Annotated in this window: 45 protein-coding genes, 3 tRNA genes and 2 pseudogenes (1 of these 50 only partly in view); 14 read left to right on the forward strand and 36 right to left on the reverse strand. The window is 73.1% G+C overall.

What is annotated here, in order from left to right:
• The 3 genes from ACFF45_RS04670 to ACFF45_RS04680 form a co-directional block, all read left to right on the forward strand.
• Nucleotides 1-693, forward strand: the 3' portion of a protein-coding gene (locus ACFF45_RS04670; protein ID WP_381342228.1) for a peptidoglycan-binding protein. It extends 366 nt beyond the left edge of the window; only the last 693 of its 1,059 coding nucleotides appear in the window; its start codon lies off the left edge, out of view; its stop codon occupies nucleotides 691-693.
• A 226-nt stretch (nucleotides 694-919) separates the two neighbouring features.
• Nucleotides 920-2,050 carry an SPFH domain-containing protein gene (locus ACFF45_RS04675; protein ID WP_381342231.1) on the forward strand — a complete coding sequence of 377 codons (1,131 nt, stop codon included), beginning with the start codon at nucleotides 920-922 and terminating at the stop codon, nucleotides 2,048-2,050.
• 99 nt (nucleotides 2,051-2,149) lie between these two features.
• Nucleotides 2,150-2,755, forward strand: a complete 606-nt coding sequence (locus ACFF45_RS04680) for a lytic polysaccharide monooxygenase auxiliary activity family 9 protein (RefSeq protein WP_381342233.1) — start codon at nucleotides 2,150-2,152, stop codon at nucleotides 2,753-2,755.
• Nucleotides 2,756-2,807: 52 nt separating this feature from the next.
• Here ACFF45_RS04680 and ACFF45_RS04685 read toward each other — a convergent pair.
• The 7 genes and pseudogenes from ACFF45_RS04685 to ACFF45_RS04715 form a co-directional block, all read right to left on the reverse strand.
• Nucleotides 2,808-2,884, reverse strand: a tRNA-Lys gene (locus ACFF45_RS04685).
• A gap of 129 nt (nucleotides 2,885-3,013) precedes the next feature.
• A complete protein-coding gene (locus tag ACFF45_RS04690; protein ID WP_381342236.1) occupies nucleotides 3,014-3,778 on the reverse strand; it encodes an IclR family transcriptional regulator in 765 nt (254 codons plus the stop codon).
• Between the two features lie 203 nt (nucleotides 3,779-3,981).
• Entirely contained in the window at nucleotides 3,982-4,755 is a 774-nt protein-coding gene (ehuA, locus tag ACFF45_RS04695; RefSeq protein ID WP_381342461.1) for an ectoine/hydroxyectoine ABC transporter ATP-binding protein EhuA, read from the reverse strand.
• Between the two features lies 1 nt (nucleotide 4,756).
• Nucleotides 4,757-5,407, reverse strand: coding sequence for an ectoine/hydroxyectoine ABC transporter permease subunit EhuD (gene ehuD, locus ACFF45_RS04700; protein WP_381342238.1), 651 nt, complete (start codon nucleotides 5,405-5,407; stop codon nucleotides 4,757-4,759).
• The gene (gene ehuC / locus ACFF45_RS04705) at nucleotides 5,404-6,051 is read right to left on the reverse strand and encodes an ectoine/hydroxyectoine ABC transporter permease subunit EhuC (RefSeq protein WP_381342241.1); all 648 of its coding nucleotides are present in this window, start codon (nucleotides 6,049-6,051) and stop codon (nucleotides 5,404-5,406) included. The genes ehuD and ehuC overlap by 4 nt, the downstream gene beginning before the upstream one ends.
• On the reverse strand, nucleotides 6,048-6,947 hold the full coding sequence (gene ehuB / locus ACFF45_RS04710) for an ectoine/hydroxyectoine ABC transporter substrate-binding protein EhuB (protein WP_381342244.1): 900 nt from the start codon (nucleotides 6,945-6,947) through the stop codon (nucleotides 6,048-6,050). Before ehuB ends, ehuC begins: the two co-directional genes overlap by 4 nt.
• Before the next feature lie 323 nt (nucleotides 6,948-7,270).
• Nucleotides 7,271-7,656 (reverse strand): annotated as a pseudogene (locus ACFF45_RS04715) (D-2-hydroxyacid dehydrogenase); the annotation flags it as partial.
• Between the two features lie 403 nt (nucleotides 7,657-8,059).
• On the opposite strand from ACFF45_RS04715, the gene ACFF45_RS04720 reads away from it, so the two are divergent.
• Both ACFF45_RS04720 and ACFF45_RS04725 read left to right on the forward strand, forming a co-directional pair.
• On the forward strand, nucleotides 8,060-8,791 hold the full coding sequence (locus tag ACFF45_RS04720) for a maleate cis-trans isomerase family protein (RefSeq protein ID WP_381342247.1): 732 nt from the start codon (nucleotides 8,060-8,062) through the stop codon (nucleotides 8,789-8,791).
• Nucleotides 8,792-8,912: 121 nt separating this feature from the next.
• Nucleotides 8,913-10,028 carry an LLM class flavin-dependent oxidoreductase gene (locus ACFF45_RS04725; RefSeq protein WP_381342250.1) on the forward strand — a complete coding sequence of 372 codons (1,116 nt, stop codon included), beginning with the start codon at nucleotides 8,913-8,915 and terminating at the stop codon, nucleotides 10,026-10,028.
• Here the strand turns inward: ACFF45_RS04725 and ACFF45_RS04730 are convergent.
• Complete coding sequence (locus ACFF45_RS04730; protein ID WP_381342252.1) at nucleotides 10,007-11,842, reverse strand: putative bifunctional diguanylate cyclase/phosphodiesterase; 1,836 nt, start codon at nucleotides 11,840-11,842, stop codon at nucleotides 10,007-10,009. The two genes, ACFF45_RS04725 and ACFF45_RS04730, sit on opposite strands and share 22 nt — an antisense overlap.
• A gap of 339 nt (nucleotides 11,843-12,181) precedes the next feature.
• On the opposite strand from ACFF45_RS04730, the gene ACFF45_RS04735 reads away from it, so the two are divergent.
• Nucleotides 12,182-13,525 carry a M6 family metalloprotease domain-containing protein gene (locus ACFF45_RS04735; protein ID WP_381342255.1) on the forward strand — a complete coding sequence of 448 codons (1,344 nt, stop codon included), beginning with the start codon at nucleotides 12,182-12,184 and terminating at the stop codon, nucleotides 13,523-13,525.
• 88 nt (nucleotides 13,526-13,613) lie between these two features.
• Here ACFF45_RS04735 and ACFF45_RS04740 read toward each other — a convergent pair.
• From ACFF45_RS04740 to ACFF45_RS04770, 7 genes are all read right to left on the reverse strand, one after another.
• Nucleotides 13,614-13,687, reverse strand: a tRNA-Lys gene (locus ACFF45_RS04740).
• A complete protein-coding gene (locus tag ACFF45_RS04745) occupies nucleotides 13,678-14,397 on the reverse strand; it encodes a bifunctional DNA primase/polymerase (protein WP_381342258.1) in 720 nt (239 codons plus the stop codon). The genes ACFF45_RS04740 and ACFF45_RS04745 overlap by 10 nt, the downstream gene beginning before the upstream one ends.
• Nucleotides 14,394-14,756: a DUF8844 domain-containing protein gene (locus tag ACFF45_RS04750; RefSeq protein WP_381342260.1), complete on the reverse strand. Its 363-nt coding sequence runs from the start codon at nucleotides 14,754-14,756 to the stop codon at nucleotides 14,394-14,396. The genes ACFF45_RS04745 and ACFF45_RS04750 overlap by 4 nt, the downstream gene beginning before the upstream one ends.
• Before the next feature lie 459 nt (nucleotides 14,757-15,215).
• A complete protein-coding gene (locus tag ACFF45_RS04755) occupies nucleotides 15,216-16,553 on the reverse strand; it encodes an AAA family ATPase (RefSeq protein ID WP_381342464.1) in 1,338 nt (445 codons plus the stop codon).
• A complete protein-coding gene (locus tag ACFF45_RS04760) occupies nucleotides 16,553-18,166 on the reverse strand; it encodes a hypothetical protein (protein WP_381342263.1) in 1,614 nt (537 codons plus the stop codon). Before ACFF45_RS04760 ends, ACFF45_RS04755 begins: the two co-directional genes overlap by 1 nt.
• Nucleotides 18,157-19,401, reverse strand: coding sequence for a hypothetical protein (locus tag ACFF45_RS04765; protein WP_381342265.1), 1,245 nt, complete (start codon nucleotides 19,399-19,401; stop codon nucleotides 18,157-18,159). The genes ACFF45_RS04760 and ACFF45_RS04765 overlap by 10 nt, the downstream gene beginning before the upstream one ends.
• Nucleotides 19,352-20,362, reverse strand: a complete 1,011-nt coding sequence (locus ACFF45_RS04770) for a phosphatase PAP2 family protein (RefSeq protein ID WP_381342268.1) — start codon at nucleotides 20,360-20,362, stop codon at nucleotides 19,352-19,354. Before ACFF45_RS04770 ends, ACFF45_RS04765 begins: the two co-directional genes overlap by 50 nt.
• A gap of 208 nt (nucleotides 20,363-20,570) precedes the next feature.
• Between ACFF45_RS04770 and ACFF45_RS04775 the strand changes: the two genes are divergently transcribed.
• Nucleotides 20,571-21,167, forward strand: coding sequence for a histidine phosphatase family protein (locus ACFF45_RS04775; protein WP_381342270.1), 597 nt, complete (start codon nucleotides 20,571-20,573; stop codon nucleotides 21,165-21,167).
• 50 nt (nucleotides 21,168-21,217) lie between these two features.
• Here ACFF45_RS04775 and ACFF45_RS04780 read toward each other — a convergent pair whose 3' ends face one another.
• The gene (locus ACFF45_RS04780; RefSeq protein ID WP_381342273.1) at nucleotides 21,218-22,663 is read right to left on the reverse strand and encodes an NsdA family TPR-like regulatory protein; all 1,446 of its coding nucleotides are present in this window, start codon (nucleotides 22,661-22,663) and stop codon (nucleotides 21,218-21,220) included.
• Nucleotides 22,664-22,948: 285 nt separating this feature from the next.
• On the opposite strand from ACFF45_RS04780, the gene ACFF45_RS04785 reads away from it, so the two are divergent.
• Both ACFF45_RS04785 and ACFF45_RS04790 read left to right on the forward strand, forming a co-directional pair.
• Complete coding sequence (locus tag ACFF45_RS04785) at nucleotides 22,949-23,365, forward strand: hypothetical protein (RefSeq protein ID WP_381342275.1); 417 nt, start codon at nucleotides 22,949-22,951, stop codon at nucleotides 23,363-23,365.
• Nucleotides 23,366-23,695: 330 nt separating this feature from the next.
• A complete protein-coding gene (locus tag ACFF45_RS04790; protein WP_381342277.1) occupies nucleotides 23,696-24,565 on the forward strand; it encodes a spermidine synthase in 870 nt (289 codons plus the stop codon).
• Nucleotides 24,566-25,058: 493 nt separating this feature from the next.
• Here the strand turns inward: ACFF45_RS04790 and ACFF45_RS04795 are convergent, their stop codons facing one another.
• The 4 genes from ACFF45_RS04795 to ACFF45_RS04810 form a co-directional block, all read right to left on the reverse strand.
• Complete coding sequence (locus ACFF45_RS04795) at nucleotides 25,059-26,486, reverse strand: GH1 family beta-glucosidase (protein WP_381342279.1); 1,428 nt, start codon at nucleotides 26,484-26,486, stop codon at nucleotides 25,059-25,061.
• Between the two features lie 86 nt (nucleotides 26,487-26,572).
• On the reverse strand, nucleotides 26,573-27,478 hold the full coding sequence (locus tag ACFF45_RS04800; RefSeq protein ID WP_381342281.1) for a carbohydrate ABC transporter permease: 906 nt from the start codon (nucleotides 27,476-27,478) through the stop codon (nucleotides 26,573-26,575).
• Nucleotides 27,475-28,509: a carbohydrate ABC transporter permease gene (locus ACFF45_RS04805; RefSeq protein WP_381342283.1), complete on the reverse strand. Its 1,035-nt coding sequence runs from the start codon at nucleotides 28,507-28,509 to the stop codon at nucleotides 27,475-27,477. Before ACFF45_RS04805 ends, ACFF45_RS04800 begins: the two co-directional genes overlap by 4 nt.
• Before the next feature lie 5 nt (nucleotides 28,510-28,514).
• Entirely contained in the window at nucleotides 28,515-29,816 is a 1,302-nt protein-coding gene (locus tag ACFF45_RS04810; RefSeq protein WP_381342285.1) for an ABC transporter substrate-binding protein, read from the reverse strand.
• Nucleotides 29,817-30,177: 361 nt separating this feature from the next.
• On the opposite strand from ACFF45_RS04810, the gene ACFF45_RS04815 reads away from it, so the two are divergent.
• The 4 genes and pseudogenes from ACFF45_RS04815 (at nucleotide 30,178) to ACFF45_RS04830 (ending at nucleotide 32,465) form a co-directional block, all read left to right on the forward strand.
• Nucleotides 30,178-31,233, forward strand: a complete 1,056-nt coding sequence (locus ACFF45_RS04815) for a LacI family DNA-binding transcriptional regulator (RefSeq protein ID WP_381342288.1) — start codon at nucleotides 30,178-30,180, stop codon at nucleotides 31,231-31,233.
• A gap of 126 nt (nucleotides 31,234-31,359) precedes the next feature.
• Entirely contained in the window at nucleotides 31,360-31,656 is a 297-nt protein-coding gene (locus ACFF45_RS04820; protein WP_381342290.1) for a hypothetical protein, read from the forward strand.
• Between the two features lie 106 nt (nucleotides 31,657-31,762).
• Nucleotides 31,763-32,014 (forward strand): annotated as a pseudogene (locus ACFF45_RS04825) (DUF2397 family protein); the annotation flags it as partial.
• A 67-nt stretch (nucleotides 32,015-32,081) separates the two neighbouring features.
• Entirely contained in the window at nucleotides 32,082-32,465 is a 384-nt protein-coding gene (locus ACFF45_RS04830) for a DUF2398 family protein (protein WP_417801357.1), read from the forward strand.
• An 86-nt stretch (nucleotides 32,466-32,551) separates the two neighbouring features.
• On the opposite strand, the gene ACFF45_RS04835 is transcribed toward ACFF45_RS04830, so the two are convergent.
• The 5 genes from ACFF45_RS04835 to ACFF45_RS04855 form a co-directional block, all read right to left on the reverse strand.
• Nucleotides 32,552-33,892 carry an endonuclease domain-containing protein gene (locus ACFF45_RS04835; RefSeq protein WP_381342292.1) on the reverse strand — a complete coding sequence of 447 codons (1,341 nt, stop codon included), beginning with the start codon at nucleotides 33,890-33,892 and terminating at the stop codon, nucleotides 32,552-32,554.
• A gap of 343 nt (nucleotides 33,893-34,235) precedes the next feature.
• Nucleotides 34,236-34,311: transfer RNA gene (locus ACFF45_RS04840), tRNA-His, on the reverse strand.
• A gap of 116 nt (nucleotides 34,312-34,427) precedes the next feature.
• On the reverse strand, nucleotides 34,428-35,030 hold the full coding sequence (gene orn, locus ACFF45_RS04845; protein ID WP_381342294.1) for an oligoribonuclease: 603 nt from the start codon (nucleotides 35,028-35,030) through the stop codon (nucleotides 34,428-34,430).
• A 119-nt stretch (nucleotides 35,031-35,149) separates the two neighbouring features.
• Complete coding sequence (locus ACFF45_RS04850) at nucleotides 35,150-36,397, reverse strand: helix-turn-helix domain-containing protein (RefSeq protein ID WP_381342297.1); 1,248 nt, start codon at nucleotides 36,395-36,397, stop codon at nucleotides 35,150-35,152.
• A 377-nt stretch (nucleotides 36,398-36,774) separates the two neighbouring features.
• Nucleotides 36,775-37,107, reverse strand: a complete 333-nt coding sequence (locus tag ACFF45_RS04855; RefSeq protein WP_381342300.1) for a hypothetical protein — start codon at nucleotides 37,105-37,107, stop codon at nucleotides 36,775-36,777.
• A 309-nt stretch (nucleotides 37,108-37,416) separates the two neighbouring features.
• On the opposite strand from ACFF45_RS04855, the gene ACFF45_RS04860 reads away from it, so the two are divergent.
• Nucleotides 37,417-37,944: a universal stress protein gene (locus tag ACFF45_RS04860; RefSeq protein WP_381342302.1), complete on the forward strand. Its 528-nt coding sequence runs from the start codon at nucleotides 37,417-37,419 to the stop codon at nucleotides 37,942-37,944.
• 365 nt (nucleotides 37,945-38,309) lie between these two features.
• Here the strand turns inward: ACFF45_RS04860 and glmS are convergent, their stop codons facing one another.
• The 11 genes from glmS to ACFF45_RS04915 all read right to left on the reverse strand — a co-directional run bounded on the left by glmS (nucleotide 38,310) and on the right by ACFF45_RS04915 (nucleotide 50,553).
• Nucleotides 38,310-40,127, reverse strand: coding sequence for a glutamine--fructose-6-phosphate transaminase (isomerizing) (glmS, locus tag ACFF45_RS04865; RefSeq protein WP_381342305.1), 1,818 nt, complete (start codon nucleotides 40,125-40,127; stop codon nucleotides 38,310-38,312).
• 13 nt (nucleotides 40,128-40,140) lie between these two features.
• Nucleotides 40,141-40,398, reverse strand: coding sequence for a hypothetical protein (locus tag ACFF45_RS04870; RefSeq protein WP_381342308.1), 258 nt, complete (start codon nucleotides 40,396-40,398; stop codon nucleotides 40,141-40,143).
• Between the two features lie 84 nt (nucleotides 40,399-40,482).
• Nucleotides 40,483-41,004, reverse strand: a complete 522-nt coding sequence (locus ACFF45_RS04875; protein ID WP_381342311.1) for a hypothetical protein — start codon at nucleotides 41,002-41,004, stop codon at nucleotides 40,483-40,485.
• Between the two features lie 201 nt (nucleotides 41,005-41,205).
• A complete protein-coding gene (locus tag ACFF45_RS04880) occupies nucleotides 41,206-42,978 on the reverse strand; it encodes an IucA/IucC family protein (RefSeq protein ID WP_381342314.1) in 1,773 nt (590 codons plus the stop codon).
• Nucleotides 42,975-43,514, reverse strand: coding sequence for a GNAT family N-acetyltransferase (locus ACFF45_RS04885; RefSeq protein WP_381342317.1), 540 nt, complete (start codon nucleotides 43,512-43,514; stop codon nucleotides 42,975-42,977). Before ACFF45_RS04885 ends, ACFF45_RS04880 begins: the two co-directional genes overlap by 4 nt.
• Nucleotides 43,511-44,788, reverse strand: coding sequence for a lysine N(6)-hydroxylase/L-ornithine N(5)-oxygenase family protein (locus ACFF45_RS04890; RefSeq protein WP_381342320.1), 1,278 nt, complete (start codon nucleotides 44,786-44,788; stop codon nucleotides 43,511-43,513). Before ACFF45_RS04890 ends, ACFF45_RS04885 begins: the two co-directional genes overlap by 4 nt.
• Nucleotides 44,772-46,214 (reverse strand): lysine decarboxylase DesA, encoded by a 1,443-nt coding sequence (gene desA / locus ACFF45_RS04895; protein ID WP_381342322.1) that lies wholly within the window; start codon nucleotides 46,212-46,214, stop codon nucleotides 44,772-44,774. Before desA ends, ACFF45_RS04890 begins: the two co-directional genes overlap by 17 nt.
• Before the next feature lie 143 nt (nucleotides 46,215-46,357).
• Nucleotides 46,358-47,215, reverse strand: a complete 858-nt coding sequence (locus tag ACFF45_RS04900; protein ID WP_381342325.1) for a siderophore-interacting protein — start codon at nucleotides 47,213-47,215, stop codon at nucleotides 46,358-46,360.
• 35 nt (nucleotides 47,216-47,250) lie between these two features.
• Nucleotides 47,251-48,297 carry an ABC transporter substrate-binding protein gene (locus ACFF45_RS04905; RefSeq protein WP_381342328.1) on the reverse strand — a complete coding sequence of 349 codons (1,047 nt, stop codon included), beginning with the start codon at nucleotides 48,295-48,297 and terminating at the stop codon, nucleotides 47,251-47,253.
• 168 nt (nucleotides 48,298-48,465) lie between these two features.
• Nucleotides 48,466-49,626: an acyl-CoA dehydrogenase family protein gene (locus tag ACFF45_RS04910; RefSeq protein ID WP_381342331.1), complete on the reverse strand. Its 1,161-nt coding sequence runs from the start codon at nucleotides 49,624-49,626 to the stop codon at nucleotides 48,466-48,468.
• Between the two features lie 6 nt (nucleotides 49,627-49,632).
• The gene (locus ACFF45_RS04915) at nucleotides 49,633-50,553 is read right to left on the reverse strand and encodes a hydroxymethylglutaryl-CoA lyase (RefSeq protein ID WP_381342467.1); all 921 of its coding nucleotides are present in this window, start codon (nucleotides 50,551-50,553) and stop codon (nucleotides 49,633-49,635) included.
• Nucleotides 50,554-50,733: the final 180 nt, after the last annotated feature.

Here is a 50,733-nt window from a genome sequence, read left to right on the forward strand (position 1 = left end):
GTCGACGCACGGGTGCCGCACGGCATGACCTCCTACTGGACGGACGGTTACCGGCAGGACTGCTCGGGCTTCGTCTCGATGGCCTGGAGCCTGCCGGAGAACGAATGGACCGGCTCCCTCCCCGCCTTCGGCACCCGGATCACCAAGGCGGAGCTCCAGCCGGGCGACATCCTGCTGTTCCACAACCCCGACGACCCGCAGTACGGCTCGCACGTCGTCCTCTTCGGCGGCTGGACCGACGCCGCCCGCACGCACTACGCCGCCTACGAGCTGACCCGCCCGCACGCCCGCCGGCAGACCACCCCGTACGCCTACTGGACGGACTCCGGCCGGTACGTCCCCTACCGCCACAACGGCGTGGTGGAGCCCTCGCCCACGACTCCGCCCACGACCTCACCGGCGGCACCCTCTGCGTCCACGGCTCCGCCCGCCGGGACGCCCGCCTCACACGGGGTGCCCGGTTACCCGGGGCGGGTGATGTTCCGGCCCGGCGCGGCGAACCCGTACGTCACCCGGCTCGGCGGGCAGCTCGTGAAGAAGGGGTTCGGCGCGCACTACCCGAACGGGCCCGGCCCGCGCTGGGGCGAGGCGGACCGGCGGGGCGTCGAGGCCTTCCAGCGCGCCCAGGGCTGGCGGGGCGGCGCCGCGGACGGCCACCCGGGACCGGAGACCTGGCGTCGCCTCTTCTCCTGACCGCCGGTTTCCCGCACCGCCGGTCTCCGCGGCCGCCGGTTCGCCCGCCGCCGGTTCCCCCGCACGACCTGTTCCCCGCACGACCTGCTCCCCGTACGACCTGCTCCCCGTACGACCTGCTCCCCGTACGACCTGCTCCCCGTACGACCTGCTCCCCGGTACGAGCTGTCCCTCGTACGACCTGGTTCCCCGTACGACTCATCTGGCGCGGAGGCTGGAGACACGCATGACCATGACCACTCCCCAGGCACCCGACTCCGGGGGAGCCGAGCAGAACCCGCCGCCTCCGGCCCGGCCCACCCGGCTGATCCACACCGAGGCGACCACCGAGATCCCCGTCGACCTGCTCTTCCGCGACGACCCCGACCCGGTGTCCGGGCAGCTGCGGCCCGCCGTGGTGAACCGCAGACTGGGCACCGGTGAGCAGCCCCGGCTGCGCCGCCCCGTTCCCTCGCGGGCCCGCCCGGTGCCCGACGTCGACCCCGCCCTGGCGGAGCGGCCCGCGCCGGTGCTGCCCGCGGCGACGGGGGTGCTCGCCGGTGCCGCCGGGGCGGCCGGGTGCGCGGTCACCTCCTGGTGGGCGGGCACGCTGCCGCCGGTGCTGTCCGGGGCGCTGGGGCTGCCCGCGCACCCGGGGGCCGGGCTCGGTCCGGCGCAGTGGGCGGCGTACGCCGGGGCCGGGGCGCTGGGGCTGCTCGGGTTCGGCGGGCTGGCGCGGGGGCGGGCCGGGCGGGCCTGGGTGCTCGGGCTGTTCGGCCGTTACCGGGGGACCGTCCGGCGCACCGGTCTGGTGTGGGTCAACCCGCTGCTGCCGCGCCGCCGGGTCGACGTACGGCTGCGGCACTGGCGCAGTGAGCCGATGCCGGCGGCCGACGGCAGTGGGGTCGCGCTGCGGGTGGTGGTGCTCGTGGTGTGGCGGGTGCGGGACACCGCGCGGGCGGTGCTGACGGTCGAGGACCACGAGGCGTACCTGCGGGTGTGCGTGGAGGCGGCGCTGGCCCGGGTGCCGGTGGAGATGCCGGGCGCGGCGAAGCCCGCGGTGGACGCGGCGGCCGACGCGCTGACCCGGCTGGTGGCGGCGGACGTGACACCGGTGGGGCTCCAGGTGTTCTCGGTGCGGCCGGTGCGGGTGGAGTACGCCCCCGAGGTGGCGGCCGCGATGCACCGCCGCCGGATCGCCGCGCTGGACGCCCGGCACCGGGCCGGCGTGCTGACCTCGGTGGTGGACTCGGTCGAGGACACGGTGACCCGGCTGACCATGCGCGGGCTGGTGGCGCTGGACGACGGCGAACGCAAGGCGCTGGTGAAGGACCTGACGGTGGCGTTCTGCGCGGGGCGGGCGGAAACAGGTCCGTGATTGGTATGGACATGTTCAACTAACGGCCATACGCTCAGACTTGGTCTAGACCTGCAAGCTCGCTGAATCTCCCCCACGACGTTCCCCAGGAGCGGCAGTATGCGCAAACAGACCAAGATATCCGCGGCGATGGTGGGCCTGGCGACCACCGGTGCCCTCGTGCTCTCCTCCGGCGGGGCCAGCGGCCACGGCTACACCGATCTGCCCGTCAGCCGGCAGAAGCTGTGCCAGAACGGCACGGTGGCCAACTGCGGCTCCGTCCAGTGGGAGCCGCAGAGCGTCGAGGGCCCGAAGGGCTTCCCCTCCTCCGGACCCGCCGACGGGCGGATCTGCTCCGGCAACAACACGCCGTTCGCCCAGCTCGACGCCCCGAGGACGCCGTCGGGCGGTGCCTGGCCGGCCACCAGGGTCAACGGCGGCCAGAGCTACACCTTCCGCTGGCAGTTCACGGCGATGCACGCCACGACCGACTTCACGTACTACGTCACCAGGCCGGGCTGGAACCAGAACCACAACCTGGCCCGCTCGGACCTCAACCTGACCCCGTTCCTCACGGTGCCCTACGGCGGCCAGCGCCCGCCGCAGACCCTCTCGCACAGCGGCACCCTGCCGTCCGGGCTCAGCGGCCGGCATGTCATCGTCGCGGTGTGGACGGTCGCCGACACGGCCAACGCGTTCTACGCCTGCTCGGACGTCACGTTCTGAGCGCGCACCGGAACGCGCAGGAGCCCCACGCCGATGGCGAGGGGCTCCTTGCTGGTGCGCCGCCAGGGACTCGAACCCCGGACCCGCTGATTAAGAGTCAGCTGCTCTAACCAACTGAGCTAGCGGCGCGTGACTCCCGCCGTCCGCGTTCCGCGGTCGGCGACGTGGAAAATACTACCCGGTCCGCGGGGGTGCTCATGACCACGCGCGGCCCGGCCCGAGCCGTCCGGGGCCGGCCCCGGATCCCCGGTCCCGCCCTCAGTCCTGGATCGCCAGGGAGAGCAGTACCGGGGTCGCGCCGCGGTTCAGGGTGTCCGCCGCCCGGCGCAGCCGGTGGGCGTGCTGGACCGGCAGGGACAGCGCCAGGCAGCCCACCGAGGAGCCGGCGGTGATCGGGACGGCCGCGCAGACCGTGCCGACCGCGTACTCCTGGAGGTCGAGCACCGGCACCGTGGGCGGCTGCGCCTCCAGGCGGGAGAGCAGCACCTTGTCGCTGGTGATCGTGCGCGAGGTCAGGCGGGCCATCTTGTGCCGGGAGAGGTGGTCGCGGCGGCCGTTGTGGTCGAGCTGGCCGAGCAGGCTCTTGCCGACCGCCGTGGCGTGCGCGGAGTAGCGGAAGTCGACCCACTCGTTGACCGCCGGGGTGGCCGGACCGGCCGCGTACTGGGTGACCCGGACCTCGCCGTCGAGGTACCGGCTGATGTAGACGGCCGCGCCGACCGAGTCCCGCAGCCGGTCCAGGGTGCGCTGGAGCTGCTCGCGCAGGGCCTGGTCGCGGTGGTGCGCGGAACCGAGGCGGGCCAGCGTGACGCCGGTGACGTATGCCCCGTCGGCGACCTGCTCGACGTACCCCTCGCGGCGCAGCATCCGCAGGAGCGCGGTCAGCCGCTCCGCGCCGAGGCCGGTGTGGCGGGTCAGCTCGGTGACGGTGACGCCGGTGGAGTGCCGCGCCACCGTCTCCAGGACGCGCAGCGCGTCCTGGGCCGAGTGGTACGGCGCGGCCGGCTCGTGCTTCAGCGCCACGGTGTCCCCCTGCGCTTGCTCGCTTCCCGTCCTGGTCCTGCTCTCGCCGTCCACGATAACGGGCAAGAGGCCGGTAGTGAGCGGCAGTTGACGAGATGGCGACCCTCGCGGCAGCGGCTCGACCAGCTGGCATGTGCCACCGGAACGATCCGCCGCTGCGACCTGCGTGACCGTCCGACGCGCGGTGTGACGGAGCGGGGGAATCACAGCACCGCGCTCAGGAACTCCCGGGTCCGCTCGTGCTCGGCGTCGCCGAAGATCTGCTCCGGCGGGCCCGACTCGATCACCCGCCCGGAGTCGAACATCAGCACCTGGTCGGAGATGTCCCGGGCGAAATTCATCTCGTGGGTCACGCAGAGCATGGTGATGTCGGTGCTGCGCGCGATGTCCCGCAGCACGTCCAGCACGCCCGCGACCAGCTCCGGGTCGAGCGCCGAGGTCACCTCGTCGAGCAGCAGCACCCGCGGCCGCATCGCCAGCGCCCGCGCGATCGCCACCCGCTGCTGCTGCCCGCCCGACAGCTGCGACGGCCGCGCGTCGCACTTGTCGGCGAGCCCCACCAGGTCCAGCAGCTCACGGGCGCGCGCCTCCGCCTCGTCCCTGGACAGGCCGAGCACGGTGACCGGCGCCTCGGTGACGTTGCGCAGCACGGTCATGTTCGGGAACAGGTTGAACTGCTGGAACACCATCCCGATCTTCTTGCGGACCTCGCGGATCTGCCTCTCCGGCGCCGGGAAGAGCCGGTCCCCGGCCACGGTGATCGTGCCCTCGTCGGGCTTGAGCAGGGTCATCAGCAGCCGCAGGATCGTGGTCTTGCCCGACCCCGACGGCCCGATCAGGGTGACGTGCCGCCCGGCCTCGACGGAGAAGTCGAGGTGGTCGAGGACCGTCTGGTCCCCGAACCGCTTGGTCACCCGCTCCAGGCGGACCAGCGGGGCGGGACCGGCCTGGAGGCGGTCGGCGGGCTGCTTGCTGATCTCAGCGGACAAGACGTCGCTCCAGGGTGCGCAGAAGTACGGAGGCCAGGTACGAGACGAGGACGAAGGCCACGCCGATCACGGTGAGGGGCTCGGTGAACCGGAAGTGCTCCTGGGAGAAGAGCCGCGCCTGGCCGAGCATGTCCAGCACGGTGATCGCCATGAGCAACGGCGTGTCCTTCAGCATCGAGATCACGTAGTTGCCGAGCGCCGGCACCACCCGGCGGACCGCCTGCGGCAGGATCACCGCCTGCCAGGTGCGGACCGTGGGCAGGCTCAGCGCCGTCGCGGCCTCCCACTGCCCGGCCGGCACCGCCTCGATGCCGGCCCGGTAGACCTGCATGGTGTACGTCGAGTAGTGCAGGCCGGTCGCGAAGACGCCGGTGGTCAGCGCGGAGAAGGTCAGACCCCACTCGGGCAGCACGTAGAAGAGGAAGAACAGCTGCACCAGCAGCGGCGTGTTCCGCACGAACTCCGTGAACGCCCCGACCGGCCAGCGCACCCAGCGGCTCGGCGTGCGCATCAGCAGCGCCCACACCAGCCCCAGCGCGAACGAGATCAGCGACCCCAGCAGCAGTGCCTGCACGGTGACGAGCAGGCCGTCCCAGAACTGCGGCATGAAGGCGCCGACCGCTCCCCAGTCCCAGGTCATCGGGCCACCCCCGCCTTCAGCCGGTGCTCCAGACCGCGCATCAGGCGGGTGAGCAGGAACGCGATCAGGAAGTAGACGATCAGCACGTACGTGTAGATCTCCGCGCTCTCCTGGAGGGCGAGCCGCACCAGGTTGCCGCTGAACGCCAGGTCGCTCATGCCCATGACCGACACCAGGGCGGTGCCCTTGAGCAGTTCGACCAGCAGGTTGGAGAACGGCGGGATCATCTCCGGCACGGCCTGCGGCAGCAGGATCAGCCGCAGCCGCTGCCACGGCGTGAAGCCGAGCGCGATCCCGCCCTCACGCTGCGCCGGGTCGACGGCGTTCAGCGCACCGCGCACGATCTCCGAGCCGTACGCCCCGTAGGTCAGCCCCAGGGCCAGGGTGCCCGCCCACAGCGGCACCAGCTGCCAGCCGAACGCGGGCGGCAGCACGAAGAACACCCAGAAGATCACCACCAGTGCCGAGGTGCCGCGGAACACCTCCGTGTAGAGGCCCGCGGCGAACCGCACGATCCACAGCCGGTGGGTGCGGGCGACGCCGACGGCGAAGGACACGACCGCGGCCAGCAGCGCGCTGAGCGCCAGCAGCTGGACGGTGGTCCAGGTGCCGGTGAGCACCAGTTCCCAGAGTCCCGAGGTCATCCGCCGCACAGCTCCTCAGCGGTCAGCTCGGTCATCTCGGTCCGGGTGAAGCCGAACCGGCTGAGGATCCGGAAGACCTCGCCGCTCCTCTTGAGCCGGTGCAGCTCCTCGTTGAAGGCGTCCCGCAGCCTCGTCTCGGTCGGCCGGAACGCGAAGGCGCCCCCGGCGAGCCGCGGCCTGCCGCCGACGACCGGGGTGAACGCCGCGGTCGCCTCGGTGGTGCGGGAGGTCCGCACGACCAGGCGGGAGGTGACCGCGGTGGCGGTGAAGAAGTCGACCCGGCCGGCCTCCACGGCGTTCAGCCCGGCGACCTGGTCGGGGACGATGAGGAGGTCGTCGCGCCGGTACCCGGCCTCGACGGCGTGCTCGATCTGGGCGTAGCCGGTCCCGGTGGCGATCCGGGCCCGCTTGGCGAGGGCGTCCTCGTAGTCGCGCAGCCCCATCGGATTGCCCTTGGGCACGACGAACGCGTCGGGCATCTGGTAGTCGGGGTCGGCGAAGATGACCTGTTCGCAGCGTTCCGGGGTGACGTACATCCCGGCCGCCACGACGTCGAACTGCTGGGAGTTCAGGCCCGGGATGAGCGAGCCGAACTCGGTCGGCACCGGCTGCACCCGGTCCACCCCGAGCCGCCGGAAGACCGCCTCGGCCAGTTCGGGCGCCTCACCGGTCAGTTCGCCGTTCCTGTCGATGTACCCGAAGGGGACCTCACCCGCGATGCCCAGGCGTACGACACCGGCGGACCGCAGCCGGTCCAGGAGGTCACCCCCGCTCGTGTCCGACGCGGTGGCCACGCGGCTGCAGCCGGCGGCGCCCAGCGTGCCGAGCGCCGCGACCCCCGCGAGCAGCGACCGGCGGGTGGGCCCGGGCAGGTGCGCGCGGGCGGGTGCGGACATGTGGTCTATGTGGTCGGTGTTTCCGGTGGGGCTTCTGCGTGGTGGAGCCATGGGCGCGCGGCTACCCGACCGCACGCGAGGTATGCCGGTCTTCTCCAGCCCCGCACGACTCACGGGCCCGGCGGCCGGGCGCCCTTGACCGCGCCGCCGCCGGCCCGGCCCCGGACGGCCGCGCCGGTCACCGTCAGTGCCCGGGCACGTCTCCGCGCCGCTTGCCGGCCACATTCGGCAGCGGCCGCCCCGCCTCCCGGAGGCCGTACGTCTGCACGCACTGGGCGGCGGGTTCGTCCCGCCGGCCGACCGTGTCGCCGCTCCCGTGCGGGCACCCTCTGCGCGTCCCGGTGCCGCCAGGTCCGCTCCCGCTGCGACTCCGGCGTCCGCGGCAGGTCCTTGGCCATCGCCGGGACGAGACCGGCGACGTACTCGGCGACGGGCTGGTCGACGACGCCCCGCGCGTCGGTCACCACGGTGCCGGACGCGGCCGGCTCCGGACACATCAGATGGTCCACGCCCGCGCCGGCGGTGTGCACCCGGCGCGGCCGCGGCCCGCCCCCCGGCCACGCCTCGCGCACCGCCCGCGAGGCCAAGTCCCGCACGGGCGGCACGCGTCGGCGTGCGGCAGCCGCCCGGCGAGCGCCGCGGCGTCCGTGTGCTCGATCCGGGCGCGGCCGGGGAGGCGGCCCGGCCCGGGGAGGCGGTTCGGCTCCAGGACGAGCGGGGCGGGGTGGTCATGGGCTGCCGTTCCTCCAGCCGGACGCGGGGCCGGCCGGTGACGCGGTGCCGACGGGTGTGACCGCGGGTGACCAGGGGTGATCCGGGCGGAGGGACCACGCTCGCACCCGAACCCGCCGTCGTCGGAAACGGGCACGGGCCCGGGCCTGTTCCGTCACCCGCCGGACCCCCGGCGAGCGGCCGGTGCCCGCCCCGGACGCCGCGGCGCACCCCGGCGGTCTCGGCCAACCGCCTGACGATGTGGGCGGCGCCGCGCCGACGGGGTACCCGTGCGGTGGGGCCGGGCGCCGGTCGATCCGGCGGCGCGCGCCGGCCCCGTACCGCCGGGGGGCCGCCCCCGGTGCCGTAGTGCCGGACGAAGAGCAGCAGGAAGGCTGGACATGACAGCACTGGGATTCCTCTACCCGGGCCACTCCGCCGAGGACGACTATCCGCGCATCGAGCAGCTTCTGGGCAGCGACATCCGGGTGGACCTGGTGCACACCGACGTCGGCGAGGACGCCCGCAAGCTGGACGCGCTGCGCGAACTGGGCGCCCCGCAGCGCCTGGCGGCCGGCGTGCAGGAGCTGCGGCACGCCGGTGCCGACGCCGTGGTGTGGGCATGCACCAGCGGCAGCTTCGTGCACGGCTGGGAGGGCGCCCACGAGCAGGTGCGCACCCTGGCCCACACCGCCGGCATGCCGGCGTCCTCGACCTCCTTCGCCTTCGTGCACGCGGTCCGGGAGCTCGGCCTGCGGCGGGTCGCGGTCGGCGCGACCTACCCCGATGACGTGGCCGGGCTCTTCGTGGACTTCCTCGCGGCGGCCGGGGTCGAGGTGACCGCCGTCCGCAGCTCCGGGACCGGCGCGGCGGCCGAGGTCGGCACCTGGGGCGAGGCGGAGGTCCTCGCGCTGGCCCGCACGGCCGACACGCCCGACGCGCAGGCGGTCCTCCTGCCGGACACGGCCCTGCACACGGCCGCCCACATCACGGCCCTGGAGGAGGAACTCGGCAAACCGGTCCTCACCGCCAACCAGGTCACGGTCTGGGAGGCGCTGCGGCTGGCGGACCGCCGGGTGAACGCGCCGGAACTGGGCGCCCTGTTCACCCGGGAGCCCCTCGTGCAGGTGTGAGCCGGGGGCCGGGCGGGCACACCGGGCGCCGCCACCGCCGTCGCCCCCCGGGGAATAAACGGGGACCGTCTCCTGTTAGCGGCCGGAGGACACCGCACGGCCCGAGACCAGGAGGCATCCCTTGCCCGCCGACGCGCACGACGAGCACGCCGCGCCCGACGAGATCCGCGGCACCGCACACGGCACCGCACCCGTCCCCCTGTCCGTACTGGACCTGGTCACCGTCGGCGCGGGCCGCACCGCCACCGACGCCCTGCGCACCGGCGTCGCCCTGGCCCGGCTGGCGGAGGCCCGCGGCTTCCACCGGTACTGGGTCGCCGAGCACCACTCCATGCCCGGTGTCGCCTCCTCGTCCCCGGCCGTGATCCTCGCCCACCTCGCCGCCCGCACCGACCGCATCCGCCTCGGCTCGGGCGGCGTGATGCTGCCCAACCACGCCCCGCTGGTGATCGCCGAGCAGTTCGGCACCCTGGAGGCGATGGCCCCGGGCCGGATCGACCTGGGCCTGGGCCGCGCCCCCGGCACCGACGGCGCCACCGCGGCCGCCCTGCGCCGCACCGACCGGCTGAACGAGGGCGCCGACGACTTCCCCGAGCAGCTCGCCGAGCTGACCCGGTTCCTCGACGACGACTTCCCCGACGGCCACCCCTACCGCCGTGTCCACGCGGTCCCCGGCCCCGTGCAGGCCACCTCGCCCGGCGGCGTGCAGTCCCCGCACCGCCCGCCGGTCTGGCTGCTCGGCTCCTCCGGCTTCAGCGCCCGGCTGGCCGGCCTGCTCGGCCTGCCCTTCGCGTTCGCGCACCACTTCTCCGCGCAGAACACCGTCCCCGCCCTCGACCTCTACCGGGAGTCCTTCCGGCCGTCCGGCGTGCTCGCCGCGCCCTACGCCCTCATCGGCGTCTCCGCGCTCGCCACCGACGACGAGAAGGAGGCCCGGCGCCAGGTCCGCGCCGCCGCGCTCAGCATGATCCGGCTGCGCACCGGACGCCCGGGGCTCGTGCCCACACCGGAGGAGGCGGAGGCGTACGCGTTCAGCCCGATGGAGGAGGAGTTCGTCACCTCCTGGAACGCCAACGTCGTGCACGGCACCCCGGACGAGGTCCGCGCGGGCCTGGACGACCTGCACAAGCGCACCGGCGCCGACGAGTTGATGATCACGGCCAACGCCCACAGCGGCGAGGTGCGCCTGCGCTCCTACGAACTCCTCGCCGACGCCTACGCGTTGCCGACCGCCTGACCGAACGGGCTGCTGAGCAACTGGGCGATGCGGTCCGGCGGCACCGGACGGGAGTACAGCCACCCCTGTCCGGTGTCGCACCCGATCCGGCGCAGCCGGCCGGCCTGCGCCGAGGTCTCGACGCACTCCGCGGTGACGGTCAGCCCCAGCCGGTGCGCCAGCTCGATCATCGCCTCCACGATGACCTCGTCGGCCGGACTGGGATGGGCGCCCGTGTCCTCGTACTGGAAGCCCCGCACGAAGGACCCGTCCAGCTTGAGCACCGACACCGGCAGCCGGCTGAGGTAGGCGAGGTTGGAGTAACCGGTGCCGAAGTCGTCGATGGCGATGCGGACGCCCATCTCGCTGAGCGCCTGCAACGCCTGCAACGGGCGGCCCGCGGAGCCCATCACCGCGGACTCGGTCAGCTCCAGCTGGAGCAGGTGCGGGGCCAGGCCCGTCTCGGTGAGGATCCCGGCGACGTCCGCGACCAGGTCGGAGTCCCAGACCTGGCGCACGGCCACGTTGACGGAGACGAACAGGGGCGGCTCGTCGGGGCGTTCCAGCTGCCAGCGGCGGGCCTGCCGGCAGGCGGTGGCGAGGACCCAGCGGCCGAGCGGGACGATCGCGCCGTCCTCCTCCGCCAGTGCGATGAACCGATTCGGCGTCAGCATGCCGAACTGCGGGTGGTTCCAGCGGACCAGCGCCTCGACCCCGCTGAGCCGTCCGTCCGCCATGCCGACCAGCGGCTGGTACTCCAGGACGAACTCGCCCCGGTCGATGGCCGGGCGGAGCGTGGAGGCGAGCGCCTGGCGGGTCATGCGGTGCGCGTTGCGCTCGGGGTCGAACAGCGTCCAGCGGGACTTGCCGTCCGCCTTCGCCCAGTACAGCGTGGTGTCCGCGGCCTGCATCAGACCGGTGGCGGTGGTGCCGGCGGCCTGCCGTTCGACGACCCCGATCGAGGCCGACAGCGACAGCCGCTGACCGGCCAGGTCGAACGGCTCCTGCAGGGCCGTCAGCACCGACTCGGCCAGATCGGCGAGTTGCTCGGTGCCGGTGGAGCCCTCCACCAGCAGGGCGAACTCGTCGCCGCCCAGCCGGGCCACCAGCGGCGCGCTTGCCCGGCCGTCCCCGGCCTGGTCCGCGCAGCGGCCCAGCCGCTCGGCCACGGCCGCGAGCAGCCGGTCGCCGATCCGGTGGCCGAGGGTGTCGTTGACCGCCTTGAAGCCGTCCAGGTCCAGGTAGCACAGCCCGATCCGGCCGGTGCCGCCGCGCTCGTACGACTCGACCTCCAGGGCGGCCGAGAGGCGCTCGAAGAACAGGGTCCGGTTGGGCAGCCGGGTCACCGGGTCGTGCATCTGCAAGTGCCGCAGTCTGCCCTGGAGTTCCCGCCGGGCGCTGATGTCGGCGGCGGCCAGCAGCGCGCCGTCCGCGCCGTCGGGCAGCGGGGCGACGGTGACCTGCACCCAGACGCTGTGCCCGTCGGGATGCTTCAGCCGCCGGCTGCACCGCAGCTTGACCTCCCGCCCGCGCAGCACCTCGCGGTACGCGTGCCAGGAGCGGGCGTCGGAGGCCAGGTCGACCAGGTCGGCGGCGACCCGGCCGGTCAGCTCGCCGGGGCCGGCGCCGAGCAGGTCGGCCAGCGCCGCGTTGGCGCTGACCACCAGGCCCTCGCGGTCGACGACCGCCATCGCGAGGGGAGCAGCGGCGAAGGCCGCTCGATAGGAGTCGGAGGCGTCGGCCCCGGTACCTCGCGACGCCTGTTGATTACTGTCTGTGACGGCCGGCCCGATGAGGTCTGCCGCGGGCGTCGGCCCTTCGGACGTTCCGCTCACCGCTCGCTCCCGCAGTGCACTCGATCTGCTCGATCTGCTCGATCTCTGTCCGGGCAGGAAAGGGTTCAGGAAAGTGTGCCGATCATAGAGGGCCGCCCCTGGCGCTCGCAGCCCACTGTCCAGTGTCGCGGACCACGCGCGGAACGACCCGCCCTCCTGCCACATCGTTTCTGCCCGCCTGAGGCCCGGTTCCCCCGTCTTCCGGCCGGTTGTGACGGACCGTGAGCGATACGGGGGTGTCGACCGGTTCGGTGACCCGGTCCGGCCTGTCGGGGAACCTCACTCGTCCGGTGCAGGCAAACAGGGCATACAACAATAAATTCACACAATCTGGATGCGGTGTCCCGCCAACCGCATCCGGAGGTCCATGTGCCGCGCCAGCCGCTCCTGGGGGAACGCACCCGCGAGGCCTGCAAGGGGCTCGGCCGTGTCGCCGCCCGCCCCCGACTGCGCAGCACCGCGGCCGTGTTCACCATCCTGTCGGCGCTGGCGGCCACCTCCCTGATCACCTGCCCCTCGGTCGCCGAGCCGTTCGCGGCCGCGCCGTGCGCCCTCGCCCGCACCCAGGCCCACCACTCCGAGGGGCTGGACACCTGGAACGCCGCCTATCCGCGGCCGGCCGGCTCGCTGGACGCGGTGATGGTCTTCCTGTCCTTCCCGGACTCCCGTCCGCCGACCACCCCGGCCGAACTGGCCGCCGACCACTTCCCGGCCACCAGCCGCTACTTCGAACACGCTTCCTACGGCACGTTCCGGCTCCGCCCGCACCCGCTGCGGCACTGGATCCGCATGCCGCGGCCCTCCACGGCGTACGCCATACAGCGCGACTGGACCGCCCCGCACCGGGCGGCCTACCTGCGCGACGCGCTCGCCGTCACCGACGACCAGGTCGACTTCTCGCGCTACGACATCGTCTACTTCGTCGCCGACCCGCACGCGCCCGGCGTCGACTCGGACGCCACCAAGGTGGTCAACCTCGACACCCCGCTGCGCGCCGACGGCACCGACATCCGCCGGATCGTCACGGTCTTCGAGAACCACCCGCCGGACCGGCTCGTCCTCGCCCACGAGACCGGCCATGTCTTCGACCTGCCCGACCTCTACCACCGCCCGGTGGACGGCAAGGGTGACTGGGACACCCATGTGGGTGACTGGGACCTGATGGGCAGCCAGTTCGGACTCGCCCCGGACCTCTTCGGCTGGCACAAGTGGAAGCTGGGCTGGCTGGAGCCGCGGCAGGTGGTCTGCGTGCGGGGTGAGCGGCCCGTACGGCTGACGCTGGAGCCGCTCGGGGCCGGGCCCGGGCGGCAGGCGAGCGCCGCGGCCGGCGCCCCGGCCTTCGGGCTCGGCCGCGGGACCAAGCTGGCGGTGGTGCGCACGGGGGCCGACAGCGTCCTCGCCTTCGAGGCGCGCGGCCCGATCGGCAACGATCACGGGAGCTGCCGGCAGGGCGTCCTGGTCTACCGCGTCCACGCCGGCGCCGAGTCCGGCGGCGGCCCGGTCCAGGTGATCGACGCCCACCCGGACACGGAGGCGTGCTGGGAGGGCTCGGTGTACCCGCCGCTCGCGGACGCGCCGGTGGCGCTGGGGGAGAGCTTCACCGTGCCGGGGAGCGGGGTGCGGGTGGAGGTGGAGGGGCGCACGGCCTCGGGGGCCTGGACCGTGAAGATCGGGAACGGCTAGTGCCGCGGCACTGGCGGACGCCCGCCTCGCGGCTGTTCCGCACACACGAAGAGGCCCCTCGCTTCCGCGAGGGGCCTCTTCGGTGTCGTGCGCCGCCAGGGACTCGAACCCCGGACCCGCTGATTAAGAGTCAGCTGCTCTAACCAACTGAGCTAGCGGCGCCTGCTGACGTCGTAGACATTAGCACCCTGGTCGACGGGAGGAAAAATCGATATCCGCACGGCCGAGCGGGCCGCCCGGACGGCCGCCCAGAGCAGCATCTCCGGGCCCGGCAGCCAGGGCCGGCGGGTGTCGGGGGCGACCAGCCAGCGGGAGCCTGAGGCCCCGGCCGGCTCCGTGGCGGCCGGGGCCGGGACGGTCACCGCGTCGCCGGTGCCGTGGCAGAGCAGGGGCGGGACGGCGGCCGTACGCCCCCGGGGCCCCGCGTCCGGGCCCGTGGCCTCCCACTCCTCCCACCCCAGCAGCGAGGGCAGCCGCTGGGCCGTGCCCGGCGCGGCGAACAGCAGCAGCCGGCCCCGGAACACCGCCACCGGGCCCGAGCCCGGGCCGTCCGACCAGAGCCGGTCCAGCATCCGGCGCCCGAAGATCGCGGGCGCGCTGACGACGTCGAAGGCGGAACCGCAGGGCAGCACCACGGGGGCGTCCGGGCGCTCCTCCCAGAAGGCGAGGGTGCTGCGCGGATACGTTCCTGCCGAGGCGAGCCAGGCGGCGCCGTCCGAGGTCAGTGTGCTGCTGCTCATGGTCCACAGGTACCGTGCGTGCCCGCTCCGTTTCCGTGGGTTGCCGAAAACCGGGACAGAAAAAGGCGTCAGGGGGTACCTTGCCCGGCTGGCATATGCCGGGAGGGCGGGTGCGGCCGCCGGACGGCTCACACGGGGTCCGGCCCCCGCGCGTCGACCCCGCGCAGCAGATCCCGGCCGAACTCCACCATCTTCTTGGCGTAGTCCTCGGTCCACTCGGCCCGCTCGGCGATGTCCGCGGCCGTCAGCCGGTCGAACCGGCGCGGATCGGCGAGCTGCGCCGCCGCCATGGCCTGGAACTCCACCGCCCGGTCCGCCGCCGCCCGGAAGGCCTGCGTCAGCTCCGTGGCCCGGGCCAGCAGCGTCCGGGGGTCGTCGATCGACTCCAGATCGAAGAAGTGCTCCGGATCGGAGGCCGCTTCCGCGGGCTCGAAGAGCAGGGGCGCGGGGCGTAGCCGCGGCTCGTTCCTGCGCGGCGTGGGCTCCGCCATGTCCTCATCTCCTCCTCGTACTGTTCCGACGGCACCGCCCGCACAGGACGGGGCCACCCTCAATTCTCTCGCGCCCGCGCAAGGGGGCCCGGGACCACCCCGCACTCACCGGCCGCCTCCCGCGGGCGGGCGGTGGAGTCGGCCCGGGGCGGTGTGGTGCCGCTCACGCGGGCCACCGCGCGCGGTGCTCGTTCAGGTGGGTGAGGACCGCGTGGTTCGCCTCCCAGCGGTTCGGGCTGTGACCGTCGGCCGCCTCCGGCGGCGTGCCGGACTCCGTCCGACGGAGTCGGCTGGGGGCGGTGTGGTGCCGCTCACGCGGGCCACCGCGCGCGGTGCTCGTTCAGGTGGGTGAGGACCGCGTGGTTCGCCTCCCAGCGGTTCGGGCTGTGACCGTCGGCCGCCTCCGGCGGCGTGCCGGACTCCGTCCGGCGGAGTCGGCTGGGGGCGGTGTGGTGCCGCTCACGCGGGCCACCGCACGCGGTGCTCGTTCAGGTGGGCGAGGACCGCGTGGTTCGCCTCCCAGCCGTCCGGGAATTTCACCACCGTGCCCAGCTGGACCGGTTCCGTCGACGGGTAGTCGTCCAGCAGGTCGCTCACCCCGGCCCGGCAGACCACGACGCACGCGTGCCGGTGCCGGGAGGCCAGCACGCACAGGCGGCCGGTCTCCAGGTGGAAGGCGGTGGCGTCGGGGCGGCCGGAGAGCGGGTGCAGGACGACCGTGACGTCGTACTCCCGGCCCTGGAGGCGGTTCGCCGTGTCGACGGTGACCTCGCGGACCCCCAGCTGGGCCAGTGCCGTGCGGACGGCCGCCGCCTGGTCGCGGTGGGCCGTGCCGACGGCGACCCGGTCGGGGGTGAGGGGCACCGGCCTGTCGGAGCGCTCCGACGTGGCCGCCCCGCCCCGGTCCAGCAGCCGCCGCACCACCGTCGCCACCGCCCCCACCGCCTCCGGGTCGGTGCGCGGCGTGTGCCGGGCGGGCAGCTCCAGCAGGCCCCAGCCGGACTCCGCCGCCTCGTCGATCACCCGGTCTGGCCCCGAGCCGTCCGAGGGGACGCCGAAGGCCAGCCGCCGGTCGCCGTGGCCGGTGCCGCTGCGGAACGGCGTGTAGGGGTAGAACGCGTCCGAGACCAGCGGCGCCGCCGAGGCGGGCAGCCGCCAGGAGACCGGCAGCCGGTGCTGCGGCAGCTCGGGGTTGTGCGCCAGCAGGGTGCTGACCGCCGACGCCGAAGGGTCGTACGACAGCCCCGCCCACTGCTCGCTGCCCACGACGGCGAACGGGTCCAGCTGCCCGGGGTCGCCCACGAACAGCGCCCGCTCGAACAGCCCGGCCACGGCGAGCAGCGAGTCCGAGCGCATCTGGTACGCCTCGTCGACGATCGCGTGCCGCCACGGCTCGTCGACCTTCACGTGCCCCCACTTCGCGGCGGTGGAGATGACCACCGGCAGCCCGGCGAGGTCCGCCGCCTTCGCCGACTTCCGTACCTGCGGCAGCTCGTCCAGCGCCTTGTCGTACGGGTCGGCGTCACTGCTGTGCAGGCGGCCCACCGGCAGCCCGGGGTTCTTCTCGGCGAGCCGGACGACGAGGTCGTCGACCTGGGCGTTGGTCTGCGCGACGACCATCAGCGGGCGGCCCGCGTCGGCCAGCTCCAGCGCCGCGCGCACCACCAGCGTGGACTTGCCGGCGCCGGGCGGGGAGTCGACGACGACACCCCGGTGGGAGCCGTGCAGCGTGTCGTGCAGGATCGCGTCGGTGGCGCGGGCCGCGGCGGCCCCGGGGTCGAAGGCGGTCCGCGTAATCACAGGACGTCCTCCTCGGTGACGGGGTCGGCGGGCTCCGGGCCGGTCGGTTCGCCGGGCGGCCCGCCATGCGTCCACGGCGTGTCCTCCGCGTCGGGCAGCTTCGCACCGCCCCGCTGTTCGTGTTCGAAGAGCGTGAAGCACACCGCGTCGCCCTTCTCCGGCACGGATCCGGGCTCGGGCTCCTTGCCGCGCCCCATCTTGTCGAGGATCCTCAGCACGACCAGGACGCTCCCGCTCTCGCCACCGCCGTCGTCCTCGTGCCCGACGAACTCGGCGGACTGCGGCTTGCCGGCCAGCGAGCGGTACACCTTCACCCGCTCGCCCAGGTGCGGCCGGTCGTCCGTGCGGACGGTGACCAGCGGGCGCGGGCCGGGCCGCCTGCCCTCGCCGTACGCCATGACCACATCCGTGACCTCGCCCGCGAACGCCTCCCCGGACAGCCGCCGCCCGGCCATCACCAGCGGGTCGTCCAGCGCCTCCTGGGCCTCCAGGCGGGCCTGCTCGCGCTCGCGCGTGGCCAGCTTGTTCGCCGCCGTCACCGCGTCGTCGCGGCGCGGCTGCGGGGGCTCGCCCGCCAGCACGCGGTCGCGGTGGCCGGTGAACGACCAGCGGTCGCGCGTCCACCGCTCCTCCACCCGCGCCCCCGCGGGCAGCTCCCGCAGCAGGTCCAGGCCGTGCCAGACCGCGTCCCAGGTGGGGCGCGTGACCCGCTCGACCAGGGCGCGGATCTGCCGCTCGGCGGCGGTGACGTCACCGAGCCGGTCGTCCGCCTCCATCCCGTCCTCGGCGGCGGCGAGGGCCGTCCGCGCGCGGTCGTAGCGCTCGACGGCCGGGGCGAGCAGCGTGTTGTCGAACGCCGGGTCGGTGGCCGGTCCGGCCGGCGGGCACAGGAGCTGGCCCCGCTCGTCGCGGTGCAGCTCCGCCCGCAGCGCGGCCTCGGCGCCGGTGGTGCCCTCCGGCGGGTCGATCCAGGCGAGCAGCGCGCCCAGGTGCTGGTCCTCCAGGCCGGACTGGCCGGTCGCCCAGTGCCGGGACAGCACGTCGGTCAGGGCCAGCAGCAGCGAGGAGCCGGGAACCCGGGCGCGCTCCGCGCAGTGCGTCAGCCACCGGCCGAGCAGCGGCACCCTCGGCGGCGCGGGATGGGGCGCCTCCGGGTCCTGTTCGGCCGTACGGCGGAAGCGCATCGAGCGTCCCAGCAGCCGGACCAGGTCGATGCCCGCGCGGCTCGGCACGACCAGCTGCGGGGCGTCCGCGCACAGCTCCACCTCGACCTTGACCCGCTTGCCGGTCTGCGGGTCGGTCTCGGTGCGCTCGGCCGCCTCGACGCTCCCGGCGTGGGCGTCGATGTACGGCAGGACCACGTCCGCCAGTTCGGCCAGGAACGTGAACCTGAGGTCGCGGTCGCGCGGCTGCGGGACGACCAGCAGGCGCGGCGCGTCCCGGTCGGTGCCGACCAGCGCGCCGAGCGGGGCGCCGGCCTCACCGGCGGTGGTCAGCGGCACCAGCACGAGGGGGTGCTCGGACAGGTGCCGGTGCCGGACGGTGGCGGTGGGCTGGGCACGGCCGGTGTCGACGGCTTCGATACGGGCGAGGGCGGAGATCAGCGACACCGGGCGGCCTCCGCGGACTCGGCACGCCGCTGCGGCGCCCCGGGGTGTCGGCCGCCGGCCCCGACCGCGTCGGGATGCCGCCCGCCGGAGGTGTCGGGCCGCCGCCCGCCGGCTGCCCCGGCGTGCTGCCGGCCCAGTGCCTCGGCACGCAGGCGGGCCGCCCGGCGCAGGGCCGCCACCGCCGGGTCGTCCGGGTCGCCGGCCGCACCGCGGGCCGCCGCGAGGACGTCCTCGACGGTCGTCAGGCCGCCCAGCTCGGCGCGGACCGAGCGGCCGAGGGAGGTCACCGCGCCCCGCGCGCGGGAGCGTTCGCGGCAGTGGAAGGCCAGCTCGCACGCCGACAGGCACTCCGGCGCGTAGGTCGCCGGGACCGCCTCGACGGCAACGGTGAGCTGCTCGGCGGGCAGCCCGGGGGAGAAGCAGGTGCCCTGGGGGAGCGCGTCGGCGATGTCCTGGATGCGGGTGAGACGGGTCAGCTGGCGGCGGGTGACCGCGCGCTGCTTGCGCACGTCGACGGCGGAGGCGGTGGGGAGGTTGGAGAAGTCCTTCGGGCAGACCAGCAGGACCTGGTGCCGGACCGGCGGGGCGGGCTCCATCCGGGCGGCGACCTCCTCCAGCGCCAGCACGTACACCGCCGCCTGCCGGGCGGCCGCGCCCACCTTCGCGGGGTCCGCCGAACCGTCCAGCAGGGGGAACGACTTGATCTCCACGACCGTCCAGCCGCCGTCCGGGTGCACGACCACGGCGTCCGGCTCCAGGAACGCCGGGGAGCCGGCGACGTCCAGCGCGAGCATCGGGTGGTCCAGCAGCGTCCAGCCGCCCGCCTCGACGGCCTCGCGCAGCGCCAGCGCCGTGCGCGCGGCACGGCCCTCGGGGCCGCCGGCGGACAGCTCCGGCACGCGCGCGTCCACGGGTGCCTCGGCGCGCGGGTCCAGCCGCTCGTGCGCCAGCCGCAGCAGCTCCGCGCCGCCGTCCGCCTTGACCCGGGCCTCGAAGGCGTTGCCCCGCATGAAGGCGAACTGCGACTGCCCGAACGCCGACGGGGCGCCCAGCGCGCCGGCCAGCGCCGCCTTGTCCACCCCGGCGCCGTCGAGGATCGCGCGCCGTCTGCAGCCCGGGTTGGCCGCGAGGGCGGCCAGGGCGCGCGCGTCCAGCGCCTTGGCCGGGACGTCGGGACCGCGCAGCTCAGCGAGCCGGTGCCGGAGCGCCGTCCCCCGCGTCCGTGGGGGAGGCACCGGGCTCGGCTCCGGATCCGGACCGGGACTCGCGCTGCCGTGGAATTCGCTCACCCGCCGAAGTCTGACATCCGCCACTGACAATCGGGGCCCGAGCGGCCCGAGCGGCCCGAGCGGCCCGAGCGGCCGGAGAGTCCGTTGCGCCCGTCGCGCCGGTCGCGGCCGGTGCGGTCGCCGCGCCCCGGGCGGGCAGCCACGTCCGTACCAGGCCCGCGCACCACGTCACGTACGGCACCAGCAGCAGCCCCGCGCCCATCACGGCGGCGCCCGCGACCGCGTCGAGGAAGTAGTGGTTGGCGGTACCCATCACCACGACCGTGGTCACCAGCGGGTACCCGACGCCCGCGACCTTGGCGAGGCGCGTCCCGCCGTACCGCCACAGGATCACCCCGCACCACAGCGCCCAGCCGACGTGCAGGCTCGGCATCGCGGCGTACTGGTTGGTCATGCCGCCCAGCCCGCGCGGCGCGCTCGCCTCGCCGGCCCACCAGCCGTACGTGCTGTACTGGGCCATCGTGTCCACGAACCCGTGCCCGGCCGACAGCAGGCGGGGCGGGCAGGTGGGCATCAGCGTGAACCCGACGAGGCCGATGAAGGTCGAGGTCATCAGCCAGGTGCGGGCCGCGCGGTAGCGCACGGGCCGGGACCGGAAGAGCCAGACGAGGAGCGCGGGCGTGACCAGGTAGTGCAGCGACGCGTACCAGAAGTCGGCCGGTACGCCGATCCACGCCTCGCGGGTGAACAGGCGGTTGAGCGGGTGCTCGGCGTTGAGGCGCAGGGCCTGCTCGACGCGCAGGATCGCCAGACCGTGGTCGACGGCGGTGCCGACGTCGCCGCGGGCGAGCAGCCGGCCCGCCGAGTAGCAGGCGTACACCAGCAGTAGCAGCGGCAGCTCGGTCCACCAGCGCAGCCGAGGGTGGTGCGGGGCCGCCTCGATGCCCGGCGTCTCGGCGTGCGGCATCCGATCGCCCTCCCCCTTCTCGTCGCGCGGTGCCCCACGGCCCCACGGACCGGTCGGATCACTCTACGGTGCGAATCGCGGCCCCCGACGGGTACCCTTCCCGGCCCTGATAGACGCCAGGAACGACCCCTGGGTTGCCCTGCGCAGGGGTACGCGATGATGGAGGGGTTCCGCCTCAGTTCTTCTCCAGGAAAGGTCCCGTCCCCTCATGGCACCGCGCATCCTGCTGGCCCGGCACGGGCAGACGGAGTGGTCGCTGGCCGGCAAGCACACCGGCAGGACCGACATCCCCCTCCTCGACGAGGGGCGGCGCGGCGCGAAGCTCCTCGGCGAACGCCTGCACCAGGCACCGCACTCCGGGCTCCGGGACGCCGAGGTCCGCACCAGCCCGCTCTCCCGCGCGCGGGAGACCTGCGAGCTGGCCGGCTTCGGCTCCCGCGCCCGCACCTGGGACACGCTCCTGGAGTGGGACTACGGCGCCTACGAGGGGCTGACCCCCGCCGACATCCAGGCGCTCCGCCCCGGCTGGCTGATCTGGCGCGACGGCGTGCCCGAGGGCGAGACCCCGGCCGACATGGCGGCCCGCGCGGACGAGGTGGTCGCCTGGGCCCGCTCCGAGGACCGCGACGTCCTGCTCTTCGCCCACGGACACGTCCTGCGCTCCATCGGCGCCCGCTGGCTGGGCCTGCCGATCGACTTCGCGGCCCGCATCCGCCTCAACCCGACCTCGCTGTCGGTGCTGGGCTGGGCGTACGGGGAGCCGGCGATCGACAGCTGGAACGACGTGGGGCACTTGGCGAGGTAGCCGCACGCGGCGCGGGCGCGGTGCGGACCCGCCGTGCGCCGGTGCCCGTGTCACACCGACCGCGGCAGTGCGGCGTGCCGTTCCAGGAACCACGACACCCCTGAGGCCCGCCGGTGCGGCAGCAGCACCCGCGCGGTGCCCGCCAGCATCGCCTGGATCCGTGACGACTGCACCTCGTCCAGCAGGTCCAGCACCCGCATCCCCGCCGCGGCGGCCTCGTCGGGCCGTCCCCCGCGCGCGAGATCGTCCGCGAGCTCCGCCGTGTACAGCGCGATGTTCCGGGCGAAGTGCGGGTCCTGCAGATGCGCGGCCCGCCGCGCGTGCCGGGCCGCCCGCGTCCAGTCGCCCAGCGCCGACCAGCACTGCGCTTCCAGCGCCTCCAGTTCGGCCTCCCCGTAGAAGGTCATCCACTCCGGATCGGCGTCCGAGGTGCCCCGCGCGAAGAGGACCCGCGCGCGCGTGAGTGCCTGAGCGCACCCGGTGCGGTCGGTGAGCCCCGCCCAGCCCCCCGCCTCGCGCAGCGCCAGCAGCGACATCAGCCGGTCCGACCCCAGGGGCCGGGCGATCCGCTGCGCTGCCTGCGCCGCCCGTACCGCCTCGCGCGGCCGCCCGGTGTCCCGGGCGAGGAACGACGTGTTGCAGAAGGCATGCGCCTCCAGCGCCGGGTCCCCGGTCATCCGGGCCGTGGCCAGCGCCTCCGCGTAGTGCGAGCGGGCGTCGTCGAACCGCCCCGAGTCGTGCGCCAGCCAGCCCACGGAGATGGCCAGTTCACCCGCGCCCGAGTGCAACCGTTCGGCGGTCGCCTGCCGGGTCGCGCCGGCGTCCAGCAGCGCGTAAGCGGCGCGCAGCGGAGCCGCCGCGCGCCGGTACAGTCCGTCCGCTCCGTGCCGGTCGTCCAGCAACCGGATCCGGCGGACGGCCTCTTCGAGCGCGCCCGCCTCGCTCGCCCCGGCGCGCCGCGCGGGGCGTTCCGCCGCCGACGCGTCGAGTGCGAGCCCGAAGGGGCCCAGCGAGGCGGCGGCCACGGTGGCGCCCCCGCTCATGAATGCGCGACGCAGCACGTCGCTCTCCTCGTAGTTGATGTGCGTGTCGTACGGGTCCTGCGTGTCATACGGCTCACCCGCTCCGCGTGTCTCACTCGTGCCCTGCGCCGGGCTCGAGGAGTGCTCGGGGGGCGTGTCCTCGTCGATGCGCGCCCCGCGTCCCCGCCCCCGTACGGACGAGCGCGGCGCGAACCCCAGGTCGGTGAGCGTGCGTCCGGGGAACATGTGCAGGAACACGCGTTCGTAGGCGTAGTTGGGGCAGCGGATCTCGCCCGCCTCCACCCGGCCGATGTACCGCGCGTCACAGCTGACCCGCTCACCGATCTCGCGCGCGGCCCGCCGCACCGCCGCGGCGAACTCGCCGGGGGAGCGCCTGCCGCGCAGGCGCCGGAAGGCGAGGTTCGGCCGCGGTGGCCGGTTGGGCTGGGACGAGGTCGCGCTGGACGACGTCATGGCCGGGTCCTCTCGTGCGAACCGTCGAACCATGCCGGACCAGGACGAGGACGAGTTGAACGATTCAGCCGTAGTGACGCCCCGTGTCCGGCGGGCAAGAACGTACCTGCTGTGCCGGTCCCGGCACGCGGTGTTCGGCTACAAACCGGATGTCCCATCCGGCATCTGCCATGAACTGCCATCCTTTGCGGCGCACTTCCGCGTAGCCGTTGACGCCGCCCGGCGTTGAACCCGGTGGACCGGGAGCCGCCCGACTCCCGACCTGCTCGCCCAAGGAGGAATTCCGTGGTGGAGGCCGGGATGGAGACCGACCGGAGCATCGCTTCCCCAACGCCGCTGTCCGTGTGCGACCTCGTGACGGTGCCCACCCGGCAGGGGCTGGAGGCGGTGGACATCCTGCGGCGCGGCGAGGTCGAGGCGGTGGGGCCGGTCCTGCACGACGACGACTGCGACACCCTCTGCTTCGTGGTGCCGCCCGGCACGGCGGCCGCCTGGGACATGCCGGGCAGCACGTGCACGAAGACCGACGGACGCGGACTGCGCCTCGCCCCCGAACCGCCGGCCGGCGCACCCGAGGGGCTGCCCGGCTCGGCATGGCTGCTGCCGCCCGGCGAGGCGGAACCGGCGACCGATCCGGCGGTGCTGCGCCGCGCGCTGGGCGAGGCGGCCCGCACGATCGAGGCGGCGGACAGCTGCCGCTGAGGCGGCACGGCGGCCCTCGGACGGCGCGCCCGCGGCCCGTGCCGGTCGGCGTGCGGCCCGTGTCCGTCGGCTCGCGCGCGCTGCGTCGGTCGGCCCGCGCCCCACGTTCGTCGGCCCGTGCCCCGTGCCGGTGGGCCTGCACCCGGCATTCGTCGGCCCGCCCCGGCCCGCCTCCCGCGTTGGTCGGCCCGCCTCCCGCGTTGGTCGGCCCGCCTCCCGCGTTGGTCGGCCCGCCTCCCGCCCCCGTCGGCCCGCGTCCGCCCGCACCCCGCCGCAGCCAGGGCCGGGGCCGGTCGAGCCCCGTCCGCCGTACCCGCCGATAATGGCCGCGTGGGAAGGTCCAGGAAGCCGCGGCGGGCGCAGGCCGCTCTCGAAGCCGTCGTGGAGAGCGTCGACGGCGGTCTCGCCGAGCTGATCCCGGACCGGGACCGGACGCGGGCCTGGACCCTGCTGATCGACGGGGCCCCGCAGTCGCACGTCGACCTGGACGACCCGGCGTACCTGTCCTTCGAGTACCAGCGGCGCCTCGGTCATGTGATCGACCTCGCCGCCCCGCCCGGCCGGCCCCTGCAGGCCGTGCACCTCGGCGGCGGCGCCCTCACCCTCGCCCGGTACGTCGCCGCCACCCGCCCCCGCTCCACCCAGCAGGTCGTCGAACGCGACGCGCCCCTCGTCCACCTCGTCCGCCGGGAGCTGCCGTTGCCGCCGGGCGCGCGCATCCGGGTGCGGTCGGCGGACGCCCGCGAGGGGCTGGGCAAGGTGCCGGACGGCTGGGCCGACCTGGTCGTCGCCGACGTGTTCAGCGGGGCCCGTACGCCCGCCCACCTCACCTCGACCGAGTTCCTCGACGAGGTCCGCAGGGCGCTGCGGCCCGGTGGGGTGTACGCCGCCAACCTCGCCGACGGGCCGCCGCTCACCCACCTGCGCGGCCAGATCGCCACCGCCGCCGCCCGTTTCGCGGAGCTCGCCCTGGTCGCCGACCCGGCGGTGCTGCGCGGGAAACGGTTCGGCAACGCGGTCCTCGTCGCCTGCGACCACCCGCTGCCGGTCGCGGAACTGACCCGCCGCGCCGCCTCCGACCCCCACCCCGGCCGCGTCGAACACGGCCGGCGGCTCGGCGACTTCACCGGAGGCGCCGTCGCGGTCACGGACACCGCGGCGGTCGCCTCACCGGCGCCGCCCCCGTCGGTCTTCCGCTGACCGCGTCACGGGACACGCCTCCCGCGCCCCCACCCCTCGCCCCGCGTCCGCGGTACGCACCGGTCTCCACCCGCGGCGGCCCGTCGTGCCAGGTGCACAGCACCGACACCCGCTCGGCGCCCGCGGTGAACTCCACCCGGATCCAGCCGCCGGGCGCGGAGACACGGCCATGAAGTGGGCGCCGGTGAAGGTCGCGCCGGCGGTCACCGCCATGGTGCTGACCGCCTTCGCGGTGCCGCTCGGTCCGGCCGACCAGGTCGTCCGGCTCCTCGTGCCCGGGGCGCGGCACCCCCACCCCACCGGTGCCGCGCCCCGGCCTCCCCGGCCGCGGCCAGGGGGTGTTCCGGAAGTCCCGCACAGCACCCGCGGCGCCCGGCACGCCCTCTCGCCGCACCGGCCGAAGGCCCAAGTACGTCCCGTACGAGGGCTTCCGTCCGGCACACCGAGAGCACGCACCGGACACCGCGGGCACCGCACAGGACTTTCGAACCCCCTAGACGCCCTCGACCGGCGGCAGCGTCCCCGACCGCGCGGCCTCCCCGTACCACCGGGCGCTCGACTTCGGGGTCCGCTCCAGGGTCGCGTAGTCGACGTACACCGCGCCGAAACGCTTGCCGTAGCCGTACGCCCACTCGAAGTTGTCCATCAGGGACCACAGGTAGTAGCCCCGCACGTCGGCGCCGTCCGCGATGGCCCGGCGGACCGCCGACAGGTGGCCGTGCAGGTAGGCGATGCGCTCGGGGTCGTGGACGCGGCCGTCCGGGTCGGGCTTGTCGTCGTAGGCCGCGCCGTTCTCGGTGATGTACAGCGGCAGGCCCGGCGCCTCCCGGGTGTACCGCATGATCAGCTCGTGCAGGCCGGACGGGTCGATGGTCCAGCCCATCGCCGTGCGGTCACCCGGCGTCTGGTGGAACGCCACGTCGTCCGCGCCCGGCCAGGGGGAGTGCTCGCTGGCGCCGTGACCGTCCGCGCGCGGGACCTTCGCCTCGGCCCGCGCCGCCGAGACCAGCGCCGGGGTGTAGTAGTTCAGGCCCAGCGCGTCCAGCGGCTGGTGGATCGTGTTCAGGTCGCCGTCCCGGACGCAGGACCAGTCGGTCACCGCTTCCGTCGCGGACAGCAGCGTCTGCGGGTAGGCGCCGTGCAGCATCGGGCCGTGGAAGACCCCGTTGGCCAGGTCGTCGATCCTGCGGACCGCGGCCAGGTCGGCCGGGTCCTGCGTCAGGGGGCGCACCACCGACGAGTTGAGGGAGACCGCCACCGCGTTGCGGGCCGGCATCACCGACCGCAGCGCCGACGCGCCCAGCCCGTGCGCCAGGTTCAGGTGGTGGGCCGCCCGCAGCGAGGCCGCCGGTTCCGTACGGCCGGGGGCGTGCACGCCGGAGGCGTACCCCAGGAAGGCGCTGCACCACGGCTCGTTGAGGGTGATCCACTGCTCCACCCGGTCGCCGAGCGCCTCACCGACGAGCCGCGCGTACTCCGCGAACCGGAACGCCGTGTCCCGCTCCGGCCAGCCGCCGGCGTCCTCCAGCTCCTGCGGCAGGTCCCAGTGGTAGAGCGTGACCGCCGGCTTGATGCCGGAGGCCAGCAGCTCGTCGACCAGCCGCCGGTAGAAGTCGAGACCGACCTGGACGGCGGGGCCGCGGCCGGTGGGCTGCACCCGGGACCAGGAGACCGAGAAGCGGTACGTGCTCAGGCCCAGCTCGGCCATCATCGCGACGTCCTCGCGGAAGCGGTGGTAGTGGTCGACAGCGATGTCGCCGGTCTCGCCGCCGGCCGTCCTGCCCGGCGTGTGGCTGAAGGTGTCCCAGATGGACGGGGTACGGCCGTCCTCGCGGACCGCTCCCTCGATCTGGTAGGCGGAGGTGGCCGCGCCCCAGAGGAAGGCGGGAGGGAAGGACACCGGCGATTCGGGTTCAGGCATGGAAGCGCTCCCATTGGAGGTCGTCACGACCGACGAAGAGGTGGGAAGGGAAACGGGGCCGAGGCACGTGGCCCGGCCCCGGGGTGTCAGCCCTTGACCGCGCCCTGCATGATGCCGCCGACGATCTGCTTGCCGAAGACGGCGAAGACCAACAGCAGCGGCAGCGTGCCGAGCAGCGCGCCGGCCATGATCAGGGACTGGTCGGGGGTGTAGCCGCGGCCCAGACCCGCGACCGCCACCTGGACGGTCGGGTTGCCGGTCTGGGTGAGCACCAGGAACGGCCACAGGAAGTCGTTCCAGGTCTGGACGAACATCAGCATGCCGAGCACGGCCATCGCGGGCCGGGCCGCCGGGAACACGATGTGCCACACCACGCGCCAGCTGCTCGCGCCGTCCATCCGCGCGGCCTCGATCAGTTCGTCGGGCAGCGCCTGCGACAGGTACTGGCGCATGAAGAACACGCCGAACGCGCTCACGACCGACGGCAGGATCACCGCCTGGAGCTGGTCGGTCCAGTCCAGCTCGGCGACCATCATGTACAGCGGGATCACGCTGAGCTGCGGCGGCACCATCATCGTGCCGATGACGATGAGCATCAGCGCGTTACGGCCCCGGAACCGCAGCTTGGCGAAGGCGAACCCGGCGATCGTCGACAGCACCACGATGGTGACCGCCGAGATCCCGGCCACGATGGTGGTGTTGAGGAAGGCCTCGCCCAGGTTGGCGTCCTTCCAGGCGATCTCCAGGTTGTCCATCAGGTTCGAGCCGAACCAGAACGGCGGCGGTGTCTCGGCCAGCCGCTGGTTGTCCCGGGACGCCGCGATCGCCGTCCACACCAGCGGGAACAGCGAGCCGATGGTGAACAGGACGAGGATCGCGTACGCGACCGGCCCGGCGTGCAGGGTCCCGCCGGCGCGGGCGGCCCTGGAGCGGCGGACCCGTCCCTTGGGGGCCTTGGCCTCCCGGTCAACCGGAGTCAGTGTCGTCGTCACGGCCGGTCTCCTTGACTACTGGCGCGCAGCCGGCGCGAGATGACGTAGTTGACGATCCCGATCACGATGAGGATCAGGAACATCGTCCAGGCGATGGCGGAGGCGCGGCCCAGGTGCTGGTTGACCCAGCCCTGCTCGTACAGGTACAGGCCGAGCGTCTGGAACTGGTGCTGGGAGCCGCCCGAGGCGCCCTTGTTCGCGTCGAACAGCAGCGGCTCACCGAACACCTGAGAGGCGCCGATGGTCGACACGACGACGGTGAACAGGATGGTCGGGCGCAGCGACGGCAGCGTCACGTGGAGGAACTGCTGCCAGCGGCTGGCCCCGTCCAGGGCCGCCGACTCGTACAGGTCCTGCGGGATCGCCTGCATCGCCGCCAGGTAGATCAGCGCGTTGTAGCCGGTCCAGCGCCAGATGACGATCGTCGAGACGGCGATCTGCGAGGGCCACCTGTCGTTCTGCCAGTCGATCTGGTCGACGCCGAAGGCCCCCAGCGCCCAGTTGATCATGCCGTAGTCGCGGCCGAAGAGCAGCACGAACACCAGCGACGCGGCGGCGATGGAGGTGGCGTACGGCGCGAGCATCACGACCCGGTAGAAGGTCGAGGCGCGCAGCTTGTAGTTGAGGATGTGCGCCAGGCCCAGCGCCATCAGCAGCTGCGGGACGGTGGAGATGACCCCGATCATCAGGGTGTTGCGGGCCGCGTTCCAGAAGAAGTCGTCGTCGAAGATCCGGGTGTAGTTGCGCAGGCCCACCCAGGTCATGTCGGTGGGCGCGGTCAGCTCCACCTGGTGCAGCGAGGCCCAGCCCGTGTAGACCAGCGGGAACAGGCCGAAGGCGAGGAAGAGCAGGAAGAACGGCGAGACGAAGGCGTACGGGCTGTAGCGCATGTCCCGCTGCCAGCGCCGCGACAGCCGGGCCCGGCGCCGCCGCTCCTTCTCGGTGACCGGCGCGCCGCCCGACGGGCGGGCCGGGGCCGCGCCCCCCTCCTTGGCGGGGGACGCGGCGGCGGTGTGGTGCCCAGTGGTCATACGGGTCACTGGTCCAGGTTGTTGTCGATGGTCTTGACGGCCGTGTCCCAGGCCTCCTTGGCGGACTTGCCCTGGGCGACCAGGATCACACCGTTGTCGGTCAGGCCCTGCTGGATGATCTGGTCCTTGGGGCCGATCACCTGGACCGGGGCGGCCTTGGCGGCCTCGGCGAAGATCTGGCCGATGGGCGCGTCACCGGTCATCTCGTTGGTGGCGTCCTTGACCTCGGGCATCTCGTACGCGGGCGGCGTGCTCGGGAAGTTGCCCTGCACCTCGAACAGCTTGGCCTGCTGCTCGGGCGCGGTCAGCCAGGCGGCGAGCTTCGCCGCCTCCTCGGCGTTCTCGCCGGACTTGGGCACGGCCAGGAAGGAGCCGCCCCAGTTGCCGGACTTGGGCGCCGCGGCCACGTCCCACTTGCCGGCCGCGTCCGGCGTCGACTTGCCCTTGATGTAGCCGAGCATCCACGGCGGGCAGGAGATCGCCGCGAACTTGCTGTTGGCGATGGTGGTGTCCCAGGCGGGCTGGAACTGGGTCTGGTTGCCGACCAGCCCGTCCTCGGCGGCCGCCGCGGTCAGGTCGAACGCGGTCTTCACGGCCGGGTTGGTCTTGTAGACGACCTCGCCGGAGGAGTCGTAGAACCGCTCGGTCTCGCTGCTCAGGATGGCCTGGATCAGACCGCCGGGGGAGTCCATGAAGGTGGTGCCGGAGGGCGCGTTCCTCTGGTAGTCGCGGCCGGTGTCGACGAACTTCTGCCAGTCGCCCGCCCACAGCTCGCCCACTTCCTCGCGGTCGGTGGGCAGTCCGGCCTGCTCGAACAGGTCCTTGCGGTAGCAGACGGCCATCGGGCCGACGTCGGTGCCGAGACCGATCGTCTGGCCGTCGGGGGTGGCGGCCTGCTTCCACTTCCACTCGAGGTAGTCGCTCTGCTTGCCGTACTGCGACAGGTCGAGCAGCTTGGCACCCTGGGTCTGCGCCACCTCGGCGATGTTGCCGACCTCGACGGCCTGTATGTCCATCAGGCCGCTGTTCGTGGTGAGGTGGTTGACGAGCGCCGGGTAGTAGTTCTCGTTGCGCTCGGTGACGTTCTCCTTGATGGTGATGTCCGGGTGGAGCTTCGTGTACTCCTCGTACAGGCCGGCTTCCTTGAAGCCCATCGTCCCGAAGAGCCCCAGGGTGATCGTCGTCTTGCCCTCGCCGCCCCCGGACGAGCCGGAGCCCTCGTCGCCACCGTCGTCGGCACAGCCGGCCAGCAGCCCGGCGCCCAGCGTCGCGATGGCCGCGAGGACCACCGACTTACGTGCTCGCATTGCGTCCTCCTGTTGCCCTGACGTGCCGACCCCCCGGCCAACTGCATGGTTGGTCCCGTAAGTTGTACTCGCTGCGGCTCGGGCGGGGAACGTGCGGGTTGTGTATGTGCCAGGTACTGTGGGAGCGCTCCCACAAGTGATGTGTTGAAGAGTCGTCGGTTCCCGCGGGGGTGTCAAGGGAGCGGACGGCGGGAGATGCGTTCAGTTATCGGGCTGTTAACTGGAATCAGGTACTCCGGGTCGACCGGTGTCCGGACGGGCTCCCGGCCCGTTCGCGGTGCGGCCCAGCGATGGTCACCCCAGCACACGGGGCTGTTAGATTCCAGGCCAGCGTGATGAACGGCGGCGGAAGGCGGAGCCCATGGCAAGCCACGGAGCGCGGGGCCGGAGCGGTGGCCGGCCCACCCTGGAGGAGGTCGCCGCGCGCGCCGGCGTGGGCCGGGGCACGGTCTCCCGGGTGATCAACGGCTCGCCCCGGGTCAGCGACGCGACCCGCGCGGCGGTGGAGGCGGCGGTCGCCGAGCTCGGTTACGTCCCGAACACCGCCGCCCGCGCCCTGGCCGCGAACCGCACGGACGCGATCGCCCTCGTCGTCCCCGAGCCGGAGACCCGGTTCTTCGCCGAACCGTACTTCTCGGACATGCTCCGCGGGGTCGGCGCCGAGCTGTCCGACACCGAGATGCAGCTGCTGCTGATCTTCGCGGGCAGCGACCGGGAGCGCCGCCGCCTCGCCCAGTACCTGGCGGCGCACCGGGTGGACGGCGTGCTGCTGGTCTCGGTGCACGCGGACGACCCGCTGCCGGACCTGCTGGCCCAGCTGGAGATCCCGGCGGTGATCAGCGGCCCGAGATCGGCGGAGGAGACCCTGGCCTCGGTGGACTCGGACAATTATGGCGGCGCCCGTTCCGCTGTCGAACACCTGATCGCCCGAGGGTGTCGCCGCATAGCGCACATCACCGGCCGCCTCGACGTCTACGGTGCCCAGCGGCGCATCGACGGCTACCGCGACGCGCTGCGCGACGCGGGGCACGGGGCGGACGAGCGGCTGATCGAGGCCGGGGACTTCACCGAGGAGGGCGGCCGGCGCGCGATGACCGCGCTGCTCGCCCGCTGTCCCGACCTGGACGCGGTCTTCGCGGCCTCCGACGTGACCGCGGCGGGCGCCCGCCAGGGCCTGCGCGAGGCGGGCCGCCGGATCCCCGAGGACGTGGCCCTGGTCGGCTACGACGACTCGGCCATCGCCCGCCACATGGACCCGCCGCTCACCAGCGTCCGGCAGCCGATCGAGGAGATGGGCCGGCGGATGACCGACCTGCTCCTCGCCGAGATCGCCGACCGGCGCCCGGCGGTGTCCCGGGGGCTGGAGCGGCGGCGGGTGGTGCTGGCGACGAAGCTGGTGGAGCGGGCGTCCTCGTAGGCGCGGGCCGTGCCGGGCGGGGCGGGGCGCCCCCGGGGCCCCGGTTGCGCCGGGTGAGTCAGGGGGCGTCGCGCGGACGGCCCGGTCGGGCGGCGGGCCCCCCGGGGCGTGCATAGGATCCGCGGCGTGGCACACACCTTCGAGGAACTTCTGGCGAAACAGCGGGCCGCGGACGAGGCGCACACACGGGTCCTGGAGCTGCGGGACGCCTACGGTCCGCCGACCCAGGAGGGCGGCTGGAACGAGCCCCAGCGCGAGACGTACGAGACCGCCTGGCGGGCCTGGCGCGACCTGGACCGCGATCTGGGCCAGACGGTGACCGAGTACGCGAAGGCGGAGCGGACGACGCGGGCGGAGGTCGAGGCGGAACTGCGCAGGACCCTGCCGGACCCGGAGGTGCAGTGGCACAGACGTGAGGGCTGACCCCTTTTCGACCACAGGTGCCGCTGCACGTTTCGGACGTGGTGGGCCGCTGGAGCGGCTCGCCGTCGACCATCCCGCCGCGGGCGCCGTCGGCGGGCCCGCCGGTGTGCAGCCGCCGCTCGACGCGCTCGCGCAGGGGCAGGTCCTGGACCGGTCGTACGACGGGACGCGCGCCGCGAACCTCGCCGCGTACCGCAACCGCCACTACGTGTACCGGTTCACCCAGGCCGGATACCGGGCGTACCGCTCGGTGGAGGACGTGCTCGGCGCCGGCCCGGAGGACGCCCAGCTCTCCCGCCGCGTCTTCTCCGACGTCCTCGGCGACCCGCGCGCCCTGGCCGAGGCCACCACCGCGGGCGACGGCGAGGAGGTGTACCGCAAGCTCGGCCGTCTCGACTCGGTGCTGAACGAGATGGCGCCGTCCGGTGCTGGAGAATCCGGTCGCGTACTACGCCGACGCCGACACCCAACTCCCGGGCCGGCCGCGAGCCCCCGCCCTCGCCGAGGACCTGGAGCGCCTGACCGGGCTGACGGTGGAGCGGCGGGCCGAGGGCGTGGCGCTCATCGACACCTCCGGCAGGCTGTCCGACATCCGTTCTCCCGGCGGCGGTACCGTCGCGCAGGCTGCGCTGCTGCCGGCCGCCCGGATCAGCGCCGCCGTCCAGCGTTCCGGACGGCACGCCCTCGAACTGCTGCCCGCGCCCACCGCCGCCGAACGCCTCGCGGCGCGCGCCCGGTCCGTCCACCACGGAGTGCCGGCCGGCATCCACCGGCGAGTCGGCGTCAGTGCCGGAGCCCCCTGGGGCTGACGGGAACGGCGGTGTCGTCTCAGGGAGCGGGCGACGCCGAGTTCCGCTGAACCGCCCCGTGGATCTTCGACGGCTCCGGTGCCCGGTCAGAACAGTTCCAGATCCTCGCCGCTGGTGTCCGCGATGACTGGCCGGGGCTGGGCGGGGAGGTCGTCCAGGCGGTCGGGACCGGCCGCGGCGGCCACGGCGGGGGCCGTCTCGGCCAGCCAGGCACGAAACCGTTCGGCGGCTTCGCGGTAGGGGACTTGCGCCAGGACACGGTGCTCACCGGAGGGGCAGAAGTCGACGGTGACGGTGAGCAGGCAGGAGCGGGGCGCGTTCTGACTGCCCGTCCAGGACACGCGCAGGACACCGCAGGGCTTGCGCCCGCGGGGGGCGCGGTGGGTCGGGCGCAGTGAGCGGCAGGCTATGTGGGCGGTCCATGCGGCGAGGTGCGGCAGGGGCAGGGTGGTGCGTGCGCGGCAGCCGGGGCAGCGGTGCCAGTGGCGGAGCCACTGGTCGGTGTCGGTGTGGAAGAGGCGTGTGTAGCGGTTGGCCACGCGGATGTCGTTGCTGTACAGGTGGTCGGGGCGTTCCTGTGTGTTGCAGGACTGGCAGACGGGGGCACGGACGTAGCCGTGTTCGTGGCAGTGGTCGAGCACGGTGGCGGGCGCGCCGCGGCAGACAGCGCACGCCCATTCGGCCACCCTGCGGGAGATACCGGGCTTCCTGCTGAGCACCGAGTACAGCCGGCCTTCCAGCTCTTTGCCGTACGGGCGCAGTGAGGCGGTGGGGCCCGCGGGGCTCGTTGTCCGCCGACCGCCGGCGTATCGGGCCCGCCCGGGGGAGGACGGCTCGGTGGCGGCCGCGCTTGCCTGGCGGGCTCGCGCGGCTCGCACCCACTGCGTTTCGGCGTGCTCGGCCGCGTCCAGCAGCCTGACCACGGCGCGCGGCAGCCACCACGTGCGCTGCGTCCCGTCGCGGTCCCGCTCCACGAGTATCTGTCGCCAGTCGATCCCCGCCAGATGGTGCGGCCGACCGACGTCGCGTCGCGCTGCCCGCTCGGGGCCGCCCGACTCCTGTGGTTCCCCCGCGATGCGTCGGCGCCAACGCAGCGGCGTTTCCTCGTCGCGCCCCTGCCTCGGCGCCCCACGAAACGGACCGATGAGGACCAGGTCCTGCGGATCCACCCCCACCGCGACCAGTTCCGAGGCAGCCCGGCGCACCTCATCCTCCGGGACACTCCACTGACCGCCGCTCACCCTCACCGTCGCCACCGCATGACTGCCGAGCAGGACGTACCCCACTTGGGCACGGGCGGGAGAGCGGGTGAATGCCCCGGAAGCCGTCGGCACGGCACTGTCGGCCGTCAGATCGACCCAGAGAGCGTCCGCGGCACCCAGGGTGATCAGGCCGTCCGTGCGGCCGGGCATGACACGCTCTGACATACCGACAGGCTAACGGCCCGCAACGAGCCAGCGGGTTCCGAGCGCCTCGGTCAGCCGGGCCGCCGCCCGCAACTCGTTGTTCCTGAGCGAGAACCGGTGGGGCCGCGTCGCCCATGGGCCTCATCAGGGCCCGTCACTCACTGGCGGATCGGTTCAGGAAACAGCAAATCATGTGACTATGTACATACGCTGAGCGAGGGGCCGTGCGGACTGACGGCTATCGCCCCTTCCCGGACGGCTCGGATCGCGGGTGGACGTGGCTGGGCCGTGGCCGTGGTGAGGCCCCGGTCAAACGGCAGACAGGCCCATGGCCCGCGTTTCCGCAGGTCATGGGCCTGTCGCATGGGGTGAGTGACGGGACTCGAACCCGCGGCATCCTGGACCACAACCAGGTGCTCTACCAGCTGAGCTACACCCACCATGACCGGCGGTTCTTCTGTCGCTTCCCCGACCGGCCGAGAAAAAGTGTACAGGGTCCGAAGGGGTGCTCGCGCCCGGCTTTCCCCGGGGCCCCGAAGCGGGCCCCGGTGGCCGGTCAGCGCGCGGGCAGGACGTGCTTGGCGGCGATCGCCCTGGCGGTGTCCGAGTCCGGGCCGGGCTGCGGCACGAAGATGGCCTCGCGGTAGTAGCGCAGTTCCGCGATGGACTCGCGGATGTCGGCCAGGGCCCGGTGGTTGCCGTTCTTCTCGGGGCTGTTGAAGTAGGCGCGCGGGTACCAGCGGCGGGCCAGCTCCTTGACGCTGGACACGTCGACGATGCGGTAGTGGAGGTAGTCCTCCAGCGTGGGCATGTCGCGCAGCAGGAAGCCGCGGTCGGTGCCGACCGAGTTGCCGCACAGCGGGGCCTTGCCCGGTTCCTTGATGTGCTCACGCACGTAGGTGAGGACCTGGTCCTCGGCGTCCGCGAGGGTCGTGCCGTTCGGGAGCTCCGCGAGCAGGCCGGAGGCGGTGTGCATCTGACGGACCACGTCCGGCATCGTCTCCAGGGCCCGGTCCGGCGGGCGGATGACGATGTCCACCCCCTCGCCGAGCACGTTCAGCTCGGAGTCGGTGACGAGGGCGGCCACCTCGATGAGCGCGTCGTCGGACAGCGAGAGGCCGGTCATCTCGCAGTCGATCCACACCATGCGATCGTTCATGCGTCCACCCTACGGCCGGCCTGCCCATGTGAGGTGTGCCGTGCAGGCGCGGAGACGGCGGCGGGGTCCTCAGGGGCCGTCTGCTCCCCTGTGGACCCCGTCACCCTGTCACGGCTGCCTCACGACCCGCTGCGCTGCCCCGGCAGACTCGCCCTGACGTACGCCTCCCGCGCGTGGTCGCCCGGCAGTGCCGAGGAGCCGACCGCGCTCGCCGCCGCCGTGCGGCGGGCGTGCAGCGGCAGCGGGCCGTCCGGGTGCAGTGCGGCGGACGGCGGGCCCGCCTGCGGCGGTGGGCCGGTCATCGGCGCGGGCGGGCCCGCGCCGTCGCCGTCGGACGGGCGTTCGGACTGCGGCCGGCGCGCCCGGTACGCCGCCCGGTACGCGGCCGGGGACGAGCCCAACTGGCGGCGGAAGTGGCCGCGCAGCGCGACCGGCGAGCGGAACCCGCAGCGGCCCGCCACCTCGTCCACCGAGTAGTCCGACGTCTCCAGCAGCCGCTGCGCCTGGAGCACCCGCTGGGTGATCAGCCACTGCAGCGGGGCGCTGCCCGTCAGCGAGCGGAAGCGGCGGTCGAACGTCCGGCGGCTCATGTACGCCCGCGCCGCCAGCGTCTCCACGTCGAACTGCTCGTGGAGGTGCTCCAGCGCCCAGGCGACGACCTCGGCCAGCGGGTCGGCGCCGATCTCCTCCGGTAAAGACCGATCGAGGTAGCGCTCCTGACCGCCGCTGCGGCGCGGTGGGACGACCAGCCGGCGGGCCAGCGCGCCGGCCGCCTCGTTGCCGTGGTCCGTCCGCACGATGTGCAGACAGAGATCGATTCCGGCCGCGGTGCCCGCCGACGTGAGCACGTCCCCGTCGTCGACGAACAGCTCCCGCGGGTCCACGTGGACCGACGGGTAGCGCTTCGCCAGCGTCGGCGCGTACATCCAGTGCGTGGTGGCCGGCCGCCCGTCCAGCAGGCCCGCGGCGGCGAGGACGAACGCCCCCGTGCACAGGCCCACGATCCGGGCGCCCTCCTCGTGCGCCCGGCGCAGCGCGTCGAGCGCGTCCTCCGGCGGCGGCGAGGTGATCGACCGCCAGGCCGGCACGACCACCGTGCCCGCGCGGGAGATCGCTTCCAGGCCATGCGGCGCGGTCAGTTCCAGACCCCCTGTGGTCCGCAGCGGGCCTTCCTCGCCCGCGCAGACCAGCAGTCGGTAGCGCGGTACGCCGGCGTCCTGGCGGTCAATCCCGAACACCGACAACGGTATGGAACTCTCGAAGATGGGGCCGCCGCTGAACAGCAGCACCGCGACGATCTCCTTGCGGCGGCGCCCGGACAGTTTCCGGGCCGCGGCGTCCAGCGCGGCAGTGGAGTCGTGGCTCATACTGCTAAGCCCCCCTCGGTGGTCGCGGCTCCTCGGTTGTGTCGCTCCTGCACGTTTCCCCTCGGTCCTGCACGAGTCCCCCGCCGTAGACAGTCAAGATCGAATTTACTGTGTCCCGCCGTGCCGGCATGGCCGGTTCATCACCCGGCGCATTGTCGACTTGGCAACTTGGCGTGAAGCATTCGATCACGAAGCGTTGCACTAGCGGACCGCGCAGGGAAGTGCGCCTTGTGGCAGTGGCCAATCCACGTAGGGTCTGTGAACCCTACGAGACTCTTTCCGTGCAGGTCGAACGGGGGTTGGGGGGTGCTCGGGGGGCCCGATGCACACACGTCAGAAGTTGGCTGAAAAGATACGGGCGCGTGCGCGGAAACCGGTCAACCGACCGGTGTATGTCCGCCTGGCCGCCGCCCGCCCCGGTGGGCCCCCGAACCGCTCCGCTGGTGCCGGCCCCGGTGCGGTGCGCCCTCCGCGGTTCGCAGCCGGGCCGCGCCGCGCTCGGAGCCGCGCAGCAGCGCCCGGCAGGCGGCCGTGACGGCGGCGAGACCCAGGGCGGTACCGCCCGCCCCCGCGAGGGAGCCCCCGCACCAGACGAGGATCACCGGGACGAGGGCGCAGCTGAAGACGGCCCACCGGACCACGTCGGTCACCGCGTCCGGGCCGGACGCGGTCCCGGGGCGCGTCTCGGCGGCCGGGCGGGGTGCGGGCATGCGTACTCCTGTGGCGGTGGTCACGGGGTTCAACGTCAATGAGACGGGTCGGTCACTGCCGGACCGGGGCCGGCGCCGGCGGCGCAAGTGAATGCCGTGCAAACCGCCTGTACGAGGCAGCAACCATTGCGTTACGGGCGCCCCCTCGTGCATGCTCCCTGGAACCCGCCGCGGACGTGAGCGGGACCTGCGCTAAGGAGGCGTGCCGCCGTACCCTTGGGGGTATGGGGTTGGGAAGATGATTCCCGGACACAGCTCCGCCGCACATTGTCGTCCCACCTGATCAAGGATCACAACGCCGAGACAGCCATGGCCGGTCACGAATTCTTCGAACCCGCGGACCGCAAGCGGCCGGTCGCCGACCCCACGGCGGCCGATCCCCTGGCGGCGGAAGAGGCGCGCCACGCGTGCGACCCCGCCTTCAAGCACGGCGTCGTCGTCGGCTTCGACGGCTCGACCTCCAGTGAGCGTGCCCTCGCGTACGCGATCGGCATGGCCCGGCGCTCCCACTCGGGCCTGATCATCGTCCATGTGGCCAACCGGCTGCCCACCACCGTGTGGGCGGGCTGCGAGCCCCCCGTCTTCGTCGACGTGCCGGACCACCGGACCGAGGCACTCGGTCTGGAGCTCGCCTGCGCCGACTACCTCACCGAGGTGCCCTGGATCCTGGTCGAGCGCGGCGGTGACATCTGCCACGAACTCGAGGAGGTCGGGCGCGAGTACGCGGCGGACGCCATCGTCGTCGGCTCCACGCACGGCATCGTGGGCCGTCTTTTCGGCTCGGTCGCGGGGCGGCTGGCCAAGCGGGCCAAGCGCCCCGTCGTCGTCATCCCGTAACCCGCCCTCGGCCCGGGTGACATGCACCGCGGGCAGGGCCGGCTCCCCTTGCGCGCCGGCCGGATCCAGTGCCGCGCGGATGTGTTCGTGCTCTGGTGAAGGGCTGTATCGGTCACCGCGCCACCGCACCTGGTCGACGGGGGTGACGGCGGCGGACGCCGTGACACCGGCTCACGGGGTGGGCGGCGCCGCCCTGTTCGCCGCCGGACCGCCCGCGTTCCGGGAGGGCGACGCCGGGACCGGCACCGCGCCGGCGCCGGCCGGGGGAGAGGGCGGGTCCCCGGCGTACGGGACGGACCCCCCGTGTCCGGTGGTGACCCGGGGGGTCCGTCCTGTTGTCGTCCGCGCTGCTCGCGAGCGGGGTGCTACTCGACCGTCACCGACTTGGCGAGGTTCCGCGGCTTGTCGATGTCCCGGCCGAGGGCCAGCGCCGTGTGGTAGGCGAGGAGCTGGAGCGGGATGCCCATCAGGATCGGGTCCAGCTCGTCCTCGTTCTTCGGGACCACGATCGTACGGTCGGCCTTCTCCTGCTCCTGGTGCGCCACCGCCAGGATCCGGCCGCTGCGGGCCTTGATCTCCTCCAGCGCGGCGCGGTTCTTCTCCAGCAGGTCGTCGTCGGGGACGATCGCGACCGTCGGCAGGGCGGGCTCGATCAGGGCGAGCGGGCCGTGCTTCAGCTCGGAGGCGGGGTAGGCCTCGGCGTGGATGTACGAGACCTCCTTGAGCTTGAGGGAGGCCTCACGGGCGACCGGGTAGCCGCGGACGCGGCCGATGAAGAGCATCGAGCGGGCCTCGGCGTACTCCTTGGCCAGCTCCTCGATCTCCTCCTCCTGCTTCATCATCTCGGCGATCTGCGTGGGCAGCTTGCGCAGGCCCGCGATGATCCGCTTGCCGTCCCGGACCGAGAGGTCGCGGGTGCGGCCGAGGTGCAGGGCGAGCAGGGCGAAGGCGACGCAGGTGTTGGTGAAGCACTTGGTGGAGACCACGCAGACCTCGGGGCCGGCGTGCACGTAGATGCCGCCGTCGGCCTCGCGGGCGATCGCCGAGCCGACGACGTTCACGATGCCCAGCACCCGGGCGCCCTTGCGCTTGAGCTCCTGCACGGCCGCCAGCACGTCGTAGGTCTCACCGGACTGCGAGACGGCGATGTAGAGCGTGTCGGGGTCGACGACCGCGTCGCGGTAGCGGAACTCGGAGGCCGGCTCGGCGTCGGCGGGGATCCGGGCCAGCTCCTCGATCATCTGGGCGCCGATCATGCCCGCGTGGTACGAGGTGCCGCAGCCGAGGATCTTCACGCGGCGGATCCGGCGCGCCTCGCGGGCGTCCAGGTTCAGGCCGCCGAGGTGCACGGTGGAGAAGCGGTCGTCGATCCGGCCGCGCAGCACGCGGTCCACGGCCTCGGCCTGCTCGTGGATCTCCTTGTGCATGTAGGTGTCGTGGCCGCCCATGTCGTACGAGGCCGCCTCCCACTCCACGGTGGTCGGCTCGGCGGTCGTCCGGGTGCCCTCGGTGGTGTAGGTGCGGAAGTCGTCGGCCTTGAGGGTGGCCATCTCGCCGTCGTCGAGGGTCACTATCTGCCGGGTGTGGGTGACCAGCGCGGCGATGTCGGAGGCGACGAACATCTCCTTCTCGCCGATGCCGAGGACGACCGGGGAGCCGTTGCGGGCGACCACGATCCGGTCGGGGAAGTCGGCGTGCAGCACCGCGATGCCGTACGTGCCCTCGATCAGGCGCAGCGTCTCGCGGACCCGGTCCTCCAGCTTCTCGGCCTGGGAGCGGGCGATCAGGTGGACGAGGACCTCGGTGTCGGTCTCGGAGACGAACTCGACGCCGTCCGCCTCCAGTTTGCGGCGCAGGTCGGAGGCGTTGTCGATGATGCCGTTGTGGACGACGGCGACCTTGCCCTCGGGGTCGAGGTGGGGGTGGGCGTTGACGTCGGAGGGGGCGCCGTGGGTGGCCCAGCGGGTGTGGGCGATGCCGGTGGTGCCCTTGAAGCGCGCCGGGACCTTGGCCTCCAGGTCGCGGACCCGGCCCTTGGCCTTGACCATCTTCAGGCCGGACGCCTTGGGGGAGGTGACGACGATGCCGGCCGAGTCGTAGCCGCGGTACTCCAGCCGCTGGAGGCCCTCCAGGAGCAGGGGGGCGACATCACGCTTCCCGATGTATCCGACGATTCCGCACATAGAGATGTATTCCTCAGCCGTAGACGATGCGGCGCAGCTGCCTGAGCGTGAGCTCGGGAGGTGCCACCGCCCGGTATGTCAGGTCCGCCGCGATCTGTTCGAAGATCGTCGCGTTGACCAGGCCCTGGGCCTGGAGCTCGCGGTGGCGGCGACGGACGAACTCCTCGGTCGTCTCGTCGAAGTAGGCGAGCACGTCCTGGATCACCCGCAGTGCCTCGCCCCGGTTGAGGGGCGTGGACCGCGTCAGATGATCAACGAGTTCGTCGTGCACCCGATGATCCTGGAGTACCGACGCCGCTTTCGCAACAATCTTGCCCGATTTCGGGCAAGGGCGCGCGAGTGGGCTGTGCGGGAGTCAGGGGACGCTCATGGACGACGTCGTCTCCCGCGGCCGGCCGGCCGGCCCGGTGCGGGCGTGGGATCGCATCCGTCTCAGGACCGCCCGCTCGGCCGGGGTGAACTCCTCGCCGGTGGGCACGCCGGTGCGGTGCGGTCCGCCGGGCTCGCGCAGGCGCCGCAGCAGTGCGTCGTGGTCGTCCTCCAAGGCGGGCGCGGCGGGCTCCGGCTCCCGAGCGGGGGTGTCCGGGGCGGCGGCCGGGGCCGGGGCCGGGGCGGCCGGGTGCGGCAGGAGGGCCTGCACGGTGGCGGCGACCGGAGCCATCAGCGGGTCCTTCCCGCCCCCCGGTTCGACCGCGTCGGGGTCGTACTCGGGCGGGGTGTCGCGCACGGTGAAGCGCAGGGATCCGTTCTCCCGGCCGGCCGCCGGACGCCGGACGCCACTCCACGGCCGCGATGCCGGTGACGGCCGGCGTGCGGTGCCGGCGGCGGCCTTGGCGTCCTCCGTCTTCCCGTCGCTGGGGTGGTCGCCGGCGGCCACGCACGACGGGGACCGCTACCGGGAGCGGCTCGCCGCGCAGGGCCCCCGGCGGGAGGCGCCGGGGATCGACTGCCACCGGTCGCCGCAGGTGCCGTGGTGACGGGGCCGTGCCCCGAGGGCCGTCCCGCTCGTGACCGCGGGGACGTGCTGACGGGCACCCCGCAGGACCGTACTCCGGGGTGCCCGTCCGTCCCTGGGACGTCAGAACCCGGCGATCGGGTTCTTCAGGGTGCCGACCAGCTGGAGCGCGCCCGCCGGGTCGGACAGGTCCACCATCTGCTGGTTGTCGCGCAGCTGGAGCCGGTTCAGGCAGGACAGCGCGAACTCGGGCGCGAACATGTCGTACTGCCGGAACTTGTCGGCGAGTTCGGGCATCGACTCCTGGTACTCGCGGGTGACCTTCGCGACCGTGCCCCAGAAGGCGTCCTCCTCCAGGACCCCCTCGGCGGCCAGGTTCGCCGAGAGGAAGCGGAAGAAGCAGTCGAAGACGTCCGTGAAGACGGACAGCAGTTTCTTGTCCTCGGGCACCTCCACGCGCAGCCGCTCCACCGTCGGCGGCAGCACCGCGTCCGGGTCCATGACGGCGATCTCCTCGGCGATGTCCTTGTAGATCGCGCGTTCGACCACGCCGTCCTTCAGGACCAGGATGACGTTCTCGCCGTGCGGCATGTACACCAGGTCGTAGGCGTAGAAGCTGTGCAGCAGCGGGGTGTAGTAGGCCCGCAGATAGCGGCGCAGCCACTCCTCCGGCGCCAGGCCCGACCGCTCGATCAGCGCGGCCGCGAAGCCCCGGCCCTCGTGGTCGACGTGCAGCAGCGACGCCATGGTCGCCGCCGACTCGCCGTCCCGGAGGGCGGCCACCGGGCTCTCCCGCCACAGCGCGGCCAGCATCTTGCGGTACGGCGAGTAGCGGTCCGTCGCCTGCTCGTACTCCAGGTGCCGGTAACCGACCGCCGCCCGCTCGCGGATGATCGACAGGCCGGTCACCTTCAGTACCGGGTCGCCCTCGATCAGCTGGGCGAGCCAGTCGTTGATCGCCGGGGTGGCCTCCATGTAGGCGGCCGACAGCCCGCGCATGAAGCCCATGTTGATGACGGACAGCGCCGTCTTCACGTAGTGCTTCTCGGGGTGGCTGGTGTTGAAGAAGGTGCGGATGGACTGCTGGGCCAGGTACTCGTCGTCGCCCTCGCCGAGGCAGACCAGGTGCTGCCGGGCGACCTCGGCGGCGAAGGTGACGGCCAGCTTGTTCCACCACTGCCAGGGGTGGACCGGGACGAAGAGGTAGTCCGCGGGGTCCAGGCCCTGGTCGGTGAGCTGCCGGCGGAACCGCTCGACCGTCTCCGCGCCCAGCTCGTCCCGCAGGAACGACTCGTACTCGATGCCGGCCCCGGCCGTGAAGGCGGCCCGCGAGCGGTGCGCGGCCAGCCACACCAGCCGGACCGGGCTCGCGGTCTCGGGGGCGTACGCGAGGTACTCGTGGATCCCGAAGCCGAGCCGGCCGTTGTTGGCGACGAAGCAGGGGTGGCCCTCGGTCATGCCGGTCTCGATGGCCTGGAAGCCGCTGGTGACCAGCTCGGCGACCGGGGTCTGCGGCTTGGTGAGCTTGTAGCAGGTGCCGGAGAGGGTGGAGGAGATCTCCTCCAGGTAGACCGGCAGGATCGCGTCGCTCAGGCCGAGCGCCCGCCTCAGCTCGATGAAGAAGTCCAGGGCCGCCAGCGGCAGCTCGCCGCCGTCGCGGTGCCGGGTGATGGAGTCGGCGTCGATCTGCCAGTGGTCCAGGGACCGGACCACGGCCGTGAAGGTGTACCGCGTCAGGCCGTCGTCGCTGCGGACGACGTACGCGCCGTCCCCGGCGGGCTCCGGTACGAGGAGCCGCTCGTGGGCGAATTCGGCGAGGGCCTTGCGGATCAGGAGGCGGTTGGCCCGCGCCCAGCGGTGGGGGGAGAGGTGCGCCACGGCGTCGGACAGGGTCATACGGCTACTCCTCGGGCGGCCATGAACTGTTCGCGCGTGCAGAAGCTCAGCAGCGCGCGCTTCTCCGGCTTGTCGATCTCCCGCACGGGCACGAAGCCGACGGCCTCGTTGAGCGCGTGCACCGCCTTGTTGCCCACGTCCGGCTCGACCACCACGCGCCGGGTCCGCGGGTCGGCGAACAGCTCCTCCATCACGGCGGTGATGACGGCCCTGGTGAAGCCGTGCACGGGCCGGTCGGTGGGGGCGACCAGGAAGTGCATGCCGACGTCGCCGGGCTCGGGGTCGTACAGGCCCACCAGCTCGACGTACCGGGGGTCGTACTTCTCCATCAGGAACGCCGGTGCGCCGTCGTGCAGGCCGAGGTAGGCGTGGTGGTGCTCGTCGGCCGCGATCCGCAGGTACTCGCGCTCGACGTCCCGCAGTCTCGCGTCCTGCATCATCCAGAAGGCGGCCTTGGGGTGGGTCACCCAGCCGTGCAGCAGCTCGGCGTCCTTCAGGGGGTCGAGGGGGCGGACGGTGAAGGTGCCGGTGGTCATGCGGAGAACTCCTGGAACGCGATCGACTTCTCGACCGGGTAGTACTCGCTGCCGAGCAGCTCGCGGATGATGTACGCGTTGCGGTACGCGCCCATCCCGAGGTCGGGGGAGGTGATGCTGTGGGTGTGGACGCCGGCGTTCTGCAGGAAGACGCCTCTGCCGGTGACGTCGACGGCGTAGTTGCGGGCGACGTCGAAGTTGCCCTGTGAGTCGTAGACCAGCCGGTCGCGGACCGGCGCCAGGAACTCCGGCTCGACGTACTGGTAGCCGGTGGCGAGCACCAGGCCCTGCGAGCTGAGTTCGAAGTCCTTGCCCTGCTCCTCCTGGCGGAAGCCCAGCGTGTACGTGCCGTTGTCGTACCGCGCGCTGGTGAGCGCCGAGTTGGTCAGCAGCCGGGTGGGGACCGGCCCGCCGAGGTTCTTCTGGTAGAGCAGGTCGAAGATCTCGTTGATGAGATCGCCGTCGATGCCCTTGAACAGGCCCTTCTGCTCGGCGGTGAGGCGGTAGCGGGTCGCCTCGGGCAGCTCGCGGTAGTAGTCGACGTACTCCGGGGAGGTCATCTCCAGCGTGAGCTTGGTGTACTCCAGCGGGAAGAAGCGCGGCGAGCGCGTCACCCAGTTCAGCTGGTAGCCGTGCACGTCGATCTCGCCGAGCAGGTCGTAGTAGATCTCGGCGGCCGACTGGCCGCTGCCGACCAGCGTGATCGACTCCTTGCGCTGGAGTTCCGCCCGGTGGTGGACGTAGCGCGAGTTGTGCAGGAAGTCGCCGCCCAGGTTCGCGCAGGCGTCCGGCACGTAGGGCGGGGTGCCGGTGCCGAGGACCAGGTGGCGGGCGCGGAAGACGTCGCCCGCCGCGGTGCGCACGACGTACAGCTCGTCCTCGTACGTCACCTCGGTGACCGTGCTGCCGAAGCGGACGCTGCTCAGCTTGCCGGCGGCCCAGCGGCAGTAGTCGTCGTACTCGACCCGCAGCGGGTAGAAGTTCTCGCGGATGTAGAACGAGTACAGCCGCCCCTTCTCCTTCAGGTAGTTCAGGAAGGAGTACGGCGAGGTCGGGTCGGCCAGCGTGACCAGGTCCGACAGGAACGGGGTCTGGAGGTGGGCGCCGTCCAGGAACATGCCCGCGTGCCACTCGAAGTCCGGCTTGGACTCCAGGAAGACGCCGTCGAGTTCGGCGATCGGCTCGGTCAGGCAGGCGAGGCCGAGGTTGAAGGGGCCGAGCCCGATCCCCACGAAGTCGTAGGTCTTTTTCGTGGTGTCAGGAAGCGCGGTCAAGGGATTCTCCCAGGTACTGCTCGGCATGGCCGGCGATCAGGTCGAGGACGGCGGCGATGTCGGACGCCTTGGTCTCGGGGTTGAGCAGGGTGAACTTCAGGTAGTGGCGGCCGCCCACCTTGGTGCCCGCGACGATGGCCTCGCCGGAGGCGAACAGGGCCTTGCGGGCGTAGAGGTTGGCGCGGTCGATCTCGGCCGGGTCGGTGACGGCGGCCGGGACGTAACGGAAGACCAGGGTGGACAGGGAGGGCTCGACCACGACGTCGTAGCGCGGGTCGGCGGCGAGCAGCCGCCAGCCCTCCCGGGCCAGGTCGCACACCTCGTCGAAGAGCTCTCCGATGCCGTCGGCGCCCATCACGCGCAGCGTGACCCAGAGTTTGAGGGCGTCGAAGCGGCGGGTGGTCTGGAGGGACTTGTCCACCTGGTTGGGGATACGTTCCTGCACCATCCGGCGCGGGTTGAGGTACTCCGCGTGGTAGGTGGCGTGGCGCAGGGTGGACGCGTCCCGCACCAGCACGGCGGAGGAGCTCACCGGCTGGAAGAAGGACTTGTGGTAGTCGACGGTGACCGAGTCGGCGCGCTCGATGCCGTCCAGCAGGGCGCGGCGCTTGACCGAGGCGAGCACGCCGCAGCCGTAGGCGGCGTCGACGTGCATCCAGGTGCCGTGCTGCGCGCACAGCTCGGCGATCTCGGGCAGCGGGTCGATGGAGCCGAAGTCGGTGGTGCCTGCGGTCGCGACGACGGCCATGGGGACCAGGCCGTCCCGCGTGCACCGCTCCAGCTCGCGGGCGAGCGCCACGGTCTGCATGCGCTGGTCGTGGTCGACGGGGATCACCACGACCGAGTCGGCGTCCAGGCCGAGGAGTTTGGCGGACTTCTTCACGCTGAAGTGGCTGGCCTCGGAGGCGAAGACGCGCAGTTTCGCGAGGTCGTCGCTCTTGGCCTCCTCCCGGGCGAGCAGCAGCGCCTGGAGGTTGGACTGGGTGCCGCCCGAGGTGAAGACGCCGTCCGCGGCCGGGCCGAGGCCGATGCGCTCGGCGGTCCAGTCGATGAGCCTGCGCTCGATCAGGGTGCCGCCGGCCGACTGGTCCCAGGTGTCGAGGGAGGAGTTGACGGCGGAGAGGATCGCCTCGCCGAGCACGGCCGGGATGACCACCGGGCAGTTGAGGTGGGCGAGGTAGCGGGGGTGGTGGAAGTAGACGGCGTCCCGGAGGTAGACGTCCTCCAGTTCGTCCAGCACGGCGGCGGTGTCGTGCAGCGGCCGGTCGAGGTCGATCTGCTCGATGCGGGGTGCCAGGGCGTCGACGGTGACGCCGGTGAACGGACGTTCGGTGGTGGCGAGTTTCGCCGCCACCCGCTCCACTCCAGCGGTCACGGAGCGGCGGTACTGCTCCGCGGTCGTGTCATTGAGCAGGTGCGAGCGCATGTGGGGGTCCTCCGGTGGGACGGTCCGGTGCGGGACGGGGAAGGCCGCGTCTAACTTAGGTGAGCCTAACCTAATTAACTCCGGCGGAAGGTGGCAGGAGTCGTGACAGCCGTCACGGTGAACGGCCGCCGGGCGGCGGGCGGTTACTCGCCCCGCTCGCGCAACTGCTCCTCGGTGAGCCCCTGTCGCCAGTAACCGACGAAGGTGACCCGGCGGCGGTCGACGCCGCACTCGCCGACGAAGTGCCGGCGCAGCTCCTTCACGCGGGACGACTCGCCCGCGATCCAGACGTAGGGGTGGCCGGCGGGCGGCAGCGGGGCGGAGCGCAGGGCGTCGAGGGCCGCGGGGGAGTGCCCGGCGCCGTGCGGGTCCCGGACCAGCCAGGTGACCTCGGCGTCGGCCTCGGTCGCCAGGTCCTGGATGTTCCCGGCGTCCTGCACCTCCAGCCAGACGCGGGCGCGCGTGCCGGCCGGCAGTGACTCCAGGACGGCGGAGACGGCGGGCAGGGCGGTCTCGTCGCCCCAGACGACGACCAGGTCGGTGTCCTGCGGCGGCCGGAACCGGATCGCCCGGTTGTCCGCGATCGCCGGGCCGAGCAGCAGCACCCGGTTCCCCGCGGCCGCCCGCGCGGCCCACCGGGAGGCGGGTCCGGCCGGGACGGCGGCACCGGGCTCGACGCCGTGCAGGACGAAGTCGATGTCGATCTCGTCCGGATCCCGGCGCAGCGACCGCAGGGTGTAGGACCGCATCACGGCCCGCACGTCGTCGGGCAGTTCCCGCCAGCCCTGCCACCAGCCGTCCCCGAGCTCGACCGGCACCACCGGCTCCGGCTGCCCCGGGTGGGGCAGGAACAGCGACAGCGACTGGTCGCGGCCGAGGGAGTGGAAGGCGCCGAGGTCGGGCCCGGCGAAGGTGATCCGGACCAGGGACGGACCGAGCCGCCTCGTCCGTACGACCTGGAGGGAGAAGAAACGGAACGGGGCGGCCACGGCCGTAGTCATGGGGTATCTCCTGAGTCGACGTCAGGTGAGCGCGGTCAGCTGACCTTCCTGGCCTTCTCGAGGGCCTCGGCGAGGGTGGTCAGCAGCGGCGTGCACTTGTCGTACGAGAGGATCGGCTCGGGCGAACGCGCGATGACCTGGTTCGCCTCGACCGCGGGCAGCTGCTTCCAGGTGCCCTCGGTGATGTCGGCCGGCTGGATCGTCGAGGAGCGGTCGTCCATCATGATGATGTCGGCCGGGTACTTGTCGACGTTCTCCCAGCTCAGCGACTCGTACCAGCCGCCGCCCTCGGCCTTGGCCTGCTCCGGCGGCTCCACGAAGTTCACGCCGAGGGCCTTGAAGTACTCCAGGTCGATGGAGAGGTTGGTGCCGGAGACGTAGAACAGCTCCTGGCTCGCCGAACCGGCCATCACCCTGATCTCGGGGCGGGCCTTGGCGGCCTTGCGCAGCCGCTCGGCGGCGGCCTCGAACTCCTGCTTGGCCTTGACCACCGCGGCGGCCTTCATGTCCGCGCCGAGCGACTCGGCCAGCGCCCACATGCGCTGGAGCGGCTCGGTCATCTGGCGGTCGTAGACGGAGACGGCGACGCTCGGGGCGAGCTCGGCGATCTCGTCCTTGGACGCCTCGGGGACGTACCAGAGGGTGCCCGCGCTGTCGAAGGTGGTGGAGATCAGCACGTCCGGCTGGAAGGCGGCGTACTGCTCGACGTTGAACTGGTCCCAGACGTTGCCGAAGACGGTCAGCTTGCTGACGTCCATGTCGCCGGCCTGGACGTCGGCCTTGCCGTCCTGCGTGGTGGTGGGGCCGAAGACGCCCTTGACCTCGATGCCGTAGTCGTACAGGGCGGCGGCGACGCCGACGAAGGCGACGATGTCGGCCGGGGTCCGGTCCAGCCTCACCGTCGTGCCGCGGTCGTCCTTGAACGACCAGGGGCCGGAGGCCGTGGCGGATGCCTTCGCGTCCGAGCCGCCGCCGTTCGTGTCTTCGTCGCCGCAGGCGGCGAGCACGGCACCGAGGCCGAGGGCACCGCCGGCGGCGAGGATGCCGCGGCGGGTGAGGTGGGTGGCACGGGCGTTGGACATGAGTGTGGCTGCTTTCGAACAGGGCGGATGACCCGCCGGACAATTCGAAGGTAGGTTAGCCTAACCTCACGTGATGTCCAGAGGCGGGACCTGCTCCGACCCCAACCCGTGATCTTCCCGCCGACCCGCCCCGGGGAAACGGCCGTTCGGCCCCGAGCGGCGGGTCGTTCAGCCCGCGAGACCCAACTCCCGTGCGATCAGCATCCGTTGCACCTCGCTGGTGCCCTCGCCGATCTCCAGGATCTTCGAGTCCCGCCACATACGGGCCACCGGATACTCGTTCATGAAGCCGTAACCGCCGTGGACCTGGGTGGCGTCGCGGGCGTTGTCCACCGCGACGGTGGAGGAGTACAGCTTCGCCAGCGCCGCCTCCTTCTTGAAGGGCTCGCCCGCCAGCAGCCGGGACGCCGCGTCCCGCCAGGCCAGCCGGGCCGTGTGCGCCTTCATCTCCATGTCGGCGATCTTGAACTGGATGGCCTGGTTGGCGCCGATCGGCCGGCCGAACGCGTGCCGTTCCTTCGCGTACCTCACCGACTCGTCGACGCAGCCCTGCGCCAGGCCGGTGGCGAGCGCGGCGATGGCGATGCGGCCCTCGTCGAGGATGCGCAGGAACTGGGCGTAGCCACGGCCCTCTTCGCCGAGCAGGTTGGCCGCCGGGACCCGGACGTCGGCGAAGGACAGCTCCCGGGTGTCGGAGGCGTTCCAGCCGACCTTGGAGTAGGGCGCGGCGACCGTGAAGCCGGGCGTGCCGGACGGCACGATGATCGCCGAGATCAGCGGCTTGCCGTCCGGCGTCCGGCCCGTCACCGCCGTCACCGTGACCAGGCCGGTGATGTCCGTGCCCGAGTTGGTGATGAAGCACTTGGTGCCGTTGATCACCCACTCACCGGTCGCCGCGTCGAGCCGGGCCGTGGTGCGGGTCGCGCCCGCGTCCGAGCCGCCGTCCGGCTCGGTCAGGCCGAAGGCGCCGAGGATCTCGCCGGAGCACAGGCGGGGCAGCCACCGGCGCTTCTGCTCCTCGGTGCCGAACAGGTGGACCGGCATGGCGCCCAGCGAGACACCCGCCTCCAGGGTGATGGCCACCGAGGAGTCGACGCGGGCCAGTTCCTCCAGGGCGACGCCGAGGGCGAGGTAGTCGCCGCCCATACCGCCGTACTCCTCCGGGAACGGCAGCCCGAACAGGCCCATGCGGCCCATCTCGCGGACGATCTCGTAGGGGAACTCGTGCCGCTCGTAGTAGTCGCCGATCCTGGGCGCGACGACCTCGTGCGCGAACTCCTCCACCGTGCGGCGGAGTTCTTCCAGCTCGGGGCTGAGGCGGTGGTCCATGACGCGTCACTGCTCCTGGTGGGAGAGGGCTCTGAGGGTGCGGGACGGGCTGGGTCGGCCCAGGTGGCCGGCCATCCACACGCTGGTGGCGGTGAGACGGCCGAGGTCGATGCCGGTGTCGATGCCGAGGCCGTGCAGCATCCACACCAGGTCCTCGGTGGCGAGGTTGCCGGTGGCGCTCCTGGCGTACGGGCAGCCGCCGAGGCCGCCCGCCGAGGCGTCGACCGTGGTGACGCCGTGCTGGAGCGCGGCCAGGGTGTTGGCCAGGGCCTGGCCGTAGGTGTCGTGGAAGTGCACGCCGAGGGCGGCGGTGGGGATGTGCTCGGCGCGCAGCGCGGTGAGCAGTCCGGCGACGTGACCGGGGGTCGCCACGCCGATCGTGTCGCCCAGGCTCAGTTCGTCGCAGCCCATGTCCATCAGGGCCTTGCAGACCCGGACGACCTGGGGGACCGGGACGGGCCCCTCCCAGGGGTCGCCGAAGCACATGGACAGATAGCCGCGGACCTGGACCCGCTCGGCCTTGGCCCGGGCCACCACCGGCTCGAACATGGCCAGCGCCGCGTCGACACCGCGGTTGAGGTTGGCCCGGGCGAAGGACTCGGTGGCGCTGGCGAAGACGGCGACCCGGGTGGCGCCCAGGGCGAGCGCCCGGTCCAGGCCGCGCTCGTTGGGGACGAGCACCGGGAGGGCCACCGGCAGGTCGCTGACGAGGGGGAACAGCCGCTCGGCGTCGGCGAGCCGGGGCACCCACTCGGGGTGCACGAAGCTGGTCGCCTCGATCGTCGTCAGGCCCGCGGCGGCCAGCCGGCGGATGAACTCGGCCTTCACCTCGGTCGGGACCTGCGCCGGCTCGTTCTGCAGGCCGTCCCGGGGGCCGACCTCGTGGATCCGGACCCGGGTGGGCAGGTCGGGGGCCGGTACGACCATGGGGAGGGCCGGTTCGGTGGTGGGCGTGCCGGGGGTGGTGGTCCTGGTGGTGGGCGTGCCGGGGGCGGTGGTCCTGGTGATGGGCGTGCCGGTGGTGTGGGGCTCGGTGGTGGGCGTGCCGGGGCTGCTGGGCCCGGGGGTGCTGGTCCCGGTGTCCCTGGTGCCGGGGGTGCCCGTGCC

It is taken from the genome of Streptomyces cinereospinus (genome assembly GCF_042430725.1).
Lineage (GTDB): Bacteria > Actinomycetota > Actinomycetes > Streptomycetales > Streptomycetaceae > Streptomyces > Streptomyces cinereospinus.

Coding starts and splice junctions, on each gene's coding strand:
- ACFF45_RS04810 (WP_381342285.1), bottom strand. CDS start 29,816: ATGCGAGCACGTAAGTCGGTGGTCCTCGCGGCCATCGCGACGCTGGGC.
- ACFF45_RS04815 (WP_381342288.1), top strand. CDS start 30,178: ATGGCAAGCCACGGAGCGCGGGGCCGGAGCGGTGGCCGGCCCACCCTG.
- ACFF45_RS04885 (WP_381342317.1), bottom strand. CDS start 43,514: ATGACCACCGGCACCTTCACCGTCCGCCCCCTCGACCCCCTGAAGGAC.
- ACFF45_RS04720 (WP_381342247.1), top strand. CDS start 8,060: ATGACAGCACTGGGATTCCTCTACCCGGGCCACTCCGCCGAGGACGAC.
- ehuB (WP_381342244.1), bottom strand. CDS start 6,947: ATGTCCGCACCCGCCCGCGCGCACCTGCCCGGGCCCACCCGCCGGTCG.
- orn (WP_381342294.1), bottom strand. CDS start 35,030: ATGAACGATCGCATGGTGTGGATCGACTGCGAGATGACCGGCCTCTCG.
- ACFF45_RS04835 (WP_381342292.1), bottom strand. CDS start 33,892: ATGTCAGAGCGTGTCATGCCCGGCCGCACGGACGGCCTGATCACCCTG.
- ACFF45_RS04775 (WP_381342270.1), top strand. CDS start 20,571: ATGGCACCGCGCATCCTGCTGGCCCGGCACGGGCAGACGGAGTGGTCG.
- ehuD (WP_381342238.1), bottom strand. CDS start 5,407: ATGACCTGGGACTGGGGAGCGGTCGGCGCCTTCATGCCGCAGTTCTGG.
- ACFF45_RS04855 (WP_381342300.1), bottom strand. CDS start 37,107: ATGCCCGCACCCCGCCCGGCCGCCGAGACGCGCCCCGGGACCGCGTCC.
- ACFF45_RS04860 (WP_381342302.1), top strand. CDS start 37,417: ATGGCCGGTCACGAATTCTTCGAACCCGCGGACCGCAAGCGGCCGGTC.
- ehuC (WP_381342241.1), bottom strand. CDS start 6,051: ATGACCTCGGGACTCTGGGAACTGGTGCTCACCGGCACCTGGACCACC.
- ACFF45_RS04780 (WP_381342273.1), bottom strand. CDS start 22,663: ATGACGTCGTCCAGCGCGACCTCGTCCCAGCCCAACCGGCCACCGCGG.
- ACFF45_RS04915 (WP_381342467.1), bottom strand. CDS start 50,553: ATGGTCGTACCGGCCCCCGACCTGCCCACCCGGGTCCGGATCCACGAG.
- desA (WP_381342322.1), bottom strand. CDS start 46,214: ATGCGCTCGCACCTGCTCAATGACACGACCGCGGAGCAGTACCGCCGC.
- ACFF45_RS04770 (WP_381342268.1), bottom strand. CDS start 20,362: ATGCCGCACGCCGAGACGCCGGGCATCGAGGCGGCCCCGCACCACCCT.
- ACFF45_RS04675 (WP_381342231.1), top strand. CDS start 920: ATGACCATGACCACTCCCCAGGCACCCGACTCCGGGGGAGCCGAGCAG.
- ACFF45_RS04900 (WP_381342325.1), bottom strand. CDS start 47,215: ATGACTACGGCCGTGGCCGCCCCGTTCCGTTTCTTCTCCCTCCAGGTC.
- ACFF45_RS04750 (WP_381342260.1), bottom strand. CDS start 14,756: ATGGCGGAGCCCACGCCGCGCAGGAACGAGCCGCGGCTACGCCCCGCG.
- ACFF45_RS04805 (WP_381342283.1), bottom strand. CDS start 28,509: ATGACCACTGGGCACCACACCGCCGCCGCGTCCCCCGCCAAGGAGGGG.
- glmS (WP_381342305.1), bottom strand. CDS start 40,127: ATGTGCGGAATCGTCGGATACATCGGGAAGCGTGATGTCGCCCCCCTG.
- ACFF45_RS04850 (WP_381342297.1), bottom strand. CDS start 36,397: ATGAGCCACGACTCCACTGCCGCGCTGGACGCCGCGGCCCGGAAACTG.
- ACFF45_RS04910 (WP_381342331.1), bottom strand. CDS start 49,626: ATGGACCACCGCCTCAGCCCCGAGCTGGAAGAACTCCGCCGCACGGTG.
- ACFF45_RS04880 (WP_381342314.1), bottom strand. CDS start 42,978: ATGACCCTGTCCGACGCCGTGGCGCACCTCTCCCCCCACCGCTGGGCG.
- ACFF45_RS04905 (WP_381342328.1), bottom strand. CDS start 48,297: ATGTCCAACGCCCGTGCCACCCACCTCACCCGCCGCGGCATCCTCGCC.
- ACFF45_RS04795 (WP_381342279.1), bottom strand. CDS start 26,486: ATGCCTGAACCCGAATCGCCGGTGTCCTTCCCTCCCGCCTTCCTCTGG.
- ACFF45_RS04680 (WP_381342233.1), top strand. CDS start 2,150: ATGCGCAAACAGACCAAGATATCCGCGGCGATGGTGGGCCTGGCGACC.